The organism is Stenomitos frigidus ULC18 (assembly GCF_003003795.1).
Classification (GTDB): domain Bacteria; phylum Cyanobacteriota; class Cyanobacteriia; order Leptolyngbyales; family Leptolyngbyaceae; genus Stenomitos; species Stenomitos frigidus_A.
Window position 1 is genome coordinate 57,672 of sequence record NZ_PVWK01000031.1, and the last position, 57,671, is coordinate 115,342.

52 protein-coding genes, 1 tRNA gene and 2 pseudogenes (1 of these 55 only partly in view) are annotated in these 57,671 nt (G+C 51.1%); 26 read left to right on the top strand and 29 right to left on the bottom strand.

All coding sequences use genetic code 11. The annotated features are described in order from the left end of the window. Positions 1-820: the 3' portion of a RodZ domain-containing protein gene (locus tag C7B82_RS31980; RefSeq protein ID WP_181357371.1), read on the top strand. 101 nt of this gene lie to the left of the window's left edge; 820 of the gene's 921 nt are visible here — the last part of the coding sequence; the start codon falls outside the window, past its left edge; the stop codon is at positions 818-820. A 118-nt stretch (positions 821-938) separates the two neighbouring features. On the opposite strand, the gene C7B82_RS06545 is transcribed toward C7B82_RS31980, so the two are convergent. Beyond that, on the bottom strand, positions 939-1,220 hold the full coding sequence (locus tag C7B82_RS06545; RefSeq protein WP_106255499.1) for an HU family DNA-binding protein: 282 nt from the start codon (positions 1,218-1,220) through the stop codon (positions 939-941). A 274-nt stretch (positions 1,221-1,494) separates the two neighbouring features. Here C7B82_RS06545 and C7B82_RS06550 point away from each other — a divergent pair, with 274 nt between their 5' ends. From C7B82_RS06550 to C7B82_RS06570, 5 genes are all read left to right on the top strand, one after another. Further along, complete coding sequence (locus C7B82_RS06550) at positions 1,495-1,818, top strand: AAA-like domain-containing protein (RefSeq protein WP_245939762.1); 324 nt, start codon at positions 1,495-1,497, stop codon at positions 1,816-1,818. Between the two features lie 494 nt (positions 1,819-2,312). After that, positions 2,313-6,572 carry a CheR family methyltransferase gene (locus C7B82_RS06555; RefSeq protein ID WP_106255500.1) on the top strand — a complete coding sequence of 1,420 codons (4,260 nt, stop codon included), beginning with the start codon at positions 2,313-2,315 and terminating at the stop codon, positions 6,570-6,572. Between the two features lie 82 nt (positions 6,573-6,654). Then, entirely contained in the window at positions 6,655-7,023 is a 369-nt protein-coding gene (locus C7B82_RS06560) for a PAS domain-containing protein (RefSeq protein WP_106255501.1), read from the top strand. Positions 7,024-7,104: 81 nt separating this feature from the next. After that, positions 7,105-7,332: an addiction module protein gene (locus C7B82_RS06565; protein ID WP_106255502.1), complete on the top strand. Its 228-nt coding sequence runs from the start codon at positions 7,105-7,107 to the stop codon at positions 7,330-7,332. After that, positions 7,329-7,625, top strand: a complete 297-nt coding sequence (locus C7B82_RS06570) for a type II toxin-antitoxin system RelE/ParE family toxin (RefSeq protein WP_106255503.1) — start codon at positions 7,329-7,331, stop codon at positions 7,623-7,625. Before C7B82_RS06565 ends, C7B82_RS06570 begins: the two co-directional genes overlap by 4 nt. On the opposite strand, the gene C7B82_RS31985 is transcribed toward C7B82_RS06570, so the two are convergent. Further along, complete coding sequence (locus tag C7B82_RS31985; protein ID WP_181357372.1) at positions 7,622-7,780, bottom strand: hypothetical protein; 159 nt, start codon at positions 7,778-7,780, stop codon at positions 7,622-7,624. The two genes, C7B82_RS06570 and C7B82_RS31985, sit on opposite strands and share 4 nt — an antisense overlap. A 23-nt stretch (positions 7,781-7,803) precedes the next feature. On the opposite strand from C7B82_RS31985, the gene C7B82_RS06575 reads away from it, so the two are divergent. Both C7B82_RS06575 and C7B82_RS06580 read left to right on the top strand, forming a co-directional pair. Next, on the top strand, positions 7,804-8,046 hold the full coding sequence (locus tag C7B82_RS06575) for a CopG family transcriptional regulator (protein WP_106255504.1): 243 nt from the start codon (positions 7,804-7,806) through the stop codon (positions 8,044-8,046). Positions 8,047-8,051: 5 nt separating this feature from the next. Continuing rightward, positions 8,052-8,438, top strand: a complete 387-nt coding sequence (locus tag C7B82_RS06580; protein WP_106255505.1) for a type II toxin-antitoxin system VapC family toxin — start codon at positions 8,052-8,054, stop codon at positions 8,436-8,438. A gap of 165 nt (positions 8,439-8,603) precedes the next feature. Here the strand turns inward: C7B82_RS06580 and C7B82_RS06585 are convergent, their stop codons facing one another. The 10 genes from C7B82_RS06585 to C7B82_RS06630 form a co-directional block, all read right to left on the bottom strand. Then, a complete protein-coding gene (locus tag C7B82_RS06585) occupies positions 8,604-9,005 on the bottom strand; it encodes a helix-turn-helix domain-containing protein (RefSeq protein ID WP_106255506.1) in 402 nt (133 codons plus the stop codon). Positions 9,006-9,012: 7 nt separating this feature from the next. After that, a complete protein-coding gene (locus C7B82_RS06590; RefSeq protein ID WP_106255507.1) occupies positions 9,013-9,288 on the bottom strand; it encodes a type II toxin-antitoxin system HigB family toxin in 276 nt (91 codons plus the stop codon). A gap of 125 nt (positions 9,289-9,413) precedes the next feature. Beyond that, positions 9,414-9,833, bottom strand: coding sequence for a peptidylprolyl isomerase (locus C7B82_RS06595; protein ID WP_106255508.1), 420 nt, complete (start codon positions 9,831-9,833; stop codon positions 9,414-9,416). Positions 9,834-9,985: 152 nt separating this feature from the next. Beyond that, entirely contained in the window at positions 9,986-10,459 is a 474-nt protein-coding gene (locus tag C7B82_RS06600) for a TspO/MBR family protein (protein ID WP_106255509.1), read from the bottom strand. A 111-nt stretch (positions 10,460-10,570) separates the two neighbouring features. Beyond that, complete coding sequence (locus C7B82_RS06605) at positions 10,571-11,059, bottom strand: hypothetical protein (protein ID WP_106255510.1); 489 nt, start codon at positions 11,057-11,059, stop codon at positions 10,571-10,573. A gap of 155 nt (positions 11,060-11,214) precedes the next feature. After that, positions 11,215-12,477 carry a SufS family cysteine desulfurase gene (locus C7B82_RS06610; RefSeq protein WP_106255511.1) on the bottom strand — a complete coding sequence of 421 codons (1,263 nt, stop codon included), beginning with the start codon at positions 12,475-12,477 and terminating at the stop codon, positions 11,215-11,217. A gap of 90 nt (positions 12,478-12,567) precedes the next feature. Beyond that, entirely contained in the window at positions 12,568-13,905 is a 1,338-nt protein-coding gene (sufD, locus tag C7B82_RS06615; RefSeq protein WP_106255512.1) for a Fe-S cluster assembly protein SufD, read from the bottom strand. After that, positions 13,902-14,699 carry a Fe-S cluster assembly ATPase SufC gene (sufC, locus tag C7B82_RS06620; RefSeq protein ID WP_339375229.1) on the bottom strand — a complete coding sequence of 266 codons (798 nt, stop codon included), beginning with the start codon at positions 14,697-14,699 and terminating at the stop codon, positions 13,902-13,904. The genes sufD and sufC overlap by 4 nt, the downstream gene beginning before the upstream one ends. Positions 14,700-14,840: 141 nt before the next feature. After that, positions 14,841-16,277 carry a Fe-S cluster assembly protein SufB gene (sufB, locus tag C7B82_RS06625; protein WP_106255514.1) on the bottom strand — a complete coding sequence of 479 codons (1,437 nt, stop codon included), beginning with the start codon at positions 16,275-16,277 and terminating at the stop codon, positions 14,841-14,843. Between the two features lie 56 nt (positions 16,278-16,333). Beyond that, complete coding sequence (locus C7B82_RS06630) at positions 16,334-16,651, bottom strand: ferredoxin-thioredoxin reductase catalytic domain-containing protein (protein WP_422632156.1); 318 nt, start codon at positions 16,649-16,651, stop codon at positions 16,334-16,336. Positions 16,652-16,963: 312 nt separating this feature from the next. On the opposite strand from C7B82_RS06630, the gene sufR reads away from it, so the two are divergent. After that, a complete protein-coding gene (sufR, locus tag C7B82_RS06635; protein ID WP_106255516.1) occupies positions 16,964-17,638 on the top strand; it encodes an iron-sulfur cluster biosynthesis transcriptional regulator SufR in 675 nt (224 codons plus the stop codon). Positions 17,639-17,756: 118 nt separating this feature from the next. Next, positions 17,757-18,146, top strand: a complete 390-nt coding sequence (locus C7B82_RS06640) for a hypothetical protein (RefSeq protein ID WP_106255517.1) — start codon at positions 17,757-17,759, stop codon at positions 18,144-18,146. A 184-nt stretch (positions 18,147-18,330) separates the two neighbouring features. Here the strand turns inward: C7B82_RS06640 and C7B82_RS31360 are convergent, their stop codons facing one another. Further along, on the bottom strand, positions 18,331-18,726 hold the full coding sequence (locus tag C7B82_RS31360; RefSeq protein ID WP_146141071.1) for a hypothetical protein: 396 nt from the start codon (positions 18,724-18,726) through the stop codon (positions 18,331-18,333). Positions 18,727-19,519: 793 nt separating this feature from the next. On the opposite strand from C7B82_RS31360, the gene C7B82_RS06650 reads away from it, so the two are divergent. Then, complete coding sequence (locus C7B82_RS06650; protein WP_106255519.1) at positions 19,520-21,442, top strand: chloride channel protein; 1,923 nt, start codon at positions 19,520-19,522, stop codon at positions 21,440-21,442. A gap of 114 nt (positions 21,443-21,556) precedes the next feature. Here the strand turns inward: C7B82_RS06650 and C7B82_RS06655 are convergent, their stop codons facing one another. The 5 genes from C7B82_RS06655 to C7B82_RS06675 all read right to left on the bottom strand — a co-directional run bounded on the left by C7B82_RS06655 (position 21,557) and on the right by C7B82_RS06675 (position 27,436). Next, the gene (locus C7B82_RS06655; protein WP_106255520.1) at positions 21,557-21,946 is read right to left on the bottom strand and encodes an AbrB family transcriptional regulator; all 390 of its coding nucleotides are present in this window, start codon (positions 21,944-21,946) and stop codon (positions 21,557-21,559) included. Between the two features lie 578 nt (positions 21,947-22,524). Then, positions 22,525-22,971, bottom strand: a complete 447-nt coding sequence (locus tag C7B82_RS06660) for a hypothetical protein (RefSeq protein ID WP_219904088.1) — start codon at positions 22,969-22,971, stop codon at positions 22,525-22,527. A gap of 344 nt (positions 22,972-23,315) precedes the next feature. Continuing rightward, positions 23,316-24,851, bottom strand: coding sequence for a SagB/ThcOx family dehydrogenase (locus C7B82_RS06665; RefSeq protein ID WP_106255522.1), 1,536 nt, complete (start codon positions 24,849-24,851; stop codon positions 23,316-23,318). Between the two features lie 75 nt (positions 24,852-24,926). After that, positions 24,927-25,808 carry an SGNH/GDSL hydrolase family protein gene (locus C7B82_RS06670; protein WP_106255523.1) on the bottom strand — a complete coding sequence of 294 codons (882 nt, stop codon included), beginning with the start codon at positions 25,806-25,808 and terminating at the stop codon, positions 24,927-24,929. A gap of 62 nt (positions 25,809-25,870) precedes the next feature. After that, positions 25,871-27,436, bottom strand: coding sequence for an ammonium transporter (locus C7B82_RS06675; RefSeq protein WP_245939763.1), 1,566 nt, complete (start codon positions 27,434-27,436; stop codon positions 25,871-25,873). A gap of 542 nt (positions 27,437-27,978) precedes the next feature. Between C7B82_RS06675 and gshA the strand changes: the two genes are divergently transcribed. The 4 genes from gshA (at position 27,979) to C7B82_RS06695 (ending at position 33,202) form a co-directional block, all read left to right on the top strand. After that, positions 27,979-29,130 carry a glutamate--cysteine ligase gene (gene gshA, locus C7B82_RS06680; RefSeq protein ID WP_106255525.1) on the top strand — a complete coding sequence of 384 codons (1,152 nt, stop codon included), beginning with the start codon at positions 27,979-27,981 and terminating at the stop codon, positions 29,128-29,130. A 368-nt stretch (positions 29,131-29,498) separates the two neighbouring features. Continuing rightward, positions 29,499-29,960, top strand: coding sequence for a tRNA (cytidine(34)-2'-O)-methyltransferase (locus C7B82_RS06685; protein WP_106255526.1), 462 nt, complete (start codon positions 29,499-29,501; stop codon positions 29,958-29,960). 1,003 nt (positions 29,961-30,963) lie between these two features. Further along, on the top strand, positions 30,964-32,943 hold the full coding sequence (locus C7B82_RS06690) for a peptidoglycan DD-metalloendopeptidase family protein (RefSeq protein ID WP_146141072.1): 1,980 nt from the start codon (positions 30,964-30,966) through the stop codon (positions 32,941-32,943). Positions 32,944-33,128: 185 nt separating this feature from the next. Continuing rightward, positions 33,129-33,202: transfer RNA gene (locus C7B82_RS06695), tRNA-Met, on the top strand. 34 nt (positions 33,203-33,236) lie between these two features. On the opposite strand, the gene C7B82_RS35010 is transcribed toward C7B82_RS06695, so the two are convergent. From C7B82_RS35010 to C7B82_RS06710, 4 genes and pseudogenes are all read right to left on the bottom strand, one after another. Continuing rightward, positions 33,237-33,563 (bottom strand): response regulator, encoded by a 327-nt coding sequence (locus C7B82_RS35010; RefSeq protein WP_106255528.1) that lies wholly within the window; start codon positions 33,561-33,563, stop codon positions 33,237-33,239. After that, positions 33,473-34,273, bottom strand: a pseudogene (locus C7B82_RS35015) (sensor histidine kinase). Before C7B82_RS35015 ends, C7B82_RS35010 begins: the two are co-directional and overlap by 91 nt. Positions 34,274-34,295: 22 nt before the next feature. Beyond that, positions 34,296-34,817, bottom strand: coding sequence for a PAS domain-containing protein (locus C7B82_RS35020; protein WP_219904091.1), 522 nt, complete (start codon positions 34,815-34,817; stop codon positions 34,296-34,298). Between the two features lie 548 nt (positions 34,818-35,365). Then, positions 35,366-36,106 carry a DUF305 domain-containing protein gene (locus C7B82_RS06710; protein ID WP_245939764.1) on the bottom strand — a complete coding sequence of 247 codons (741 nt, stop codon included), beginning with the start codon at positions 36,104-36,106 and terminating at the stop codon, positions 35,366-35,368. 292 nt (positions 36,107-36,398) lie between these two features. Between C7B82_RS06710 and C7B82_RS06715 the strand changes: the two genes are divergently transcribed. From C7B82_RS06715 to C7B82_RS06735, 5 genes are all read left to right on the top strand, one after another. Continuing rightward, entirely contained in the window at positions 36,399-36,758 is a 360-nt protein-coding gene (locus C7B82_RS06715; protein WP_106255529.1) for a four-helix bundle copper-binding protein, read from the top strand. A 251-nt stretch (positions 36,759-37,009) separates the two neighbouring features. Next, positions 37,010-37,204 (top strand): heavy-metal-associated domain-containing protein, encoded by a 195-nt coding sequence (locus tag C7B82_RS06720; protein ID WP_106255530.1) that lies wholly within the window; start codon positions 37,010-37,012, stop codon positions 37,202-37,204. A 14-nt stretch (positions 37,205-37,218) separates the two neighbouring features. Continuing rightward, positions 37,219-39,537, top strand: a complete 2,319-nt coding sequence (locus C7B82_RS06725) for a heavy metal translocating P-type ATPase (protein ID WP_106255531.1) — start codon at positions 37,219-37,221, stop codon at positions 39,535-39,537. 19 nt (positions 39,538-39,556) lie between these two features. Continuing rightward, the gene (locus C7B82_RS06730; protein ID WP_106255532.1) at positions 39,557-40,123 is read left to right on the top strand and encodes a cupredoxin domain-containing protein; all 567 of its coding nucleotides are present in this window, start codon (positions 39,557-39,559) and stop codon (positions 40,121-40,123) included. 129 nt (positions 40,124-40,252) lie between these two features. Next, positions 40,253-40,759 (top strand): thiol-disulfide oxidoreductase DCC family protein, encoded by a 507-nt coding sequence (locus C7B82_RS06735; RefSeq protein ID WP_245939765.1) that lies wholly within the window; start codon positions 40,253-40,255, stop codon positions 40,757-40,759. Between the two features lie 114 nt (positions 40,760-40,873). Here the strand turns inward: C7B82_RS06735 and C7B82_RS34580 are convergent. From C7B82_RS34580 to C7B82_RS33650, 3 genes and pseudogenes are all read right to left on the bottom strand, one after another. Further along, positions 40,874-41,257, bottom strand: a pseudogene (locus tag C7B82_RS34580) (diguanylate cyclase); the annotation flags it as partial. 12 nt (positions 41,258-41,269) lie between these two features. Further along, positions 41,270-41,545: a PleD family two-component system response regulator gene (locus tag C7B82_RS33645; protein ID WP_245939766.1), complete on the bottom strand. Its 276-nt coding sequence runs from the start codon at positions 41,543-41,545 to the stop codon at positions 41,270-41,272. Positions 41,546-41,551: 6 nt separating this feature from the next. Further along, a complete protein-coding gene (locus C7B82_RS33650) occupies positions 41,552-42,385 on the bottom strand; it encodes a sensor histidine kinase (protein WP_106255533.1) in 834 nt (277 codons plus the stop codon). A gap of 483 nt (positions 42,386-42,868) precedes the next feature. Here C7B82_RS33650 and C7B82_RS06750 point away from each other — a divergent pair, with 483 nt between their 5' ends. From C7B82_RS06750 to C7B82_RS06760, 3 genes are all read left to right on the top strand, one after another. Continuing rightward, positions 42,869-43,357: a hypothetical protein gene (locus C7B82_RS06750; RefSeq protein WP_106255534.1), complete on the top strand. Its 489-nt coding sequence runs from the start codon at positions 42,869-42,871 to the stop codon at positions 43,355-43,357. A 160-nt stretch (positions 43,358-43,517) separates the two neighbouring features. After that, positions 43,518-44,138: a hypothetical protein gene (locus C7B82_RS06755; protein ID WP_106255535.1), complete on the top strand. Its 621-nt coding sequence runs from the start codon at positions 43,518-43,520 to the stop codon at positions 44,136-44,138. Between the two features lie 116 nt (positions 44,139-44,254). Further along, the gene (locus C7B82_RS06760; RefSeq protein WP_106255536.1) at positions 44,255-47,047 is read left to right on the top strand and encodes a tetratricopeptide repeat protein; all 2,793 of its coding nucleotides are present in this window, start codon (positions 44,255-44,257) and stop codon (positions 47,045-47,047) included. A gap of 5 nt (positions 47,048-47,052) precedes the next feature. On the opposite strand, the gene C7B82_RS06765 is transcribed toward C7B82_RS06760, so the two are convergent. After that, complete coding sequence (locus C7B82_RS06765) at positions 47,053-48,150, bottom strand: hybrid sensor histidine kinase/response regulator (RefSeq protein ID WP_106255537.1); 1,098 nt, start codon at positions 48,148-48,150, stop codon at positions 47,053-47,055. Positions 48,151-48,598: 448 nt separating this feature from the next. Between C7B82_RS06765 and C7B82_RS06770 the strand changes: the two genes are divergently transcribed. The 3 genes from C7B82_RS06770 (at position 48,599) to C7B82_RS06780 (ending at position 52,144) form a co-directional block, all read left to right on the top strand. Further along, a complete protein-coding gene (locus C7B82_RS06770) occupies positions 48,599-49,975 on the top strand; it encodes an FAD-binding oxidoreductase (RefSeq protein ID WP_245939767.1) in 1,377 nt (458 codons plus the stop codon). A gap of 3 nt (positions 49,976-49,978) precedes the next feature. Then, positions 49,979-51,397 (top strand): (Fe-S)-binding protein, encoded by a 1,419-nt coding sequence (locus C7B82_RS06775; protein ID WP_245939768.1) that lies wholly within the window; start codon positions 49,979-49,981, stop codon positions 51,395-51,397. A gap of 183 nt (positions 51,398-51,580) precedes the next feature. Further along, on the top strand, positions 51,581-52,144 hold the full coding sequence (locus C7B82_RS06780) for an HdeD family acid-resistance protein (protein ID WP_106255539.1): 564 nt from the start codon (positions 51,581-51,583) through the stop codon (positions 52,142-52,144). Between the two features lie 120 nt (positions 52,145-52,264). On the opposite strand, the gene C7B82_RS06785 is transcribed toward C7B82_RS06780, so the two are convergent. The 3 genes from C7B82_RS06785 to C7B82_RS06795 all read right to left on the bottom strand — a co-directional run bounded on the left by C7B82_RS06785 (position 52,265) and on the right by C7B82_RS06795 (position 57,291). Then, positions 52,265-52,900: a vWA domain-containing protein gene (locus C7B82_RS06785; RefSeq protein ID WP_106255540.1), complete on the bottom strand. Its 636-nt coding sequence runs from the start codon at positions 52,898-52,900 to the stop codon at positions 52,265-52,267. A 411-nt stretch (positions 52,901-53,311) separates the two neighbouring features. Beyond that, positions 53,312-54,937 carry a photosynthetic/respiratory NAD(P)H-quinone oxidoreductase subunit D1 gene (gene ndhD1, locus C7B82_RS06790; protein ID WP_106255541.1) on the bottom strand — a complete coding sequence of 542 codons (1,626 nt, stop codon included), beginning with the start codon at positions 54,935-54,937 and terminating at the stop codon, positions 53,312-53,314. A 278-nt stretch (positions 54,938-55,215) separates the two neighbouring features. After that, entirely contained in the window at positions 55,216-57,291 is a 2,076-nt protein-coding gene (locus C7B82_RS06795) for an NAD(P)H-quinone oxidoreductase subunit 5 (RefSeq protein WP_106255542.1), read from the bottom strand. Between the last annotated feature and the right edge of the window lie 380 nt (positions 57,292-57,671).

A 57,671-nucleotide genomic window follows, 5' to 3' on the forward strand; every position in this document is an offset into this window, starting at 1 on the left:
TGTCAAGACTTACATTCCGCTGCGTCTTCTGCAAGCGCTAGAAGAAGGGCAAGTTGAGCGGCTACCAGAACCCGTCTTTGTGCAAGGCTTCATTCGCCGCTTTGCAGACGCGATCGGGCTGGATGGGATGACGCTGTCAAAAACCTTTGCGCCACAAGAGTCGTTTATGGTTGAGCGCCAAGCAAAGGGCCTAGACCATTCCCATCCGGTAGCACAGCCGAGTGTAGAGCAGCCAAGCCAAACTGAGATGGCACCTGTAGAGCCCATTGACTTACCGCCTCAGTTTATTCAGCACGATCGCCCCCCTCGTGCTGAGCGATCGTTTCTGCCGTGGATTTTGCTAGGCACTGCCGCTGCACTTATAGTCGGCGTTGGGTTAGCCAGTTTGCTGAATCGCCCCAAACCAGCGATCGAAGCACAACCATCTGAAACGACAGCCAGTCCAGTGGCCCCACCACCAGGAGTCTCAACAGCCCCCAACGCGCCCTCTCCGCAAGCGTCAAGCAACCCCTCGCCGATCGCTTCCACTGAGGCCCCAGCAGCGGCGAACTCACCCATTCAGGTAGCAGTTAACCTGACAGATGAATCCTGGTTTCAGGTGATTACAGATGGCAAGACTGCGTTTGAAGGCATCTTGAAAAAAGGCGAACAGAAAACGTGGACGGCTCAGAAAAAACTGGTGCTGCAAGCAGGTAATGCTGGCGCAGTGTCGGTTTCTTACAACCAGGGCGAATCAAAGCGTCTGGGTGACCCTGGTGAGGTGAAGGATGTCACGTTTCCTCCTCCCAGTGACAAACCAAAACCAGCTTCAGCGAACTGATGTAGCAAGGCACGATCGCCTAGCAAAAAGCTATCAGTCGTCAGCCAGCCATCTTACCCTGATAGCTGATAGCTGATAGCTGATAGCTGATAGCTAATTTTTCGACAACGCCTAAGTTCTATGCCTTTTCAAGCACCTTCTCTTTAAAGACCTTGCCAGCACTGAAGGCAGGTACTCTGGTTGCTGGAATTTGGATGGGCTTGCCCGTGGAGGGATTACGTCCTTCTCGCGCTTGACGATCGCGCGCTTCAAAGGTACCAAACCCAACCAGGGTAACTTTGTCGCCAGCCGCTACGGTTTCGAGAATGACCTCTAGCGTCGCGGTTAAGAGGGCATCGGCATCTTTTTTGGTTACGTTTGCATTTTCCGCGATTTTGTCGATCAATTCACCTTTATTCATGTCCTAAAATCCCTCACAATGTTTGCTGTGATTATACTTGAGGGTTTTGAAAGTGCAAGAGTTTAATTACTCAGGCAGCGATAGTCGGGCAGTGATGGCTGGAGGAAAAGGGCTGAGATGGGTGTGGGGTGTGGGGTGTGGGGTGTGGGGAGTAGGGAGTGAACATTATGGCTGAACAGTGGTACGCTGGCGTTGCCCGCATTCTGGTGAGCGGCTTTAACCTGACCGACACGATCGCCCTCCGTGTCTGGTGGCGCGATCGCGATGAACTCTCGTGCAGCGCCTGAGCGAGTTGATCGAAGCACTGTTGCGGCTGGTGGATGCCAAGCTGGTGATTTTTCTAGACGAAATCGACACGGTGCTGTATCTGAGTTTCTCGGTGGACGACTTTTTTGCATTCATTCGAGGCTGCTACAACGATCGCGCCGATAACCCCACCTACAACCGCCTGACCTTTGCCCTGCTGGGCGTTGCTACCCCCTCCGATTTGATCCGCGACAAGCGCCGCACGCCGTTTAATGTGGGACGAGCGATCGCCCAGACCGCAAACTTGAGCCATCCCTGGGGAATCTGCTCGCTCTGGCTGACACGCTTTTGACTAGACCTGAAGCTATTAACATAGGACAAAGACCGTGTGCAGCGACATTAAGCAACCTTCATCCGACTCATGCACCAAGAATCTCAATTTCTATCACTGGTGCAGAGGTTTTTGAGAGTCTGAAGCGCGATTCTATAGCTGTCGCCAGATAGTTTAGGACATGGGATCAAAGGGGGTGTGGGGGCGTTGCCCCCAGCCAGGGGTTCCACCCCTACACCCCGTCCTAACCAACATGGCTATGGCTATACCAACAAATAAGCGTGCCTGGTCCTCCTTTTCAAAACGGTCATGGCTCCAGCGCAAGCGACGGCTTTTGTTAGTCGTAAGTGTTTGAATAGCAGTCAAAGGCAAGAAACGACTCGCTATGAAAGCGGTTTGTCAGCCTCAAGGGGTTTGTTGCCATAAATTTTTAATAGTTTAATTAAGGCATACTCCTCGTGTAATCCCTCTAAAGTAGAGTGATTAGCTGCGAAAAACTGCGGTAACAAGCTTTAATGACCTCTGACCCATCCTCTGCGCAAGCTCGCTCTGAAACAACGTTGGATGTACTCGACTCCATGCCGTCAAACCGGGTTGAAGCCCCTTTTCCGATCGTGGGTGTAGCCGCCTCTGCGGGAGGGTTAGAAGCCTTTACACAATTACTGAGCCATCTGCCCCTGGATACGGGCATGGCGTTTGTGCTGATTCAGCATTTAGCGCCGGACCACGAAAGTATGCTGACCGAGATTCTGAGTCGAACGACCCAAATACCGGTGCGCGAGGTGCAAAACGGCATAACGGTCGAGCCAAACCAGGTGTATGTGATTCCGCCCAATACCAAGATGATTTTGTCTGGGGGCATGCTGCAATTGTCGCCCCGCGAGAAAGTGTTGGGCAAATATATGCCGGGTGATGCCTTTTTTACCTCCCTCGCCGCCGATCGCGGGCACAAAGCGATCGCGGTGGTGTTATCGGGAGGCGATGGCGATGGCTCACTAGGGCTGACTGCCATCAAGGCAGCGGGCGGTGTCACCTTTGCTCAGTGTGAAGAGACAGCACAATTCGACAGTATGCCTAACACTGCCGTAGCGACGGGGAAGGTCGATTTTGTGCTGCCGCCCGCCAAAATTGCTGAGGCACTGGCAGACCTGAGCCGCAGCCCCATGCTGGTTTGCCCGGTGCCGCTGATCGATACGGAGGCCGCACCCCAAGCGGGCAATGCTCTGACGAACATTTTTGCACTGCTGCGATCGAACATGGGCGTTGACTTTAGCCGCTACAAGATCAATACGATCGAGCGGCGGATGCAGCGACGCATGCTGCTTTACAAGCTGGAAAAATTGGACGACTATGCGACCTACTTGCAGGAACATCCGGTGGAAGTCAAGGCGTTGTATGAAGAAATTCTGATCCACGTCACCAGCTTTTTCCGCGATCCCGAAGCGTTTGACCTGTTGAAAACACGAGTCTTCCCAACGATCGTGGAACATAAGTCGGCAGAGGCTCCCATTCGCATCTGGGTGGCGGGTTGCTCGACGGGCGAGGAGGTTTACTCGATCGCCATCTGCCTGCTGGAGTTTTTGGCAGAGCAAGCGACCGCACTGCCGCTCCAGATTTTTGCGACCGATATCAGCGAACAGGCGATCAACAAAGCCAGAGCGGGTTTTTATCAAGAAAATCAAATGGTGGAGGTGTCGGCAGAGCGCCGCCGCCGTTTCTTTTATGCCCTGGAGGGCGGTGGCTACCAAATCAGTAAGGCGGTGCGCGAACTCTGTGTGTTTGCCCGTCAAAACCTGGGCAGCGATCCGCCGTTTTCTAATCTCGACTTGATTAGCTGCCGCAATGTGATGATTTATTTGGGCGACACGCTGCAAAAGCGCATCATACCCATCTTTCATTACAGCCTCAACCCCACTGGCTTTTTGCTGCTCGGCACGTCCGAAGGCACGGGACAAGCGTCAGACCTGTTTACACTCATCGAGAAAAAGTACAGAATTTATACCAAAAACCCCACTACAACGCGTTCCACCTTTTCGTTTGCCCCTAGCAGCTACCCAATCGCTAAGGTGAGCGAACTGCCGCTGCCGAACCCCTCAGAAGGGTTTGACCTCCAGAAAAAGGTTGATCAACTGATTGCCAACCACTACGCGCCCGTCGGGGTGGTCATTGACGACCAGATGCAAGTGCTGCAACTGCGGGGAGACATCGATCGCTACCTGAAGCTGGTGTCTGGGGTCGCTAACCTCAATCTCTTCAACCTGGTGCGGGATGGCTTACTGGTCGAGTTACGGGCTGCCGTTTATCAGGCGCAGCGGCAAGGCGTTCCCTGCCGCAAAGACGGACTGCGTTTGGAAGAAGGCGATCAAGCGCGCCTTGTTAATCTTCAGGTGATCCCGTTTAAGGGACCGACGGCTGAGGGATACCGCTTTTTAGTCATGTTTGAAGACGCGCCACTCGTGAGTAGCCTTGATTCCATTGATCCAGCCCGCCCCCAGGTTGATTTAGAGCAAGAGATCGCCCGACTGCGGCAGGAGCTTGCCGCTGCGATGCAGGAACGAACGGCAACGCAGGAGTATTTGCAGGCGGTTATTCAAAAGCAGGAAGACAGCAATCAAGACCTCAAAGTTGCCAATGAAGAAATTTTGTCGAGCAATGAGGAACTGCAAAGCACGAATGAGGAGCTAGAAACTGCTAAGGAAGAGATTCAGGCAACCAACGAAGAACTAAGCACCACGAACGAAGAACTCCGCAGCCGCAATGCCGAGTTGCACCAGGTCAACAACGATCTGACCAATCTGCTTGCCAGCATCAACATCCCGATTCTGATGTTGACTAACGACCTCCGCATTCGCCGTTTCACGCCGATGGCACAGCGGTTATTCAGCTTCATTCCCACCGATACTGGGCGACCGTTGAGCGATATCAGCACCGATCTCAATCTGCCAAATTTGGAGGTGCTGCTGTTGGAGGTGCTGGAAACCCTCAGCGTGAAGGAATTAGAGGTGCAAACTCAGGACGGACATTGGTACATGCTCCGCATTCGCCCCTATCGCACGACCGAAAACCAGATTGATGGTGTGGTGCTGGTGCTGCTCGATATTGATGCCCTGAAGCGCAGTGCTGCCACAATCGAAGCGGCTCGCAACTATGCGGAAGCGATCGTCGAAACGGTGCAAGTGCCGCTCGTGGTGCTGGAGTCTGATCTGCGGGTGAACAAAGCCAATCGCGCGTTCTACGAAACCTTTCAGGTGGCACCGCCTGAAACCACGCAAGCCATCCTGTTTGATTTGGGCAATGGGCAGTGGAACATTCCCGGACTGCGATCGCGGCTGGAGGATGTGTTTAGCCATGATGCGGTGCTGCAAAACTTTGAGGTCGAGCATCGGTTTGAGCAGATTGGGCAGAAAACCATGCTGCTGAATGCGTTGAAGCTGCTGGAAGCCGGGGAATCGCCACGGTTGTTGCTGTCGATCGAAGATATCACCGCGCGCAAGCAGTTTGAAACCGAGCGATCGCAGCTTTTGACTCAGGAGCAGTCTGCCCGCCAGTCAGCGGAGACTGCCAACCGCGCCAAAGACGAATTTCTCTCGAACCTCTCGCACGAACTCCGCAACCCGCTCAATACGATGCTGGGCTGGGCGCAAATGCTCCGCCGCAGACAGTTAGATGAAACAGCCGTCAGTCGTGCGCTAGAAGTCATTGAGCGGAGTGCGAGGGCACAAGCGCAACTGATTGAGGACATGCTCGATCTTTCCCGCATTACCAGCGGCAAGCTGCACCTCAACGCGCATTTGCTTGATCTCGTTTCAGTGGTGGCTCCGGCGATCGAGTCGGTGCAACTCGCCGCCGAAGCAAAAGCCATTCAACTCGTGTCGCAGCTCACCTCTACAACCGTTGTGGGCGATGCCGATCGCTTGCAGCAAGTGCTGTGGAATCTCTTGTCTAACGCTATTAAGTTCACGCCAGCCGGAGGGCGAGTTGAGGTGAGACTGGAGCAGGTAGGAGATGGGGGCGCTGGGGCAGCAGGGGAAGCTTTTTCTGCCTCCTCTGCTCCCTACGCCCAAATCACCGTCAGCGATACCGGGCAAGGCATGAGCGCAGAGCTACTGCCCTACGTGTTCGATCGCTTTCGGCAAGGCGATTCCAGCACCACCAAAGGCAGTCAAGGGCTAGGGTTGGGCTTGTCGATCGTCCGGCAGCTAGTGGAACTGCATGGCGGCACGGTGCAGGCAGAAAGCCCCGGCGAAGGGCAAGGTTCTACGATGACTGTACGGTTGCCCTTGCAAGCGCCGCCAGCGACACCAGCGAGTGTCGTACCCACGGCGGCAGAACCTCTGGAGGCTGTGAGTCAGGCGAGGCTGGCGCTCACAGGGTTACGCCTTCTGGTGGTGGATGATGATGTGGATAGCCTTGAGCTGATGCAATATATGTTGACAGATGCGGGGGCAACCGTCGCGGTTGTGACCTCGGTGCGAGAGGCGATCGCAGCCCTGACAGCAGCTCCCGGTAGCTATGACGTGCTCCTGGCAGATATTGGGATGCCCAACGAAGATGGGTTTGCGCTGATGCGTCAGGTCAGAGCGCTAGATGCGAGCGCTGGAGGGCAGATTCCGGCAGCAGCCATTACTGCCTATGTCAGCGATCGCGAGCAGCAAAGAGCGATCGACGCTGGCTTCCAAAGGCACATGGCTAAACCCATTGACCCAACACAACTAATCTTGATGGTGGCGAACCTGGTGGGGCGAGTGGGACGAGCACCAGGTCAAGGTCAGTAGATGGATAGGTACACCATAGATTCAGGTTGAGTAAGATGCCATACAAGTACAGCCCCACGGCAAGCAGTCAGGGTTGACAGAGATGGCACAGTCCCCACAGTTAACAGCGGTGTACCAACGGGCACGGGTACTGCAACAGCGGGCAAGAAAGCTACCCGCGCAGCAAGCCATTCTCTCACAAGCCTTACAGGAGCTTCAAGCGGTCTTAGAAGAGTTGCAGGCATCTGAAGAGTCCCTGCCCGAACAAAATGAAGCGCTGGTCAGCACTCGTCAAGCCGTAGAGGCGGAACGTCAGCGCTATCAGGAACTCTTTGCGTTTGCACCGGATGGCTATCTCGTCACAGATGCAAATGACAGAATCCAGGAAGCGAATGCTGCGATCGCCCTTGACCCCAGTTTGAAATGGGCGATCGAGGCACGCGACGAGGTGCTGAAGCAGATGAAGCACTAGAGCGATGGAGCGGAGAGGGGAGGGGCGATCGCTAAAATTCACCTTAGAATTAAGGCAAATAGACCGACTCATTCCTTTGCCATGAGCACCCATCCTCTCCTCAAAGTCGAAATCTCTCAACTCAGCATTGCTGAACGCATTCAGCTAGCCGAAGATCTTTGGGACAGCATCCTGGAGCAGCAAGACGAACTCCCTTTAACCGACGCACAGAAGCGAGAACTCGATCGACGACTAGAACTCTATCAGCAAGATCCAACCGCTGGCTCAACGTGGGAAGACGTTAAGCAACGCTTAGGTTTCGCTCAATGAGTCATGGACTCATAATCCGTCCAGAAGCGGAGTTGGAGATTCAAGACGCATTTGAGTGGTATGAAGCACAGACGTTAGGCTTAGGGTCTGAATTCGTCCGAGCCGTTGATACCTGCTTGTCTGGCATTGGACGTAACCCACTCGCCTATCCCATCATCTACCAACAAGCCCGACGAGCCTTAGTCAGACGTTTCCCCTATGGCATCCTCTACGTCTTTGACCAGGACATCATTTCCGTGGTCGCTTGCTTCCACAGCAAACGTAACCCGCGATCGTGGCAAGCTCGACTTTAGCTCCAGCCCCACTCAGAAGACGCAACAATCGCCCTTGGCCCCAGCTTGAAATGGGCGATCGAGTCACGCGATGAGGTGCTAAAACACATCAAGCGGTAGAGCGATGGAGTGGAGAAGGGAGGGGCGATCGCCTGCTCTGGTCTGTGCGATACCATTCAGATAGAGCTAGAGACGTCCTATGCAAACCAGCGAAATTGAACTGAGCGATCAGCAAGTCAGTGCTATTCGGACCATCGCGCAGCAAACGGGCAAAACCGAGCACGAAATTCTGAGTCAGGCGATCGCGCAATTCATCAGTCAATTTGCGATCTCAAACCGTCAAACGCTCCTCCAGAAGGCACGCGGCATGTGGCACGATCGAGCGTTGTCAGACCTGACTGCCTACCGCAACGAGTTCGATCGCGACAATGCGCCAGAATAATCATCGTGCCTGAACGCTTACTGCTTGATACCGATGTTTTGATTGACTATCTGCGTGGCAATGCGAACGCGATCACTTACCTTGAAAATCAATCGGCTCATCTCCAGATCGCTGCCATTACCGTTGCTGAGCTCTATGCTGGAGTCCGCGATGGAGAAGAACGAGCCAAATTAGACGCGTTTGTCTCTGCTTTTGAAATCATTCCTACCACAAAAGAAATCGCGCTGAAAGGCGGGCTTTACCGTCGTGATTATGGCAAAAGTCATGGCACAGGCTTGGCAGATGCCTTGATTGCAGCAACCGCAGAACTTGCACAAGCAACCTTCGTCACGATGAATCGGAAGCACTTTCCCATGCTGCCAACGGTTATTACTCCATATCAAAGAAGTTGAAGTTGCCAGCCTGTGAGGTGTTAAACAGATAATTTCCTATCTCTGATTCAATTTCAGCGATCGCCCTTGACCCCAGTTTGAAAGGGACGATCGAGGCACGCGACAATGTGCGAGCGCAGATCAAGCGCTAGAGCGATGGAGCAGGGAAGGGAGGGGCGATCGTGCTCAAATAAACAACCCAGGATCAACGTGAAAAAACGCGCCTAGAGCCTTTGCTTGAAAGGTACTTATTTCACGATCGCCACTCATGACGGCTGCGATCGCGTCTTCAGAGCCAAGTAACTCGCTTAAATCTGCTGGTTGAAGCTGACGTTGCTCCATTAAAAACAGCAATCGTGAACGCGGCGTTGACGCTGTACCGGGCAAATAATGCTCTTGCTCAAACTTTTCAATCAGCGTGATGAGCAACGCGAATAGCTCATTCTCTTCCAGGCTGCGATTTGGACGATGCATTAACGTTTCCACGATCGCTAATGCTTCGTCATTTTCGGCTTCAGTTCGAATCAGTTTTGGCTGATATTGAGACAAAAGCTCACCATATTTCTTGGGATTAAACATAAAGGTCATGCTTCCACTACCCCCTGTCATAATCCGCATGGGTCAGAATGCACTTGATATTAATCAATCGCCCTTTATAATCAATGCTCACAATTAAACGATTCCGATTGCCTTGCAGGTTGAAGACTGTAAAATTATCAACAGCTTCAGCCAACGGAAAAGCTGCTTGAACCTCAATTAAATGAGACCAATTTGCCCCGATCGCAATCTTAAACCAATCATCCAAACTACTCCGACAAGCAGAATGAGTTTGACCAAATTCGCGGAAGCGTTTATAGCTGATGACGTGCATCGAAAGGATTTTTGCTCCCCTTGGCAGGTTCTCGTTGTAGCTTCAACGTAAAGTGCCGCCATGCTCCAGCTGTTGTTTAACAACGAGAGCATGGCTGCACTGCTCATTAGATTGAAGCGCGATCGCTACTTTTCGATCTTCACTGAAAGAATTTTGTCACCCTTGCGGAGTGCATTTACCACAGCCATATCCTGAGTTTGACCAAAGGTGGTATGAACACCATCCAGGTGAGGCTGGGGCGAATGGCAAATAAAGAATTGGCTACCACCTGTGTTGGGACCAGCGTGAGCCATTGATAAGGTACCTGCGAGGTGTTTATTATGGTTCAGTTCGTCCTTAATCTTGTAGCCCGGCCCACCTGTACCCGTTCCTAGAGGGCATCCTCCCTGCACCATAAAATCGGGAATGACACGATGGAACGCTAAGCCGTCGTAAAAGCCTTTCTCAGAAAGATCGACAAAGTTTTTGATCGTATTCGGCGCGTCGGCGTCGAATAAATCGAGATTAATAGTTCCCTTATCGGTTTCCATGATGGCGCGGGTCATAATGTCTCCTTAGTCCGGCGTGCGGTCGTTAGTTTAGAAAAGTCATCTAAGATCCTAACGCTCAGATGTGACTTGCAGTCTTTTATACGAAAAATTCTCACGGGAATCGACCTTAAACCAGGTACACCGAACCCAGAGTCGAACGTTTCGTCTTATGCAGACTCAGGATTCAGTTTGCCCATTTCCCATGTCGTGTACGTGCCGATCGGGCTCCAAAGCAGATACGGCACCAATAGTAACGCTGCCCATCCTGAGCTTTGCCACACGACGAGAGTCAACACTAGCCCAATCACAACGCCAACACCACCCACGATCGTGCCAGCCTTTAAGCTCCGCAGCCAGAGGGTGACAGGAGAATAGAGCACGATCGCCACTTCTAGCACGGCATAAGCACCCATGAGAAACCAGGTGTTGCTCGTGCCAGGGTCACGTTCCCACACGATGTAGGCTGACCAGGCGCCACAAATTAGAATAAACGTCCAGATGACGGGAATCAGCGCTTCAAAAGTCAACCAAAGTGGTCGTTGCAGCCGTGAAAACCACTTGACATCTTTGGGGCGCAGAATACTACTGGCAAACGCGATCAAGAAAGCCACTCCTCCAATCACCATCCAGGACTTAATCATATGTTTCCATGCTCCACAGCCTAACTATCTACACGTTAGGCGTGCAGATTCACCAATTATGTCAGCACGAGGGAACAACTTAATCCATCTCTGGGGCGATCGTGAAGGGCATTACTCAGCTTGACAGTAACGGTTCACCGCTTGCACTAGCGAACCTTCACGCGCCTGGGTTTCAATCAAAGTGCGATTGACTTGACTGACCACCTTAAAGTTGCTGGCAGGAGCAGTCACCACTGCACCACTGGCTTTACTGGTATCGCGATACAGCTTAATAAACTGCCATTGAAACCCTTCAATTTGCTGGTTAGAAAATTCCATCAGTTCCAGCTGATCAGCATAGCCATCGAGCTGAATGGCTGTCTTCAGCAGACGCCGATTATCTTCGGTGATCGTTTGCCCCAGCGCATCTGGTTGTGCGTCAGCGGCTTCGTTGACGATCGCGACTAAGCGGTTGCACTGAAACACTTTGCTATTGCCGTGGTTTGTTGCTGCCGCAGTTAAAAAGCAGGCTACCACGAACGAGAAAGCATACTTGCGGGTGAAGAATGTGGCTCGTCGCGTTGCTCTGGTAGCAGAGTCCTCACGAGTTACGGTTTTCACTAAGCAGCTCCAGAAAATGTGTTTGCACTGGATGTGAAAAGCCGTATTTGCTCGGGGGCAAAAGCGAATACAGGTCAAGTCTCACACAACACAATACGTTCTAGCAAGCTGCAATCCGTACAAACCACCAAAGAGCGATGAAGCTTTGATGAACATCAGCTAAAGATTGTGCCGAAGAATTCAATGGCCTCTTTTAACGCCCCAATAAACACGTCAATCTCTTCGGAGGTGTTGTAAAAGTAAAGGCTTGCCCGTGCAGTGGATTGAGCACCCACATGGCGATGCAGGGGTTGAGTGCAGTGATGCCCGGCACGAATCGCTACCCCTGCCTGATCCAGAATGGTGGACAGGTCGTGGGGATGCACATCACCAGCAGTGAATGCAGCTAAGGCTGCCCGGCCACTACCATCCACATTCGGTTTGGGGCCGTACAGTCTTAATTCAGGAATTTGTTGAAGCTGCTGAAACAGATAGCCGGTCAGCTCTTCTTCGTACGCGTGGATGGCATCCATACCGATCGCACTCAAATAGTCTACCGCTGCACCCAGCGCGATCGCCTCTGCAATCGCAGGCGTACCCGCCTCAAACTTGTGGGGCAAATCCGCATAGGTAGCATGGTCGAGAAACACATCCGCGATCATCTCGCCGCCACCCAAAAAGGGAGGCATAGAACGCAATAGCGACAGCTTGCCGTAGAGAAAGCCAATGCCGGTAGGCGCGCACATCTTATGACCAGAGGCGACGAGCCAATCGCAGTCCATAGCCTGCACATCGATCGCCATGTGTGGCACACTCTGGCAGGCATCAATGAGAACTTTCGCACCGTATTGGTGGGCGATCGTGCAAATTTCTTTGGCAGGATTAATGCAGCCCAGGGTGTTAGAGACGTGCACCACTGAAACCAGCTTCGTCCTGTCCGACAGCAAAGACTTAAAATGCTCCAGGTCAAACTCTTCCGTTTCCGTTAGCTCGACAAACTTAAGGACAGCGCCCGTTCGTTGCGCCAGCATTTGCCAGGGGATCAAATTGCTGTGGTGTTCCATCACCGAGAGAATAATCTCGTCGCCCTGCTTCACATTGGCGTTCCCCCACGCATAGGCAACCAGATTAATGGCTTCAGTGGCATTGCGGGTGTAGACAATTTCTTGCCGTGATGCCGCGTTCACAAACGCTGCGACCTTGTCCCGCGCCCCTTCATAGGCATCCGTTGCCCGTGAACTCAGCGTATGTACGCCGCGATGCACGTTGGCGTTGTCGTGCTCATAGTAATAGCGGAGCGCATCCAGAACCGCGATCGGCTTTTGCGAGGTCGCCGCATTGTCCAAATACACCAGTGGCTTGTCGTGAATCTGCTGGTGAAGGATGGGGAAATCAGCGCGGACTTTAGCGGCGAGGGGCTTTGTTTGGATGAGGGTCATAACGCGGAAAGGATGAAGGATGAGGGCTAAAGGATGAATGCTAACCATCTGTAGGGACGTTACAGGTAACGTCCCTACAGATAAAAGGCTTCAGGCTTGCTGGATACGAACGATCGCCGCCAATTTCGCTTTTAACGACACGACTGGGATCTCGCGAATAACCTCATACGCAAACGCGTAGGTCAACAATTTGCGGGAACTATCTTCATCGATGCCACGACTTTGCAGGTAAAAAACTTCATCGCTGTCGAGCTGGCTGACGGTCGCACCGTGAGTACACTTCACGTTGTCGGCGGTAATTTCTAGCTGAGGTTTCGTATCGACCCGTGCTTTGGGCGACAGCAACAGATTACTGCTGAGTTGCTTGGCATCAGTGAGTTGAGCGGCTTTGGGCACAAAGACTTTGCCGTTAAAGACCGCATGAGCCCGATCGTCCACAATGCATTTATGAATCTGATTGCTGCTGCCGTGGGGATGGGTGTAGGCAATCGTGCTGTGCGTATCCGCCACCTGTTCACCACTGATGATTGTCAATCCATTCAGGGTTGTTTCGGTCTGTTCGCCAGTGTGATGAACCTCTAAATTGTGACGCGATAGCTTCCCGCCAAGGCTTACAGCATTGCAGGTATAGCGAGAATTCGGCGCTTGCGAAACAGCAGTCATACCAATATGAAAGGCGGCATCGCTATCCCGCTGAATGCGCGTATGGTTCACTGCCGCATTCGTATCAAGCCAGATCTCCGTAACGGAGTTGGTAAAATACGTACCTTCGTAAAGCGTGACGTACTCTTCAATCAGCGTCAGTTGGCTACCTGATGCAGCAACAATCAGCGCACGAGGATGAACGATCGTCGGCTGCGTTGCCGTTGAGACGTACAAAATCTGGATGGGTGTGGCGATCACTTGATTTTTTTCGACCCAAACGAGCGCACCATCCGTCAAGCTAGCGGTGTTGAGTGCTATAAACGTTTCCTCCGAACCCTGCTGCTGCGCCAGGTAGTTTGGCAGATCACTAAGGAGTTCTACGCCAGCAGCGAGACTCGTGACAATCACCCCATTAGGCAGGTCATCCACAGCAGACAGAGCGGGATCATAATGTCCATCCACAAAAACCAGGCGACTACTGACCGCCTCTGGCAGGATGAACGGCTGAATCTCGTCGAAGCTCAACGTGGGAGCTTGCTCACTGCTTGCCTGAAAGCTAATTTGCAACAGGTCGGATAAGTCTGTAAAGCGCCATTCCTCGTCACGAGTAGACGGAATCGCAAGTTCCTGGACTCTCGCAGTGGCGCGATCGCGAATCTCTTTTAACCACCCTTGCGTCAGGCTGGGACGTAAGTTAAGAAGGTTCGTCAGGTAGGCAGCGCGATTAATCGTTGTCTTACCATTCGCTGTCAAAACGTCGGACACGGTCGATTGGGTTGTCATCGTGCACCGACCTCCGCTGCTTCCTCTTCGCGCACCCAGTCGTAGCCACGGGCTTCTAGCTCCAGCGCCAGTTCCTTGCCGCCGGTGGTGAGGATGCGGCCACCTTCCATCACATGCACGTAGTCGGGAGTGATGTAGTCGAGCAAGCGCTGATAGTGGGTAATCAGGACGATCGCGTTCTCCGCATGCGCCAGTTGATTCACGCCATTCGACACAATCTTGAGTGCATCGATATCCAGACCCGAATCGGTTTCGTCCAAAATGCCGAGCATCGGCTCTAGCATCGCCATTTGTAGAATCTCGTTGCGCTTCTTCTCACCACCCGAAAAGCCTTCATTCAGGCTGCGGCTGAGAAACGCAGGATCCATTTTGACGATATCTAGTTTTTGGTTCACCAAATCGTCAAAGTCGAAGGCATCCAGTTCCTCTAAACCTTGATGTTTGCGTTTGGAATTGTAGGCAACGCGCAAAAAGTCGAGATTGCTCACGCCAGGAATTTCGATGGGATATTGGAAGGCGAGGAAAATACCCGATCGTGCCCGCTCTTCTGCCTCTAGCTCCAGCAGATTTTTGCCCTGAAAGGTAATCTCACCACCCGTAACGGTGTAATCAGGATGTCCCGCCAGTACCTTAGAAAAGGTACTTTTGCCAGAGCCATTGGGTCCCATAATGGCGTGAATTTCACCCGCTTTCACCTCCAGATTCAACCCTTTGAGAATCTGAATCCCATCCACTTCAGCGGTCAGATTCCGCACTGAAAGGATCACGTTACTGCCTTCGTTAATCATTCTCATCCTCTACAAAAATTAGTCATTAGTTTCCTAGCAATCAACCACCAGGAGAACGCATCCAGAACTAACAACCAACAACTAACTACTTTTCCGGTATGCCCTTTCTTGTATGCCTAAAAGGCGTTACGGGCTTTAAAACTGAATTTATCCGACACTGCCTTCAAGCTTGAGGCTGAGGAGGCGATCGGCTTCTACGGCAAACTCCATCGGCAACTGGTTAAACACATCCTTACAGAAGCCGCTAATCATCATCGAGATCGCGTCCTCGGCGGAAATGCCACGCTGGGAGAAGTAAAACAACTGGTCTTCGCCAATCTTCGACGTTGACGCTTCGTGCTCTACTTTGCCTTTGTTGTTCTGCACTTGAATGTAGGGAAAGGTATTGGCTTGAGCATTGTCGCCAATCAGCATGGAGTCGCACTGAGAATAATTCCGTGCACCAGTTGCTTTAGGACCAATCTTCACCAAACCGCGATAGCTGTTCTTGGAACGCCCTGCCGAAATACCTTTGGAAATAATCGTGCTGCGGGTATTCTTGCCGATGTGCACCATTTTGGTGCCCGTATCGGCTTGCTGGTAGTGATTCGTCAGCGCGACCGAGTAGAATTCGCCCACGGAGTTATCACCGACTAACACACAGCTAGGGTACTTCCAGGTGATTGCGGAACCTGTTTCCACTTGCGTCCAGGAAATTTTGGAGTTCACGCCCTGGCACAAGCCGCGTTTGGTCACAAAGTTATAGATGCCGCCCTTGCCGTTGGCATCGCCTGCATACCAATTCTGCACGGTGGAATACTTGATATCGGCATTGTCGAGCGCCACCAGTTCCACAACAGCCGCATGCAGCTGATTGGTATCAAACATCGGTGCGGTACAGCCTTCCAGATAGCTGACCGAGCTGCCTTCTTCGGCCACAATCAGCGTCCGCTCAAACTGACCTGAATCGCCATTGTTAATGCGGAAATAGGTCGAAAGCTCCATCGGGCATTTTGTGCCTTTGGGAATGTAGACGAAAGAGCCATCGCTGAACACTGCCGAATTGAGTGCTGCGAAGTAGTTGTCGCCAACCGGAACCACGCTACCAAGGTATTTCTGAATCAGCTCAGGATGCTCTTGAACCGCTTCGGCAAAGGAGCAGAAGATGACGCCTTCTTCGGCCAACTTCTCTTTAAACGTTGTGGCGATCGAAACGCTGTCAAAAATCGCATCCACTGCAACGTTGCTCAGACGCTTCTGCTCCGAAAGCGGAATGCCCAGCTTCTCAAAGGTATCCAGCAGTTCAGGATCGACCTCTGACAGGCTCTTCTTCTTCTCTTTCACCTTCGGCGCAGAGTAATAGACGATGTTCTGGTAGTCGATCGCTGGATAGCTCGCGTTCTGCCAAGTCGGCTCCGTCATCTTAAGCCATTGACGATAGGCCTTCAGCCGAAACTCCAGCATGAATGGCGGCTCTTCTTTCTTCGCCGAAATCAGCCGCACAACATCTTCACTCAACCCACGCGGAATCGTATCAGACTCAATATCCGTTACGAAGCCATATTTGTAAGGCTGATTAACTAAGTTCTGAACAGTTGGACTCATGGGTAGTGTTCTCTGGTCTACGTTGGGGATGACGATCGGGGCAGAAAAATTAGTGGTTAGCCGTGTTGCTGGCTGGTGGTGCTTCTGATTTCGTCAAAGGTAATCTCTTGCTGATCGCCTGCAAAATCGTTGTCGGCAGTCAAGAACAGCATGCAGTGACATTCTTTGCGTTCACGCATGGGGACACAAGGACAGTTCCAATAAGCAGCTTCAACTTCAGCCGCCTTGTCTTCGTAATGGCGGCAAGGACAGAGCGGTGAGCCCAGATCGTCTTTGTGCTTCGCCAACCCTTCAATGACCACCGCTGTCACTCCAGGATCGACGCAAAAGTAGGTGCCCGTACGCTTTGCATAGGTGATCGAAAAGTGCCTCATCGCTTCGAGGCTTTTGTCAGTAGATTGGACGGGTTGACTGGATTGAGTCTCTGAGTTCATGAGGCCGCGCGACAAGACAACGGATCGATTCTATAATTAAAACAACACGTTTGTTGCTTAACTACATTGTAAGATACTTTAACAACATTGTTGTTGTCAAAGTCCGACTTGAATCAACACTGCTGGTATGACGTTGCTAGTGGTGTAGCACTCAAGCCCCAGGTAACAGTCCACTTGTCAAGATTGCTGCTCTCTCATTCGGCTAGTTCAACGGGTGAATTTTAGGAGTCGGCTTTACCGCTGAAAGAAAGAATGACGACTATTCAACAGCCCTCTACAAAGCAAGATATCCTTCACCACTTGCTGAAGCAAGGAAAATGTACAGTGCAGGAACTGGCTGAACGGTTGCAAGTCAGCCCGCAAGCCGTGCGGCGGCACTTGAAAGATTTGGAGACGGACGGGTTGATTGTCCATGAGGTGCTGCAAGCAGGGATGGGACGCCCAAACTATAGTTATGTTCTTAGCCAGGAGGGGCGCGATCGCTTTCCCGATCGCTACGACGATTTTGCGGTTTCCCTTCTAGACACCCTGGCAGAAACGGTCGGCGCTGATCAAATGGGTTCCATCTTACGCAAACAGTGGGAACGTAAAGCGATGGAATATCGCGATCACATCGGTAATGGTGCCTTGAAAGAACGGGTTTCCAAACTGGTTGAACTTCGACGCGCTGAAGGGTACATGGCAGAATGGCATCCGATCGACGCGAATGGGGCAGTCATTGGGTCGGTACAGAGTGAAAGCAATCCTGCTGCCCGCTTTATCTTGACAGAATACAACTGCGCCATCGCTCACATTGCTGAATCATTCCCCAGCGTTTGCGGACACGAGCTTGAAATGTTTGCTGCTGCCTTAGACTGCCGTGTCGAACGCACTCACTGGCTCGTTAATGGTGAACATCGCTGTGGTTATTTAATTCAGCCAAAGTAAGTAACCACCATCGATTGCACCAACCAATAAAGATGGGGAGTCAGGAGCCAGAATTCAAGAGTCAGCAGAACTGAGTCATGCTGCTTTCTGAGTTCCATTTTCGAGCCAGCGGTCATTTATGCAACCATCTACAGAATTTCTCACCCCCGAAGAATGTGCCGAAGTTGATCAAGCGCTGTTAACTTCGCGCGAACGGTTTTCGGCGCGAGTAGCCATTTATGCGCTGCGGACACTCAAGCAAATTGCTCAAGTCAATGGGGTTGCGATTACGAAACTAGACCCCAAGCAAATCGAGGCGTGGGTGTATCAAGACGAAAGCTTGCAAACAGGCATCGATCGAGAGTTTCGCTCGTTCTTTGCGCAATTGGTGATTGCCTCACTAAACCCTTTACAGCAAGCCGCACGAGCAACCGGGGTGCCGATCGAGAGTCTCACCGTTGCTCAGGTGATTATCTGGTTTGAGGAACAGGCAAAGTTAAACCTGAGCAAAATAACTTCAGATCTTTAGAGTGCTTTGTTAGTGCTGGTGCAAAAGCAAAGCAGAGTAGTGTGCCGTCAGCGCCGCCTTTAAGCTAATAGCCATCAGCCCTTAGGGTCAGGCACAGAAACAACACACCAGTCGACCACGAATTCTGGTAGGGATATTGCACTGCAATGCCCTTACGCTGGGATGCTATTTGTCCGCAAGTCCCTTACTGGACATTCGGTGGTCGTTCAACCTTGACAGGCAGAGACGTCGGTTGAGGCGAAAGTTTGTGTTTCACAGGCGCACTTTGTACCAGAAACACCGCGGTGCCCACAAAGATTGCGCTACCCAAAACAGTCCATACAATGGAAGGAATCACCAACCTGAAGTCGCGCTGCATACGAGCGAGGGGGCGGCTTTCGCGGCGCAACATCTGACCGGTCGCAAGGTGATTGAGGGTAAAAGGGTCACGTACATAATGCCCACTCCAACTGACGACCAGTCGCTCACGACAATTTTGGCAAGTAAGCAGCCCCTTCAGAAGTTTGTGAGGCTTAATGACACCAGCACGATGACAGATTGGGCAAACAGGAGAAGGGGTGTCAAATGTATGAGCATTCATCTGAGTCATTCACCGTTACAAAGGCTTACTTAATTAACTCAACGGGTAGTGCCTTGAGATCGTGCGTCTAAGCGTTCTGCGAAGCAAGTTTCTCACTAGAAACATTGCTTGGATAGACTGTACGCAGCTTTTCGGAGTGTATGCGCGATCGAACCCACTTGAATGGTCTCCTAAAGTTAATTTCTGAATGTTTGCATTCTGTCTTAATCGACGGTCAATAACAGCTTTTAGGAGGGTCAGCTAAGAGTGTCTTTAAAATAACTCTTAGCCATAAAAGGTGCTGGCACTGGTTGGTAACTAGCAGCTTACAATCAGCAGGAGCGCTTGCAGTGCAGGGACTGAAGCAATCAATCTGAGCGTTAGCGTTGCATGGTTATTGTTCCCGCAGAAAGAGCTTGCAGCGTTTTCAAGCTCCAGCGCGTGACGCCAGATGCCACCTCAGTGTAGCTTGGGTTACCCAGCGTTGAGAACCCTTTAAGCAATCCTGTTTGATTTTTTAACTTTCATCAAGGCTCAACTGTAAAAAGGCTGAAGCTGCGGTAAGGGCAGTCGAGAGGAGGCTATCAATCAATGACTGAACTCACTCCTAACCGCGTCATAGCCGATTTTTACTGTTAGAAGGCGATATGAGAAGGCGATCGCACCCCTTCATAGCGCCTAAGATGAACCGATGCTGACTCCAAGAACTGGCGATTAGAGTGCTGGCCAGCAGGCGATGATCGTCAAAATGAGTGAGAATAAGGATGCTAGTTATAAAAGTTAAAGTGTATCTCATAATTGTTCGTGCTGCTTGATGGCCACCAGCCCTCCCCCTGATGCTCTGACACCTCCAGCGACAAATTTCAAGCCGTCTTCCACTTACCTGACCAGTACACTTAACCGCTTTCAGCCTGCACCCGAAACGCTTGTGCTGCTTCTAGCGCTGGTCATTGGTAGCAGTACCGGTTGTGCCGTTGTTCTTTTCCATTACCTGATCCAGCAGATCCAAAGCTTCATGCTCGAGGATGTCATGGGGGTCATTGCGCCTCTTGGCTTCTGGACGCTCGCCTGCATTCCCGTCTTGGGTGGTCTCATTGTGGGAAGTATGCGCTGGCTATGCCAGGATTTTGGTCCTAGCCTCTCGGCACTGATTGCGGCCGCACAAGGGCTCGGTAGTATTTCACCGTTGCGGGCAAGCGCGAAAGCCGTTGCTGCCTCAGTGTCACTGGGGTCGGGTGCCTCATTGGGGCCTGAAGGACCCAGCGTTGAAATCGGTGCCAACATTGGGGTCGTCATTGGGCAGGCGCTACAAATGTCAAAGGAACGACAGCGGCTGTTGCTGGGGGCTGGGGCGGCCGCAGGGTTGGCTGCTGGCTTTAACGCCCCGATCGCGGGTGTCTTTTTTGCACTAGAAGTGGTTTTGGGCGCCACGTTTGCCACGTCTGCGGTCAGTGTCGTCTTGCTGTCGGCTGTGGTTGCCGCCTTGATCGCCCAAATTGGCTTAGGTGGACAACCCCCATTTACGCTGCCTAGTTATGAGGTTCGCAGCCCGTTAGAACTGCCGTTATATCTGGGGCTAGGGCTCTTTGCCAGTTTGGTGTCGATTGCTTACACTCAGTCGATCCAGACGGCACAACAGCTTTTTGACGGACACACCCCTGGTCTAAGCTGGATGGGTCAAGTACCTGTAGCCCTGCGCCCAGTAATCGGTGGTCTGTGTGTTGGCCTTGTCGCGTTGCAGTTTCCCCAAGTTCTAGGCATTGGCTACGAGACGGTAGAAGCGATGCTGCGGGACGTCGAGTTTTCGCTGCCGCTGCTGCTTAGCCTCCTGGTGACGAAACTGGCAATGACAGCAGTGAGCCTGGGCAGTGGTTTGGTTGGCGGGTTATTTGCGCCAGCTATGTTCTTGGGTGCCTCTCTCGGTGCAGCCTATGGTAAGGTCATGGCGATCGTGCTGCCCATTGCACCCGGCGACATTGCGGCTCCACCGGCCTATGCCATGGTCGGCATGGCAGCCGTGCTGGCAGCGAGTACCCGTGCACCTTTAACCGCGATTCTCCTTTTGTTTGAGCTAACGCGTGATTATCGGATTATTTTGCCACTGATGGCTGCTGTGGGTTTAAGCGTTTGGCTGGCTGATCGTCTCAAGCCGGTAGTGCACAGCGACACAGCCATTCAATCAACTGGTCTACCGCTTCAAGCAGACCAGGACGCAGAAATATTGCACCAGCTTTATGTGCGGCAGGCGATGCATCAAAACGTCTTGTCGCTGCCGTTGGCGCTGCCGGTTTTACAAGCAGGCTTAGCGATGACCCAGCACCCATCTCGGAGCGCTCTAGTGGTCAATGAGGCTGATCAGCTAGTTGGCATTGTGACCTTGCAGGATGTCCACCGCTTCATTTCACGGTGGGAAGCATACCTTCAGACCCATATCCCAACAGAGGTTCTTAGCCTTGGACCCACGATACAAACATTGGATGCTATATGCACAAAAGAGCTGCTTTGCGCCTATGAAGACGAGCCGATTTACGATGCCTTCATGCGGATGTCTACAAGAGGCTTGCGACAACTACCAGTGGTCGATCGTGATGACCCGCAGCACCTTTTAGGGCTCTTAGAGCAGGAAAGAATTACTTTGGTTTGCAGCCTCGCACTCATGCAGCAATCGCTTCATCCTTACCTGGAAGCGCCCTTTGCAACGGAGCCATTATTGCCTCAAGCACAAACGCCTGTCTAGCTGTCACTTGTTGCGAATCGTCCAAATATTGCTAAACATCATCAGCAGCCCGCCAGCAAAGATAGCGATCGCTAGCCCAGCCGGTAATGCAGTCATCCAATCGATCGTTTCCATTTATGCGTCTTCATCCAGTTGGTCAATCTGCTTGAGGTGGATATGCTTGCGACCTAAGGAAATCTCAAATTCGTCACCGGGCTTTAGTTCCATCTGCTTGGTGTAAGCAGAACCGATCAGGAGATTGCCGTTGGACTGAACACTAATTCGGTAGCTTGCACTACGACCACCACGACCGTTTGCGTTTTGCTTGCCATCCAGCTCAATGCCTTCAGCGTCAATCAACGCATTCAGGAACTTCATCATGTTGACCCGCTCTACACCGTTTTTTGTCACCGTGTAGTAGCCGCACTCCCGCGCTTTTTCTTCCTTGCTGTGATGCTCTAACTCTTTCACTTTTTTGAGCAGTGCTTCACCCATAAGAGGCTCAATTTTTTTCTTTTTACTCATCAACTTAGCTCGGAATTATATGGAGTAGCTCTCAGATTGACTGACATCGGCCAGAAGGTAAATGCTTTAACTGCTTTCCTACCTATCAAATCATAGTACACCGTCTGTATGTTTTTTTTCATACCCTATCTGCTAATTCACTTGGCTAATTTACTGCGGAGTGAATGCGATCGTTACTAATCACTAAGCAGACTGATCCACTGACAGTAATTGTTCAAAGCATGTAACGATTGGGTGAAATGCAGAGCAGTTCCTTCAGCATTGCTCTGAAAGGTTTTCGTTGCTATTGCAATCGTTCTCGGTTAAGCCCTGATGGAGGGAAGTTACAGGCGACGCAATCTTTGACTCCGCAGGCTCAACGAAGCAGTCGTTTGACCTCTGGTGGCACCTGTTGGGCGCTTACATCACCAACAGATTCTGCCTGTTCAACGACTGCTTTAAACTAACAAAAAGAAAAGGAGGGCAGAAGACTTTTCGGTCTCTTTACCCTCCTCCTCTCTGAGTACTTCTCTTGAAGCCAGCAGTGCCTTGCTAAAGTCATGCGTCGCTAGCTCACAGGTCAAATACAAACTCTCAGCTTACTGAGCCGGTTGCTGACGGTTTTGCTGCCGCTGCTGCCGTTGCTGCTCTAGCTGTTGCCGCTGCTCAGGCGTGAAAACGGCAGCCATCTTTTGCTTCGCATCCTGACGGATAGCTTTGATTTTAGCTTTTTGGTCAGCGGTTAGATTGAGGGATGCCCACAGGCCACGGGCTTTTTGTCCCTGTTGCCCTTGTTGCCTCTGCTGTTTAGCAGCCGCTAGCTGATCTTTTTGCTCCTGCGTCAGGATGGACTCAATCTGGCTACGGGTCGACTCACGAATTTGCTTGAGTTGCACTTTCTGATCGGCAGTCAGATTCAGGTTAACGCCACGTTTTTGATGCCGCTCAGCAGGAACAGTCGGAGTTTGAGCGACGACAGGCAGCATGGGCACCGCGTAGGACAACGCGAGTGCTAAGGCTCCGGGTAGGAGTAAGGAGCGTTTCATGTTCATAGTGCGGTTGTGTACCTTGAAATGATCTGGGTTAAGGAGAAAACACTGAAGCATCAGTTATATATCCTTAGACCACTCATCGTTTCAGAAGGTTCAACGCAGGTTAAGACTCAAGCAGAACGTCCTAAGGACTTGTTAAGAAATATAGCTGTTGTCACCAAGCTTAGGACATTGGGATCAAAGGGGGAGTGGGGCGTGCCCCCAGCCAGGGGTTACACCCCTGCACCCCGTCCTAACCAGCATGGCTATAGCTATAACTGCACATTTTGATTGAGCTCTCAGCGTTCAGCACTGAGAGAAAGCTAATCGCTGACGGCTGAACGCTTAAAACCATGAGGTTATTTCTGTACAGCCCCTAAGGTGGTGATGTAAAGGACAGCCTCATCGCTCGGAATACCCAACACTTCGTTCACCTGGTCGTCAAAGAAACCAGCGATGCCGCTGACACCTAGTCCAAGCTGAGTGGCTGCCAGGTTGAGCCGTTGCCCTAAATGTCCGGCATCGGTGTGAAGGTAGCGATAAACGCGATCGCCATAGGCCGCGATCGCCACCTTAAGGTCTGCTGTGTGGAACAGAACCGCTCCAGCATCGCGACCCAGATCTTGTTGCAAACAGAGAAAGTGTAATTCTTGGCGGAAGTTTTTGAAGCGAATTTGGCGAAGCTCGTGCGTTTTCGGCGCATAGTAATAGCACCCTTCCTCTAAGCCAGTCACTGAAGACACAACGATAAACGTTTCCACCAGACTCAAATCGAAATAATCAGGTGAGCCATCTAACCCCTGATCGATATAGTGCTGAGGCTGGTAGGTAAAGTCAAGCAAAGCGATGAGCTCCTCAAACGTCAGAGCAGCACCACTATAGGCACGGGTGGAACGCCGCCTGAGTATCGTCGTTTCTAAGTGTTCCAGCTGATTTCCCCAGTTGATCGGTGGGGTTTGCGTAGACACCTTGAGACAAAAGGGAAAGTTATATTTATCAGTTCGCTGTACTTGTGACGTTGCAGGCTTCCAGTTCACCTTCACGGTGGTATCGAGGGGCAATTGAGTCGCTTGATGCAAATAGCTAAGCAGTTGCCCCTCTGGAATCGGCGGATAGTAGCGCTGTGTTGTTGCAGCTAGAGCAGTGCGCGCCAGGGAGAGATTTTGTTTCACTTCCAGCAAATCGGCAAGGGGCAGGATGGCGATCGCCCCTTCTTGCTCTGCATCGAGATAAAGCAGTTGCTGCATGGCTTCGTCCATAAAGCCACCAATCAGGTGCGGACGATAATCATTGAGTGTACAGGCCAATTCAATGTTGCCCAGTAAATGCCCCGTATCCAGACAAATGCGCCGATAGGCACGATCTTGATAGCGCCAGGCCGATCGCTGAAAGACGGCTGTTGTCACTAGAGCAAGCTGGGTGTTTTCTAGCACAGGGTGCCAGTAGCAAGCGGTTTGCAGCTTAGTCCAGACATCGCTTTCCCAAAAATGCATTAAGGAGTGAGTGTAAGCCTGGTAGTTGTAAAGCCCGGCTGGCAACAAGGGGGTGCCGCGCGAGATCAGGTAAAGCTCAGCAGGATAAAGTCCACCAGCAGAAGGAGACGCTCTTAAGTAGTGAGGGTTGCCTGGTGTGGGGATCCGTCCGGTTAACCCATAGCTACAGAGCAACAATCGCGCTAGCCGCTGCCACCAAAGCTTAGCTGGGTCATTGCTAAAGGCTGTTGCGTCATCGTTCAGGTAGGGCTTCAAATCAATCGAAGTACCAATCTTATACTCTTTGAACGGCAGCGGCTGTTGGCTCCAATCGAGCGGCGGCTGTTTTGCGTTGATGGTTTCAGGGTTGTATTTTGTCCGCTCGTGATAGTGCTGGGCGATCGACGCGGTTAAGTCCGACATAACGGTTGCGGAAGAATGCGGCTCAGTCTCAATCTTGACATTCTCTTAGCTGAAAGCGCCACCTTCCCACACGTATCAGCGCGATCGCAGTCGCGTTTCTGACCGTTGTTCAACAAAGACCTGGAGCTGCGATCGCCAGACTTGATACCCTTTCGCACTCAGATGCAGCCCATCTGTACTCAACGTTGTGGACAGATCACCCTTCGCATCGGCAAAGTAGGGGTGCAAATCCAGGTAGTCAACGCCTTCCGCTTTCGCCATTGCTGCTAACGCTTGATTCAGTTGGCGAATGTAACCGTTTGAAACCAACCCAAGATGGGGCAACCAAGGCACGGCTTGAGACTCCTTTGGCGCTGCGTGGTCATGAGGCGATGGTTGCGATCGCGGTAACCGACTACCCGCATGAGGCAAAATTGATTGCACCACAATCCGCGCTTGCGGGTGCGCTACTTTCAGGTGAAGCACAATCTCACGGTAATTTGCCAGCAGCGTTTCAGCGCTACGACCTCGAATCAAATCATTGATGCCAATCATCACAAACACTGTCTTTGGCTGTGTTTGATCAAACAATTGGAGCCGTCGTAACAAGCCGATCGACGTTTCGCCTGAAATCCCCTGGTTTAGCCAAACTTTTTCTGGAGGCAACAGTTCTGGCGGAAACCAAAGGCTGAGAGAGTCTCCTGCCAGAACCATCAGCTGTTTTGGATGTGACTCTGCCGCCACTTTTGCTTCTTGTCTCAGCAGAGTAACCCATTGTTCATACGTCAGTTGCCGACGCTGCACTGGCCCAGAGAATGATGATGCCCTGGTTGTATCCGCTTGCGCGGTTGAAGCATTGACCTGTGACAAACCGGCTAGGCCACTCCGGTGCAGCAGTAGGGCAGACGCAAGAAGCAGTCCGCTGATGCCGAACGACAGAGTCACCCAACCGGGAAAGGAAACGAAACGCCTAGACACTGGCTCAGATTTAACGTGATTTGAGTCAGATTGTAATGGCAATTTCAGTTTTTTTTGCTTCTCTAATCAGTCTGTTTGGCAAAAGAAATTTCGCCAACAATCTCTTCGCCATAAGCGCCCTCGCCATGCTCGTAGATGTCCAACCCTTCATCTTCAACTTCGGGCTTGACTCGTAGCTCCATGAAGAGCCCCAACACCTTGAGAATGACAAACGTACCAACAGCAGCAATGATTGCAGCGATTAGCACCGCAATAATTTGAGTGACCAGCTGACCAGGATTGCCGTAGAAGACACCGTTATTACCAGCCGAGTTCACTGCCTTTGTGGCAAAAAAGCCAGTCAAAAGTGCGCCGACAGTACCACCAACACCGTGTACTGGGAAGGTGTCCAAAGAGTCGTCAAACTGTAGCTTCGCTTTCAAGTTGACAGCGAAGAAACAGGCTAGAGCCGTCAGAGCGCCGATAAAAATTGCAGACACTGGTGTGACAAAGCCAGCTGCGGGTGTAATGCCAACCAGCCCAGCAACAAAACCACTACCCAAGCCAACCGCTGTTGGCTTGCCCTTCAGAAACCACTCAGCTAAGAGCCATGCCAGGCCTGCTGCTGAAGTTGAAACCGTGGTCGAGACAAACGCTACCGTTGCCAAGCCGCCTGCACCAAGGGCACTGCCTGCATTAAAGCCGAACCAGCCGAACCACAGCATGCCAACACCTAACAGGACAAACGGAACATTGTGAGGAATGACTGGCTTCGCCATCCAGTCTTTACGAGGACCAAGAACCCAAGCAGCAACCAACGCTGAGACACCAGAACTGATGTGTACGACCGTGCCACCCGCAAAATCCAAGGCACCCATCGCACCCAAGAACCCTCTACCCCAAACCATATGGGCTAGTGGCGAGTAAATGAAGGTAGACCACAGGATGATAAACCAGAAGAATGCTTTGAACGAGATGCGCTCAACGATCGACCCCGAAACCAGCGCTACTGTAATGATGGCAAACATCATCTGGTAAACCATGAACACTTGGTGTGGAATCGTTGGTGCAAAGCCAATCGGGTCAGGAGCATCAAAAGCAACGCCATTCAAACCCAACCAACCTAGCCCACCAATAAATTGCTCAATACCCTGAGCAAAGGTCTGCCCTTGAGCCAGGTCGACATCAAAGGCCAAGGTATAGCCCCAGAGAATCCAGGTGACGCCCACAATCGCCATCGCTACCAGACTCATCATCATGGTATTGAGGACGTTGCGCGATCGCACCAGTCCACCATAGAAGAACGCTAACCCAGGGGTCATAAACAGCACCAGCGCTGAAGAGATCAGCATCCAAGCCGTATCACCCGTGTCGATTTTGGGTGGCGCAGCTGCAGCAGGTGCAGCTGCATCCTGAGCGACCGCAGGATCAATCAGAGCGCCTGTCAGTAGATGCACCAACGTCATGACTACTAAAGGCAGACCGAAGGCTAGAACCAATCTGCGTAGGGTCTTTTTATTTTGTTCGCTCGGCTCGGCGGCAGCCAGAATAGCAAGTTGCTGCCACAGGGAGGACAGCGATCGAGCAAAAGAGCTAGAAAGGCTCCGACGCTTATTCTTCGACCTCTTATGAAGCGTTAGTTTAGACATTTTTACCAAAAAATCCTTGCGAGAACGTCAATAGGAACATTAGGTGACTCACCGGGGCAGCTAAGTCAGAAGGTCACCCGGCAAAAGGGTTTGGCTTTGCTTGTATTACTCAGACCACTGGAAGATGGAACCCTTCAGTGAGCGTTTCTACGTGCTGCTGTTTGCCTTGGGCAAAGCAATTGAATCGCAAATTACCCCATTTGAGGGATGAACTCTTAGGAGTGATTGCACCAATTCTAGGAAGGTGAATTCTGTATAACAGATAACATATCGACTTTGATGTTCGTTCCAGCTTTGGAGACGAGGAAGCCATGAGGACTGAAGCTTTGACTAGAAAGGGATCGCAAGGTGATCAAGAAAAAACTAGGAAATTGAAACATTTTTTGGATTTAGCGTTGATGAGACATTTCTCTCGCTAAACTCAACTTTCCACTCCAGCTGCACAGTCAGGCTTAGTGCCTCCTTCCATTACCCCTTCAGTAGATGCATTGTTGACCTTTTCCCCGATACTGAAGGAGGATTGCTCAACTCGGAGAGGAGACATGCTGCTGTCAAAAGGGTTTGAAGTTGAGATTTACACCAGCACCCCAGAAGGGGCGATCGTCGGTCTTTCTGACAAAATCGTGGCCGCATTGGATGGTTTTGTGCGGGAACCAGATAGCCGCAACGTTGAATACACCACTCCCCCTTGTTACCGCTATGAGCGGTTGCTGTGCGATTTGGTGCGCCCTCGCCTACGCTTGCGAGACTACTTAAAGCAGTTAGGAAACTACACACTGATTCCGGGTAGTACGCTTTCTTTAGGGGCGGTTGATCACTTTTGGCGATCCGATCCAGGCAATCCTTACCATAGCTACATCGAGCAAACGTATGGCACGAGTGTCGTCACTGCTAGCATTCATATTAATGTCGGCATCAGTGACCCAGAACTCTTGATGCGAGCCTGTCGCTTGATTCGAGTCGAAGCACCGCTCTACCTTGCGTTAAGCGCCTCTTCGCCCTTTCTGGCTGGTGCAGTCACGGGGTATCACTCTACCCGCTGGGGCATGTTTCCGAAAACACCTGCTCAGGTACCACTGTTTGAAAGTCATGCTCATTTCATTCAATGGACTGAGCAGCAGTTGGCAGCCGGAACCATGCAAAATGTGCGTCATCTCTGGTCATCTGTACGCCCAAACGGCGATCGTCGCCCGTATAACCTCAATCGCCTGGAACTGAGAATTTGCGATTTAGTCATTGATCCGATCGCGCTGCTTGCGATTACAGCACTATTAGAAGCTCGACTGATGCAATTGATCGCCGACCCTACGCTCGATCCACTGCAAAACAGCCTCTTCCCATCAGCAACGCGGGCGCATGATCTAGCTAACCTTGCCGATGCCAACGAAAGTGCAGCGGCTCGCCATAGTCTGGATGCTGAACTACGCCACTGGAAAGATGGTAGCCCCATCATCGCAAGAGCATGGATCGAGCAGCTTTATCAGGAGGCTTGGACGATCGCTAAAGAGCAGGGCTTTAGCTGCTTTCTCCTACCGCTCAAAAAAATTCTGCGCGAGGGCAACGAAGCTCAACGGTGGCTTAAACTTTACGAGCAGGGATTGGGAGTACAACCCATTATGGAGCAGGCCATTCAAGCTGCAGCCACTTACGAACTTACTCTGCAAGATGACCTTTGCCAGCCGCTTGTTGCTTAGGACTGGTTAAAAACCACTAGTGATGAGCGTTCAGCGATGAAGGCAGAACGGGTCGCTTAAGTAGTGACCCGGGCAAGTTTATATTCGAACTAGCACTGCACGAGCGTTCGTTGGTTGACCCTGTCTTTGAGGGAGAACAACTGCCTGAAGCTGAAAAGGCTGCTGTTTACAAACGGCGAGCGCCGCCCACCTCTTTTTGTATAATAAAAAACACTTTCAGCCCTATCCTCCCTCCGGACGATAACAAAGCGAGATCAAAATCTTTGAGCACATTAGCTGGTGCTACAAAGATTAAAAAAAGCTATCAATCGCGTTTTTTGCCTGATCACTGCAATAACGCTTAACGCCCCAAAAAATGCTGCGGATACATGCTTAGAGTCGTTTTAGTTCATCCACAGATCCCGCCAAACACAGGCAATATCGCTCGTACATGTGCTGCTACCGAAACCGAGCTGCACCTCGTTGGGCCACTCGGTTTCGAGATTAGCGATCGTTACCTTAAACGTGCAGGCTTAGACTACTGGCCCTACGTCAACCTGCAGTATCACGCGTCGATCGAAGTGTTTCAAGGTGTCCAGCAGAGGCAGGGTGGTCGCTGCATAGGCTTTAGCACTTCTGGACGCTGCAGCTATAGTAAGTTTGCTTTTCAGCCTTTAGACTGGCTCCTGTTTGGCAGCGAGACTCAAGGGTTGCCGACCGACGTACTTGCCACTTGTGACGAGACGGTTCACATTCCCATGTCAAGTCAGCATGTCCGGAGCCTTAACCTTTCCGTCAGTGCTGCTGTCGGGCTATTCGAGGCACAGCGACAACTAGGGTACTTAGGGTAGTTTGTGTTGCTAGAACCCGTGTCTCTAAAGCACGTAAAAGGCTCTAGATAATAGCTCACGTTCTTTTGCTACTTAACTTAAGAACAAGAATTTAATCACTCCCACATTTCCATAGTGGCGCAAGGTCGTGCGCCACTACCTGCAGACAATTAGCCGATTTTATTTAATCCATACTCCTTAGTCAAAGTGTCAGGCAGACCCAATCCTGCATAAACCTACCGAATAAGTAACACCAAGCGCGTATATGAGCATCTAGAAATGAACTACTTGTAATGACTCTAAGTCACAGAAAGGAGACCAGCTGGCCTGATCTGGAGCAAAAAAGTAATCAATCAAGCATATGACTACAGCATCTCTATGTAATAAGAAATTTCTATAACTAAAAGACGAAATTTACCAGGCAGCATACACGTGCTTTTTTACTGCTGAACATCGTTACAGGCAGTAACTACAGCGTCCCTCGAAAGCTGTAGACACTATATCTATGCCAGTAAGCGATGAAAGTCGCAACTGCTAATTGTGATAAGGTACACAATTTCACGGTTGTTGGTCTGCTTAATTTCGACCTATTCTTGTTTAGAAAATAGTTGCGATTGCTACCTGAGTCCATTTCTTGGATGCATCGAAAAGCTTACCAGCAAGCCGTTTGTTGGTTTACCTCAACGCGGAGCTCGGTCTCCTTAAGTCAGGTAAGCTTGATTTCATGAGAAGGGTGTTTGTCTTCCCAAAAAGTTGACGCATCCGCCTTGAAAAGCTCAATAGGAAGGACTTTATAGAACGCTGACGATCATTCATAAAGAGCAATCAAAGGTTTTTTCAACACTGATTGTAGATTTTTGGGGTTGTGTTAACTTGTCTAAATTGAGAAAGCAGGGTAATCTTGCCTAAGTGTTTGCCGCCAGTGATCCAGATCGCTTTACCATGTGATTTCTATCATTGACAGATGGCAGACAGATATGACTCAAGGACAGTTAAACGCTGGACATTTTAGGAGGTCGTTTTTTTGGAACGAACATTTCCGCAGAAGGTTAAGCCTGTTCCTTCCTGTGAAGTTGAAGAAGGTGTGATGGTGAGTCAAATCAGGCAGACTCCACCGGAGGTCAATCGTCTGGTTCGTACTTCTGCCGCTATGATCGGTTTAGCGATCTCAGTGGGGGCATACGGTCTACCCCTGCCCAACCAGACCGATGAGGCAATCGCTGCGGAGCCAGTAGCTGGCGAGCCAAGCGCAAACACAGTGCCTTCAGGGTTTGATGTTGCGGCTGTGCCTCATAGAGCTGAGCCTACTGAGCGAGCTCAGGGTTCTTCCTCCACAAGAGTTATTGAGCACACCGTGCAAGAAGGGCAAACCCTTTGGCAGCTCTCTCAATTCTATCGGATTGACGCTGCAACGCTTGCTCAAGACAACGGAATTTCTACAGCGGCCGTGTTGCATGTTGGCCAAGTCTTGCAGATTCCGCGCAATGATCAGTTTGCTCCTATCGCGCAAGCTGCTGCCAGCATCAACGGTTCTGAATACTACGGCTTGGTTGAGGGCGCAAGTGCTTTAGACAGCACGCAGAAAGTTGTCCCACAGGCTCACTATAGTGAAGCGCTGGATGCCTTAAAGGAGAAGCAAGAGCGTCTTCGGCTAAGCCTTGCACAGCTCAAAGCCTCTAAACAGGGTGGAGTTTCGGCCGCTGCAGAACAGGTTTCACCTGAAGCAGTAGCTAGTACGCCTGAAGCTGGTACGTCCTATCGGGTGATGCTAGGAGATACATTAGGGGCGATCGCTAAAGCTCACAACGTATCCTTGCGGCAGCTAGCAACTGCAAACAAGTTGACCAATCCAAACATCTTGAATGTGAATCAAGTGCTGGTCATTCCTCAAGCAAGTGCCAAAGCATCCCTAACGGCTCCAACCGATGTGCCTGTGATGATTGCTTCAGCTGATCCTAGCCGGATCACGCTGCCAGCAAAGGCAGTCACGTCTCGCAGAATTGCTGTTTTACCGAGTCAGCTTAATCAAGAAACCCCTGAGCAGACATTGCCAACGGTTTCTCTAACACAATCATCGGTTGCCCCCGCGATCGGTGGTGCCACTCAAGTCGCCACTGCATCGTTCGGGAACATCCAACCCGCTCAAGCAGAGCAGTCAGGTTCTAGCGTTCAGTATAGCCACGTCGAGAACCTTAGACTTGAGATTGTTAAGCTGCGAGAAAAGTACCAGGCTTCGGCCAATCAACTTCAACCAACAACGGTACCGACGGCTAAGGTTGCTGCGGCACCACTTAACGTAGCGGCACCAGCAAACACTCAAGCACCTTCAACAACCGTTAGAGCAGAATTTGAACCCACCCGCTATACAAAAGCGCTACAGGCTCAAATTCGTCATCTGCAAGCCAGCCAACAGCAAGACAAGCAAGCTGAAATGAAATCAGCCGCCTCTGATTTAGCACCTGCAGCAGTCCAAACAAAGCCACAGCTTGTTGCAACCGCATCGATCGGTTCTCAGAGCTATGAGCCACTGATTCAGTCCCCGGTTGGCAAGATGGTATCGCCTGATTTACCACCACTAGGCTCAGTTGATGCTTATTTGCCTGGTAACACGGGTAAGTTTAACGGCTACATCTGGCCTGCCAAAGGTCTTCTTACCTCTGGCTATGGCTGGCGTTGGGGACGGATGCACAAGGGTATCGATATTGCCGCTCCGGTTGGCACACCAGTCTTTGCTGCAGCCGCTGGCGTAGTCATTACCGCAGGCTGGAATTCTGGTGGCTATGGCAACATGGTCGAAATTCAACATCCAGATGGTAGTGTGACTCTCTACGCGCACAACAGTCGGCTTGTTGTGCGCCCAGGGCAAGAGGTCGCTCAAGGCCAGCAAATCGCTGATATGGGCAGTACTGGCTACAGTACGGGTCCTCACTCTCATTTTGAAGTACACCTCCCTGGGCAAGGAGCCGTTAATCCAATGGCTCATTTACCCACAGGGCAAGCCTAGATTCCTTTCTGGGTTAAGGTTTAATCACGTCAAGGGAGCTAGAAAGCTCCCTTTTTTGTTCATTTTCCAGGGCGCAACCAAGCCAATTTCTGCTCTGAGAGCTTGTACCAATGGTTCAGTTGAGAAAAGCGGGAGCATAGCGCTTGCTTGCCCAATCATGCTATCTTGTTAAAGCTATTTAGTAAGGCTCAGTAGCTCAGTTGGTTAGAGCAGGGGACTCATAAGCCCAAGGTCGCAGGTTCAAATCCCGCCTGAGCCATCAAATAAATGCCATCATACGTCGCGAGTGCCGCTCAAAAAGCCTTTAAAATCAGAGTCACTAGAGGCGCTACTTGATGATAAAAGCGCTCAAGGCGATGCGAGTTGTATCGATTAAATCCGTAGTTGGCAGCCAGACTTAAATGAGGGGGGCGGTTGAGCAAATTAGCGATCGCCATCACAATCTTGTCTGTCTCCACAGGTTTAAGCATGTGCTCCTGAAAGCCTGCGGCAAGGGCTTGCTTTTGGTTCAGCTCACCCGCGTAAGCCGTTAGAGCGATCGCGGGCATGGGACTGCCATGTTGCTGTGCGCGAATTTGTTGTAGCAGCATATAGCCATCCATGTTAGGTATCGCAGCCATCGCACCGCTTCTTCGATATAGGGCAGCGCTCCCGTTACTGCTGCTGTGGGGGTGAGGCTCGAACCTATACGATCTTCAGGTAAGTGAGTGGAACCAAACGGAAGGATGATCGTAACGTTCGTCCCTTGCCCCAGTTGGCTGGCGACTCGGATGCTACTGCCGTGGAGTTTGACGAGTTCTTGTACCAGTGCGAGTCCGATGCCAGAGCCTTAATAGGTACGGGAACGCGTTTCACTTACGCGATGAAAGCGCTCAAACAAGCGTGGCAAAGCCGCTTCAGGGATGCCAACGCCTGTATCAATTACACTCAACTCAACGGCATCACCAACGGATTGTAAGCGAACGGTAATACTGCCTGCAAACGTGAACTTGAAGGCATTAGAAAGGAGATTGAGTACAATCTTTTCCCACATGTCGCGATCGACATAGACAGGCTCAGGCAAGGGTGGACAATCGATCACAAGCTTCATACCAGCCTGCTCGATCAGCGATCGAAAAAGGCTGGCAAGTTCAGCCGTATACGTTGCCAAATCGGTGGGTTCGTAGGATGCCTGCACACGTCCCGCTTCAATCCGCGAAAAATCGAGCAACGTGTTGACCAGCTTTTGTAACCGCAAGCCGTTTCGCTGCACCAGCTGTAACTGTTCGCGTTCATCCGGTTTTAAGCGCCCCTCTAACGTATGCGACAAATCTGCTAGCGGACTTAACATGAGAGTCAGCGGTGTGCGAAATTCATGACTGACGGTGCTGTGCTAACTGCCGTTCACCAATAATGCGCTGTGTATCATCACTATTCGCACAGAGAATACCACCCGTATTACCCTGATCATCAGGAATCGGACTATACGAAAACGTGTAGTAAGTTTCCTCTGGATAGCCGTTACGCTCCATAATGAGCAGCAGAGCTTCGTCGTAAGTGCCCTCATTTTTGAGTATGGCTGACTCTGCTCGTGGGCCGATCTGATCCCAAATTTCTTGCCAAACCACGGAGGCAGGCTGCCCAAGGGCTTCTGGATGTTTGCCACCCACGATCGCTCTATAAGCATCGTTGTAAAGGTTAATCAGGTCATCGCCCCACCAAACAAACATGGGTTGACGAGAGGTCAGCACAATGCGCACAGCCGTTTTCAAGCTCTGTGACCACCGTTCTACAGAGCCAAGTGACGTTTGCGACCAGTTGTACGATCGCATGAGCCTCGCCATTTCACCACTACCTGCAAAGAGCTGTTCAGGCGTCTGACGGTGCTGATTCATACTCTTCCCTCCATTACATTCACATCAGCAACCAATAAGCACCGTCGCCAGTCTCCAGGGGCGTACTTGCCACGCTTACGTTACTAGCCCTCTAATTCATTCAGGTTACTAGAACCCTTAGCTAGCTCCAGTGTTACGCCAGGCGCAGGCAAACAGATACTCTTGGCGTCATCGCTGTGACGCCAAGAGTAACGATAAGTGGCACCTACGTCATACGGGTCAAACACTGCAATCGACGCATCGCTCAACTAGCAAACGTCACTTCAGTAAAGATGCTTAGTTAAATGAACTTCATATCTGCAACCAATGGCATGGAGTAGTAACTCTAAAAACTTAGAGCCCATCTTCTTACTAATGGCCGGAGGCATTGTCTATCCTTTGGGAGATTTATCTGTCTGAATCGTTCAAGAGCAACGCAGTCTAGATTAGCGACACCCAACCGATCGTCCTTTGATAGCAGAAAGGCTGCATCAAGCTCAAAGTAAGATTCCTTCACCACTACAAAGTCAAAGGGAAGAAGGCACCGTAAAAGCCGTTTTAGTCGGTTCTTACTGCTTATACCAGGTTTGCTTCCATTGCTTCATCTGAGCAATTTCGGCGTTCTGAGACTTGATGATGGCTTGAGCCAATTGCCTTATTTCTGGGCGTTTGGACTTGCTTAAGACCTCTTTTGCCATCGTAACAGCGCCCTCATGGTGGGGAATCATGGCATTCAGGAAGCGCAAATCAAACTGACTATCAGCGGCCCCTAAATCCATGCTCATCATCATGCCTTTCGTCTGGCTCTCTGACATTGCCATCATGTGATTCATTTCGGCATGCCAAGCCATTGGGGTACTAGACGCTTTGGGATACCAGGCTTGCCGCCACTGTTTCATTTCAGCAATTTCTTTGGCTTGGGCTTTGATAATGCTAGCCGCCAACGTTTGGATTTCAGGGCGCTTCGATTTTTGCTGCGCTTCCTTTGCCATCACAACGGCTCCTTGGTGATGCGGCGTCATCGCATCAATAAACCGCAGGTCAAAATTGGCATCAGCAGGACCAAGACTCATCTCCATGGTGTGGTTCATCATGCCGCCAGCCTGATTCATGTTGCCATGATCCATTTGCATAGATCCAGCGGCGGTAACCGTTGGGTTGGGGTCTTGTGCCTGCTTTTGGGCAGCGGCAGAGCAGGCATTGAGCAGGCTGCTAGTGGACGCGATCGCCCCTAAGAGCAAAACTAGCGAACCTGTTTTTTTGAGTAGTTTGCTCGTTAGAAAATGGAGTGACATAAGCTTGGTTGCCATAAGGAAAGGATTGGAGGCTATGTTTAGATTCTGAGTACTCCAGTCCACTGGAGAGTCAACCCCTTCAAGTCAGTAGGCTGTTTTAGCTGTCCCAGCGGTTGTTCACAGGAAGGAGACAGATACCCTCGATCAACATGGCACATGGTGATGAAATCAGGATGAAATCGTTTTAGCCAGCAAGGCGGAAACCGTATCCCTTTCGGAAGAGGGAAGCAACGATCGCAGAGCTTCTTTAGGGTGAAGTTGTCTAGCCTTGTGCGCTGGCGTCCTTTATGCGTTTAGGGAGTTCAGTATGACGACAACTCAAACCCACCAAACCTTGCTTGATGCCTGCATTGAAGCGTGTCTCAATTGCCTACGCGACTGTGAAAACTGCGCCACTGCCTGCCTCGATAGCGACATGGTGCAAATGATGGCTCAATGCATCAAGCGCTGCCGCGACTGCGCTGATACCTGTGCACTCTGTGCTCGCTTTATGGCACGAAACTCTGACCTTCATGGACAATTGTGCAGCGTGTGTGCTGAAGCGTGCGATCGCTGCGCAGCTGAGTGTGAAAAACATCATCACGACCACTGCCAGCGTTGTGCTGCATCCTGTCGTCGTTGCGCTGAAACGTGCCGCCAGATGGCGATGGCAATGGCATCAGCCTAGTGTTTGCCCAATAACAACCAGCGTTTCCTCTCCGTCCTCGGATGGTTTTTAGGTATGTTGTTCCGATCCTATAGGGGCGTTATTGCAACGTCCCTATAGGATCCCGTCCTAACTTTGTATAAGCAAACCTTGTAGAGATGTGTAAGCAAATCTTGTAGAGAACTATGAAGCATTGGGCACATTCCCTTGACTATCCAGTCGAGTGGAGGCTTTAAGATAAAAATAATCCCTAATTAAAGAAACCTCGAAATATGGCAATTGCACTTACCGTTCCCAATATGGCTTGCTCTGCGTGTAGCGATACCATCACTCAGGCAGTCCAGGTGATCGACCCCACTGCAACGGTGCAAGCCGATCCCAAAACTAAACTCGTTGTGATTGAAACGCAAACGCCCGAAGCAACGGTGAAGGCAGCGATCGTTGCGGCTGGCTACTCCGTCACTTAAACGAGGTCTTGCAAATGGAAACCGTCAATCTCAACTTGCGAGGCATGAGTTGTGCCGCCTGCGCCAATAGTATCGAGAGTACGATTCGTGCAGTGCCAGGAGTGAGCGCAAGCAGTGTGAACTTTGGTGTCGAGCAAGCCACCGTCACTTATGACCCCCAGAAGGCTACGTTAGAAGCTATTCAAGACGCGGTGAGTGACGCGGGCTATACCGCCTCGCTACAAGGGCAAGAAACAACTGAAGAAGGTGCTGCTGAAAAAGCGGCTCGTGCAGCTGAAACCCGTGATTTGATGCAGAAGGTGGGAGTCGGCGCGATCGTCAGCGTCATTTTGGTGATCGGCTCACTTTCTGCTATGACGGGACTCAAACTACCGTTTATCCCTGGTTGGTTGTCAAATCCCTGGTTTCAGCTTGTGCTCACGGCTCCCGTCCAGTTTTGGTGCGGCTATTCCTTCTACAGCAACACCTGGAAAGCCTTGAAGCGTCATGCTGCCACGATGGATACGCTCATTGCTCTGGGCACCAGTGCCGCCTATTTCTACTCGGTGTTTGCCACTGTTTTGCCGCAATTTCTCGTCAATCAAGGTTTGATGCCAGAGTTTTACTACGAAACCGCGGCAATCGTCATTACGTTGATCTTGCTGGGACGGCTGTTTGAAAACCGCGCACGAGGGCAAACATCCGATGCGATCCGCAAGCTCATTGGCTTACAGGCGAGAGAGGCTCGCATTATCCGCAATGGGCAGGAGATGTCAGTACCCATTCAAGACGTGCAGCTTGGCGATGTGGTGGTGGTGCGTCCGGGAGAAAAGATTCCTGTGGATGGAGAAATTGTGGAAGGTGCCTCAACGATCGACGAATCGATGGTCACGGGCGAAAGTGTCGCAACGAAGAAGCACGTGGGCGACGAAGTGATTGGAGCCACCATCAATCAGACCGGCAGCTTCAAATTTCGTGCGACCCGCGTGGGCAAAGATACCGTGCTGGCGCAAATCGTCAAACTGGTGCAGGATGCTCAAGGCTCAAAAGCACCCATCCAGCGGTTAGCCGATCAGGTGACGGGGTGGTTTGTCCCGGTTGTCATTGCCATTGCGATCGCGACCTTTGTCATCTGGTTTCTAGCGATGGGCAACCTCACCCTCGCGTTGATCACCACCGTTGGCGTGCTGATTATTGCCTGCCCCTGTGCGTTGGGCTTAGCCACCCCCACATCGGTCATGGTAGGCACGGGCAAAGGCGCAGAAAACGGCATTTTGATTAAAGGCGCAGAGAGCTTAGAACTGGCACATCAAATTCAGACCATTGTGCTGGACAAAACAGGCACGATTACTCAAGGCAAGCCCACCGTAACTGACTTTGTCACGGCTCAAGGCACCGCGAACAGCAATGAACTCAAGCTGCTGCGCCTGGTTGCATCGGTGGAACGCAACTCAGAGCATCCCCTGGCGGAAGCGGTGGTGAACTATGCCAAAACGCAACAGGTGGAGCTACCTACTGTACAGGATTTTGCGGCGATCACAGGGAGCGGGGTTCAGGGCAAGGTCTCTGGCCAAATGGTGCAAATCGGTACGCAGCGCTGGTTTCATGAATTAGGCATCAACACTGAAGCTCTACAACAAGATCGAGACCGACTGGAAGCGATCGGCAAAACTGTCATTTGGCTTGCCATTGATGGTGACGTGCAAGGCATTATGGGCATTGCGGATGCCATTAAACCTTCATCTATTCAAGCCATCCGAGCCTTGCAGCGCTTAGGGTTAGAGGTGGTGATGCTCACAGGAGATAATCGACCGACGGCTGAAACGATCGCCCGTGAAGTGGGCATTTCACACGTCATTGCGGAAGTGCGTCCTGACCAGAAGGCCTCTGTGATTGCATCACTGCAGAGCGGGAAGATCGGCGCACGCTCTACTGGCTCCAAAGCGGCAAAGGCAAGTGCGACCAAACGTACGAAAGCCAACATTGTGGCAATGGTCGGTGATGGCATTAATGATGCTCCGGCACTCGCTCAAGCCGATGTGGGGATTGCGATCGGGACTGGAACGGATGTGGCGATCGCAGCGAGTGACATCACCCTCATTTCTGGTGATCTGCAAAGCATTGTTACTGCCATTCAACTGTCCCGCGCGACGATGCAAAATATCCGTCAAAATCTCTTCTTTGCCTTTATCTACAACGTCGCTGGCATTCCGATCGCCGCTGGCATTCTGTTTCCCTTCTTTGGCTGGTTGCTGAGTCCCATCCTTGCGGGTGGTGCTATGGCCTTTAGCTCCGTCTCTGTCGTCACCAATGCCTTGCGATTACGCAACTTTCAGCCGAAAACCACAATCTAATTTTGCAGGAGGCTGAATCATGGTTAGCAAAAAAAAGATGGTTGCCAGGCTTGCAGGCTTGGGCATCGTCCTGAGCCTTGCTGCAAGCGCCACACTTCTCACTGCAAAAGACGATGCTAACGCTCAGATGCCGATGGATATGACTGAAGCGGAGCAACCTCAACCGTTTCGTCGCCTTGAGCAACCCTTGGGGCTAAAAATCGGTGTGGTGGTCGGTGGCGCAGCCTTAATTGGACTAGAACTTTGGTGGTTTCTCTTCAGCAAAAAACAGTCACAAAAGGCAGAAGCCAAGCAGGGCGTGCAAGAACTGACCATCACTGTCGATGGTGGTTATGAACCCAGTCAAGTGGTCGTCAGTGTTGGTCAGCCTGTCCGGCTCAACTTTTTCCGCAAAGATCCCAGTAGTTGCCTCGAAACGGTCGTACTGCCTGCGTTCCACATTGCTCAAAACCTTAGTTTGAATCAAGTCACAACAGTGGAATTTACACCAGAAAAGCCGGGGCAGTATCCCTTCACCTGTGGCATGAATATGTTTCGGGGGGTTGTAGAAGTTGAAGCGATGGCTGTAGCCAACGGCAAAGGGTAAGTACTGCAAAGCCATCACCGCATGGTTTTCGCTGTCAGCCGTCAGCGTTCAGCTTTTCTTTGTACAGTAGAGATGGGGTGCATTTGAACGCGTTGAGACGCGTTCGATCATGGCTCCATACATTCAAATATGGACAACAAAACGATTCGCATGGAAAACGATGGTGTTGCATTAACCGCCGATGATTCACAGCTTCCTGGAGCGTCACCATCCTGGCAAGTCAAGCTGCTGTATGACGGCGCGTGCCCCTTGTGTGTAAGAGAAGTCAACTTCTTGCAAAAGCGGGATGGTGGGCGTGGGTTGGTTGCTTTTGTCAACATTGCAGACGATCGCTACACACCAGAAGCGAACGGCGGAGTTGACTTTGAAACCGCCATGGGACGCATTCACGCCGTGTTACCTGATGGCACTGTGATCACGAACGTTGCCGTTTTTCGTCACGTCTACGAGGTGTTAGGCATGGGTTGGGTCTATGCAGCCACCAAGTTGCCCATCGTTGGTGCGATCGTTGATTTTGTGTATGGTCTCTGGGCAGACTGGCGACTGGTGCTCACCGGGCGAGCAGATTTGGCAACCATCACTGCTGAACGGCAACAACGCCTTGCCTGCAATGACTTGGAGCGTTGTCAGGAGTAAGCGATCGTGCCGATCGATGGTTCTTCCATCCTTTAATGAATGGTTCCATCCTTTAGATGAGGCGACCGCGGGTGATGGCTGGCTTCAGGACCGTGCTCTAAGACGAGCATGAGGCTAACCAGTCTTGGCACTCAGCCGATGGACACAGTAGCGATTGCGCCCCTCCTGCTTTGCTTGATAGAGTGCTTGATCAGCAAAGGTGATGGGTTGTTTCCACGAACGATTAGGCTGCGGTACGACGCACGTGATGCCTAAGCTGAGAGTGACGCGATCGCTCAGTGGGGATTTGGCATGCGGTAGGCAGAGTGTATGGATTTCAGAGAGGATGACTTCAGCTACTTTGCAAGCACCCTCGATCGAGGTGAAAGGTAGGACAATGACAAACTCTTCTCCCCCGTAACGTGCTAATAAATCAGAGGGGCGATTCAGGGCATAGGCGATCGTTTGAGCGATTTTCCACAGACATTCATCCCCTTCTTGATGCCCATAGTGATCGTTATAGTTTTTGAATTAATCGATATCTGCCAGAATTAATGACAATGATTGCTGCTGTTGCATCGAATACTGCCATTGCTGCTGCCAGTATTCGCGACGACGATTAGCCACTAAGGTTAACCCATCTAGCGTTGCTAATTGATGCAGTTCTTTGTTGGCTTCTTCTAACGTAGCTGTCCGCTCAATGACTTTCCTTTCAAGGGTATGCGTATACTCTTCCAACTGCCGTTGCGCCTGCTGCAGCAATGCCAGAGTGTGAGCCAGTTCAAGCTTTTGCTGCTCGATCGTCATCAAATCTCAGTAGGAACGGAGAGCCGCGATCGTGGTCGTTAACAACCGTTGACGTGTCAGTTCTACCTTGAGCTTATAGTCGTTGATATCGTAATTTAAGATAACGGCTTCTTCGGGTGCCTCACCAGGATGACCGGTGCGTAAAATAATGCGTATTTGCCGATTTTGGGTAACCAAATTGTAGGTGATATGCAACCCTAAGCCCGTGCCTCCTTTTTCACGGGCAGTCGTGAAGAAGGGCTCAAAAATTTTACCGAGAACTAATTCTGGTATACCGCGACCACGATCGTAGTAAAAAATGGTGACCTGCTCATTTTGCTGTACTACATTAAACCCGAGTTGCCCTTGTTCACCCGGTTGATACGCATGGATCAGTGAGTTGTTCACCAAGTTGGTTACAACCTGTGCTAAAGCACCCGGGTAGCTATGAATCATAACGGTTTCATCGCCTTCGATCCTCATTCGGTGTAGCGCCTGCTTGAATTGGGGCGAGAGGCTGACAACGACTTCTTCCAGGTAAGGCTTGACTGCAAACGTCCGTTGACCCAGGCTGGATTGGTCTACCGCAACTTGTTTGAAACTCTGTACCAGTTCGCCTGCACGAGTCAAATTACTGAGAATAAGGGTTGCACTTTCGCGTGCAATGTCTAGATAATTCGATAACGTCGATCGCCGCAGCGCCCCTGACTCCACTGCGTCAGCAAACTGCTGCGTTTCATCCATCAACGTTGAGGCAAGCGTAATACTAGTGCCCACAGGCGTATTAATTTCATGCGCTACTCCAGCCACTAAATTGCCCAGCGCCGCCATTTTTTCGGCTTCAACCAGCTGATCTTGCATCCTCGTCAGTTGGCTGACTGCCTGCTCTAAATCCACGCTCTTGCGTTCGAGGACGACTTGGGATGCTTGTAATTCACAAAAGACCTGCTTGCGGGAGCACTCCTGCTAGCGATCGGTGACATTGCGCCAGCACATCGGTCACCGCTTCCAGCGAGTCGGGATCGTTACTATGTCCAACCACTACATTCAGCATTTTTAAGTGGAATTTATGGCATTGAGTGCTAAAGCCTACCTGTGAGTAGCCTTTATGACTCAGGGTGCCCTAGGAGGGAGGGGAAGTAACAGGGGTGGGGGTGGGGGTGAAAGTTTTGAGTTTTGAGTAGCGCTTTGCGCCGACAAGCTAGAGGATTTGGAGTTAGAGGCGAAGGGTGGGTTTGGGGTTTGGCTTGAATCTGTGTGGCAAGTATTAGCGCCTGTTCCCGGAATGAGGCTTAGCGTTGCTGTAGAGACTGATCTGTGGCAGAGAGGAGCTTTCTTGTGAAGATGCGATCGTGGGTTGGGCTAGGTGCTTTGGCGCTAACACTGTTGACAACTGCACCAGTCAAGGCAGCACCGATCGAACTAGAGGTGTTCAAAGCGCTGGATAACCCAACGCTTCGCTGTCCTGAAAAAGTGGTTGTGAACGAACAAGCGCAGCCCTATCGGGAAGGTGGTTATACGATCGATGGCAGCGCTAATTTGACCCAACTCACCGATCGCGTCACTCTCGCTGCAGTCGATGATTTTAGTGTCACCTGGGTTGGTACACTCAAACCTGTCTACAGACAGTGCAAAGCCACTGCTCGTATGGTGAAGAATGGTGACGAAGCGTATGCCGATCATTCTTATTTACGTCTTAGATTTACAGGTGGCAAGGTTTACCTCATTCTCGACATGACGGGCATGCGCGATGCCAATGCTTTCACCACTGTCATCCTCCGCAAGGGCGTCCGCAATGGGAATCCCTTCTGGAGTTGGGGCGGTACTGATTAGCGGCGCGATCGCCGACCTGAACACAATCATCAACCTTAATCAATCGAGCAAACTGTAGAGCCTTTACCTGTAAGGGTTCTACAGATAACGAACCATCAATGTGGAACACAACCCCAAAACACTCATCACCCCAAAACACTCATCAGTAGTGTGACCAGCTATGTTTGATTTCTTTCCAAAGTTTTTTCGTTGCAGTCTAGTCGTTCTGGCAGCCAGTAGCGTCGGGGTTGCGGTTGTGCCCCCCCTCAAGACAAGTGCTCATCCACTCGGCGCTGTTGCGATCGCGGCTCAGCCGGCAGTCGATGTGCCGTTTGAGGTGTGTGGTGAAGCGCAGACCTGGGTGCGTCCAACCAAAGCCGAGCAAGCCAAGAAGCTACAGAGTCTACCGCGCTATGCTGGCGACCTAGCCAATCAGCCGCTGCAAGGAGTAGCCCAACGGTTTTGGCAGCAAAAGATCTTTTCGTTTACACAGTATGGTCTCAGCCTGAGGATGGAACCCATTTACCTTTCTGGACTGTGGAGCGTACAAGACACGCTTTGGAAGTGCTACAACGCCGACAATGTGACTCAGATTAATACGGGCAAAACGGCTGAGGTCTGGGTACTATCCCACCGTGTCACTCGCATTCGATGGACGGGTGAGCAGTATGTGATGGTCGTGCAGCCTGCTCAAGCGGGTGTCCAGTTTATTCAATTTCCACGTCGTGAGTCGCGATCGGCTCTACCGCTCAAGGTCGTCACAGAGATGGGCGCAAAGCTGACTGTTGTCGCTGGTAATTAACTGAAAGGCTTTAGACCACTGAGCCCAAATTTGATTACTCTGGAGAAGATAAGCAATTGCTCTGTATCGTCTTCGATATACTGCAACCATCGACTGCCAGCGAAGGATGATTCTCGATGAAGCGACAGCACCCAGAGGTTTTGAGAAGGGAGCCAGACGTCTTGTCCCGCAGTGGGCTTACGCTCTCGGTCTTGCTGCTAGCGATGGGTGCCATGGTGCAACCCGCGCGATCGTACCCTTCTTCACTGCCCACCCCACTACTGGCGCAACTACAGCCGTCTTCAGGAGCGGTACAGAATAGTGATGCCGATCGCTCTGTGGTGCGCGTGACAACGTTATTCAACATTCTGCTGGGCGTTTTGATTGTGCTGCTGGCAGCGACGATCGCGGCACTGTGGTTGCTACGTCGCGCTGTCATTCAGGAAATTGCCACCCGTGCCAAAGAGCAGCTAGAGGGCTTACAAGACCTCGAAAGCCAGATTGCCAGAACGAAAGAGAACGCAAAGACCATTCTGGAAGAAGTAGAAACGATCGCGGACGACGTTGCTGACGAAGCCGAGCAGTTTCAGCAAGACGTGACAAAAGAACGCGACGCGTTGACGGGCTTAGTCGCTGAGCTAGTACACGCGAAGGCACAAATGATTGCCGCCCTTGAAACCCAGCTTCACGACTCAAAACAGACCCTTGAGTCCTTGGGCGTTGAGCTGACCGCAGAACTTACCGGCTCTAAGTCAAATATTCAGCTAAAACAAACAGAGGCACTGGAAAAACTGGCGGCATCCGAGCAAGACTTTGCCGCCCATCTTGCCAAACTTCAGTCAGCAGCGGTCGCTCAACAAACGCTGATGATTGGGCACCTGGAGCAGCTTAAAACAGGTGTAGAACCGCACCTGGAAATTTTACAAGCAGATGTACGGCAACAAAAAGAGCGAGCACTGGCAAACATAGCCGCATCAGAGCAAGACTTTGCCGAACACATATCTGCGTTACAGGTATCTGCTAAACAGCAGCGCGATCGCAGCCTCTCTAGCCTAGAAACGCTGACCGCCGATTTTGTGCCGCAGTTAGCTCAGCTGCAAACGGATGTACAGCAACGCCAGCAAGCGGTGCTGCAAAAGCTCACCGTATCGGAACGAGACTTTGCAGGCCAATTGCTGGATTTGCAAATCTCTGCCAGACAACAGCGTGATCGCATTCTCGAAGAGCTAGCCCACCTCAAAACCGATTTTGCACCGCAACTGAGTCAGCTTCAAACGGAGGCAGAGCGACAGCAACGGCACATGGTAGAACGGTTAGAAGCCTCCGAACGCGAGTTTGCCACACAGTTAGTCGAGCTACAGTCGATCGCCGAACAGCAAAAAAATCGTATTCTCGAAAACCTGGAACACCTGAAAGCCGAAGTCACACCGCAACTGTCTGATTTTCGCCTGGATGTTCAAGACCGACAGGAACAAGTCTTACAGCGCTTGGAAGTATCGGAACGCGAATTTACGGCTCAACTCGTCGATTTACAGGCGATCGCACGACAGCAGAACGATCGCATTCTGGATCATTTAGAACAACTGAAAGCAGATTTTTCGCCGCAGCTTGCCGAATTACAGACAGGTGTTGAACAGCAGCGCGATCGCATCTTGCAAAAGCTGGAAACTGCCGACCGTGACTTTACCGAAACGTTGACGGCGCTACAAACAAAGGCGCAAGATCAAAAACAAATCATTTTGAGCGATCTAGAACAAATTAAAGCTGAACTCACTCCACAAATTACGAGTTTCCAGCTAGATGCTCAACAGCAAACGCAGCAAAAACGCGATCGTATTCTGGCAGAGTTAGAAACATTAGAAACTGAGTTCACGACTCAAATTACTGATCTCAAAGCAACGGTTTCCGGGCAAAAAGATAACACTCTGCAAACGATCGAAACCTTGCAGGTTGATCTCGCAGCACAGCTTACAGCGCTTCAGGCAAATGCCCAAACTCAAAAAGACGACATTCTCAAGCAACTGGCAGAAGCGTCCCCCGTTTCCGAGGAGGCAGTCGCAGCCTTGCAACAAAAACTGCAAGACTTGATGGCACAACTGGAACTGCTCAAAGCGAACCGTCCTGAACTCTTTATTGATGTGAATAAATACATCAAGCAGGGACACGAACTCTTCGCTGAAGAAAACTACGAAGCAGCCATTTTGCGTTACGACAAAGTGGTGGAACTTCAGCCAGAAAATGCAGATATCTGGTATCAACGTGGGCTAGTGCTCCAAAAAATTCAGCGTCATGAACCCGCGATCGACTCCTTTGACCAGATGCTAAAAGTTAAGCCCAAAGACGACAAAGGCTGGTTTAGTCGCGGGATTAGTCTGGCACGCCTTAAGCGCTATGAACACGCGATCGGCTCCTATGATCAAGCATTGGATAGCAAGCCCGACTATCACGAAGCATTAGTTAATAAAGGAGTTGCGCTCGGCATTTTGCGACGACATCAGGATGCCTTTAATGTGTTCGATCGAGCGGTACAGTTCAAACCCGATGATGCCGTTGCCTGGATGAATCGCGGTCTCGCACTCGAAACCCTGGGACGACACAAAGATGCGATCGCTTCCTTTGATGAGGTCATTCATTTCAACCCCGATTCTTACAAAGCGTTAGATAAACGTGGCTATGCACTGGCTCAACTCGGTCGTCACAAAGATGCCATCACCAGTTTCAACAAAGCATTGGATCTAAAGCCAGACTATGCCAGCGCGTACTACAACCGCGCCCTCAGTCACGCCTTTTTGGGAGAAGCTGACTTTGCGCTCGAAAGTCTGGAAAAGGCGATCGAACTCAATCCCAGCTACCGTGCTGAAGCAAAAACAGATGTTGCGTTTGACGAACTCTGGAACGATGACTGGTTTCAGAAATTAGTCGGCACATAGATGGCTTAGCCTTCGCTACCTGGAAGCGTGATTTGTACCGTTGTTTGTTGACCAGGAACGCTGGCGATCGTCAATGTCCCGCCATGCAATTCCACCAGACGTTTGGCAATGGCAACGCCTAAACCAGAGCCTTGCTGTTCGTAAAACTTGCGCTCAAACTGCATGTATGCGCCTAAGCTAGCGAGTTGTTCTGCAGTCATCCCCCGCCCATGATCAGCGATCGTCAACGTCAGTCCATCGCTGGTAATCACCGTCGCTAACCGCACAGGTGTACCTGCCGTCGAAAATTTGAAGGCATTGTCAGTTAGCTCTTCTACAACTACTTTTAGTCTTGGCTCAGAGATTTGAATTTTAGTGTTTTGCAGGTCTAATTGCAGATCACTCACGCGTCCTTCTCGCTGGGCGATCGCACTGGCCACATGGGTAATGAGGCTACTTGGAAAGAAGGTTTCACCGCTGCGAAGCGCAGAGAGACGTTCGGAATCGCGGGCTGTAATTTCCAGTTCAGCGTAAAGGAGAAAGTTTTGAATCAGCCTGGAAAGCCGCTCGGCAGAACCATGAATGCCCTGAGCCAGTTCTAAGACTTCCTGCGGCTCAAGGTTTGTATGGTCTTCTATCAGTACTTCAGAAAGCCCCAAGATGCCATTTAAAGGCGTTCGCAATTCATGCGGCAACGACAGTGCAATGCTGTGCCGGAGACTGTCAAGCTGGTTCTGCGACTGCTTCAGTACTGTTGCCTGTTTCTCAAAACGGCTGGCGATCGCGGCCAACAATTCGTCCGCCGTGCAGGGTTTCGTCAGAAAGTCATCGGCGCCCATCTCCATTCCCTGCCGAAAATCTCCCTTGGTTCCCCGTGCCGTCAGAAAAATGAAGGGAATGGCAGCTGTTGCCGCTTGTTGTCGAAGGCTTGCAAGCACCTGATACCCATCAAGTTGAGGCATCGTCACATCACATAGAATCAAATCTGGTAAGTGCTGCTGAGCTAACTGCACGCCAGTACGACCGTTTGCTGCACCCAAAACGCTAAAACCTTCAACTGTAAGCAACTCTAAAAGCGACTCACGAATTGAACGCTCGTCTTCAACAACCAGAATTTTTTTCATCGCTCATCAGTTTATAGGCAACGTAGCGCATCAGGAAAGATCGAACAACAACAGCAGGATTTTTGCTCTAATTTTTTTGCTCTACCAGGGTGGCACAGTTAAGCGATCGAAACGTCCACATGAGTCTCAAAGAAACCGGTCACAACGTGATAGCAGTCGCACGATCGTTTAAAACACGAGCATCCCCCAATCTCTGTCCTAGCGAACGGAGCGATAGCCATACATTAGTCAATACGAGTAGCAAATACGAGTCGATGTTGCTTTCAGTCGTCTAGTATTCGCAGCGTAGCCATTTTGTGGCTAGGACGTCTTGAAGGTTGACTGCTACTTGAAGGCTAACTGCTATAAGCGGTTCGCGTTGGCGTGTTCTAGCTAGATGCGATCACCACCCCTTGCGGCTGTTAGAGTAAGCGTTAGTCATCAGTTATTCATCTCAGTTATTCACCGCATGGGAATGAATTCCGCAGAAAATAGTGCTGATCTTCAGCCTACGCTTCAGGGTTCAAAGCGCCTGGTTGAGGCGATCGACGTCCAGGACTGGGATGCCCTGCCTTCAGGTAAAAAAACGGCAATCAGACAAGCAGTGACGCCGGAAACAGCCCTTAGTAGTGTTGCGTATCCCGATACGCCAGCGGCTCTAGCGGCTGTGGTCACTGCTACTGATCACCAATACCTCTTACCCTGTGGCGGCGGGAGCAAGTTGCACTGGGGTGGGCTGGTGAAAGGACGGAGGGCAGAGAGCAGAGGGCAAAAGGATGGAAAAAACTCGCTGCTAGTGGTCAGCACTGAGCGGTTGAACCGTCTGGTTGAGCATGCAGTGGGTGATTTGACAGTGACAGTAGAAGCAGGAATGCGGTTCACTGACTTACAAGCGACGCTGGCAAAAGCCGGACAGTTTTTGGCGATCGACCCTGCCTATCCAGACCGCGCCACGATCGGCGGCATTGTGGCAACAGCCGATACAGGCTCACTGCGTCAGCGTTACAACAGCGTGCGAGATATGCTGCTGGGGCTGTCGTTTGTCCGCGCGGATGGACAGTCTGCTAAAGCCGGTGGGCGGGTCGTTAAAAACGTCGCTGGCTATGACCTGATGAAGCTCTTCACTGGCTCCTACGGCACGTTAGGCATCATCACGCAAGTGACGTTTCGAGTCTATCCGTTGCCCGAAGCCTCACAAACGATCGTCTTGAGCGGTGCTGCCAGCGCGATCGCCCAGGCTACTCAAACGCTACTCAGTTCCGCCTTAACGCCCGCCAGTGCCGATGTTTTATCCGACTCAATGGCCGCAGAGTTAGCGATCGCGGGTACAGCCTTGGCAATCCGCTTTCAGAGCATTTTACCCAGCGTCCAGGAGCAAAGCCAGCGTATGGTCGCAGTGGGTCAAGCCTTGGGCTTGACCAGCGTCTGCTTTGCTGATGCTGATGACACAGCTCTATGGCAACGCGTGCAAAAACACATGACTGCTGACAACCAAACCGATGCAATTACTTGCAAGATAGGAATACGTCCTTCTGAAGCCGTGGCACTGCTAAGCATCCTCAAAGATGTCGCGATCGCGCCCTGGTTTGGGCAAATCCATATGGCTAGTGGACTAGGCAGACTGGTGCTCAACGCCACTAGCCCATCAGAAACACTCTTAAAGCTGCGCTCGATCTGTCAGGCAAAGAGTGGCTTTCTGTCGGTACTGCAAGCTCCGATCGAATGCAAGCAGGCGATCGATGTTTGGGGCTACTCCGGCAATGCGCTGCCGTTGATGCGCCAGCTGAAGCAACAGTTTGATCCAGACGGTCGTTTAAGCCCTCACCGATTTGTAAGCGGAATTTAAGTCATGAGTGCCGAAGCTCGCAATCAAGAAAGTTATGAGTTACCCATGTTGAATGTTGAGTTACAAGATGCCACTCCCCACTCTCCACACCCCACTGCCCAATCTTTCCCCTCCTTCGATGCCCACAATCCTCCCGATGCCAAACTCATCGACGCATGCGTTCACTGTGGCTTTTGTCTCTCCACCTGTCCGAGCTACCGGGTGATTGGCAAAGAGATGGATTCGCCGAGAGGGCGCATTTACCTGATGGATGGGGTGAATGAGGATCAAATTCCGCTCTCTCCAGCGATCGTGCAGCATTTTGATTCGTGTCTGGGCTGTCTTGCTTGCGTCACCACCTGCCCCTCTGGTGTGCGCTACGACAAGTTGATCGAGGCAACCCGCCCTCAAGTAGAACGCAACCATGCACGATCGCTACCCGATAAACTCCTGCGTCGTCTAATCTTCTCTACCTTTCCCTATCCTGATCGGTTGCGCTTATTGCTGCGTCCACTGGGCCTTTATCAAAAATCAGGGTTGCAGAAAATGGTGCGATCGCTCGGCTTCCTCAAGCAACTTTCGCCACAGCTGGCAGCGATGGAAGCGATGCTGCCCAAGATTTCGCCCCAAGCCTTTCAAGATCCTCTGCCAGCAGTCATTCCAGCGCAAGGGAAACAACGTTATCGAGTCGGTTTACTGCTGGGCTGTGTGCAACGTCTCTTCAACCCCGAAGTCAATGACGCCACGGTACGGGTATTGACCGCCAACGGTTGTGAAGTGGTCATACCCCAAGCTCAAGGCTGCTGCGGTGCGCTCACCCATCACCAGGGGCAAGAAGCGCAAACTCAAACGCTAGCCCGTCAACTCATTGACAGCTTTGCTGACACATCGCTGGATGCCATCATCATCAACGCTTCTGGGTGTGGGCATTCCCTCAAGGAATATGGCAGCATTTTGGACGATGACCCTCACTATCGGGAGCAAGCCGCGACGTTTGCTAGCAAGGTCAAAGATGTCCAGGAATTTCTAGCCGATGTGGGTCTGACTGCCAAGCTCTCGCCCTTGCAAGACGAACCGCTGACGCTGGTGTATCAAGATGCCTGTCACATGCTGCATGGGCAAAAAATTAGCGTGCAGCCACGCCAACTTCTGAAGCAAATTCCGGGTGTGCGGCTACGGGAACCGATCGATGCAGCGCTGTGCTGCGGTAGCGCTGGTGTCTACAACATCCTGCAGCCCGATGTCGCAGAAGAACTCGGCCGCCAAAAGGTGGAAAATCTGCTCCATACAGGAGCTTCACTCATCGCCTCAGCAAACATTGGCTGCTTTGTGCAAATTAGTAGACATCTTCAGCTTCAAGGAAAAACAGTGCCAGTACTGCACCCCATGCAACTGCTCGATTATTCGATTCAAGGCATCAAGCTAGACGCTGTTGGTTCTTAAGAACAGGCCAGAAATAACGAACGTACCAGTCAATTTGAAGCTATTGGGGGGGCGGCATGCCATCCCCCTACGCTGGGATGCGATTTGTTTGGCAGTCCCTTAGTTACACCCAATGAAGGATCTCAGGGTAAAGGCGTCAGTTCTACAATTTGAACTGATATTTCAACCACTGAGAGGTTATCGATGAGTACTGGGGTTTCAACCAACGACATTAAAAGCAATTTAAATGGGTCGATCGTCGTCAGTGTACTGCTGATCTTACTGGGTATCGCCGCGATCGCCTTTCCTTACTTCAGCACGCTTGCTGCTGAAACCTGGATTGCGTGGATTATCCTTTTTAGCGGTATTTCCAAGCTAGTTTACACCTTCCAGACGCGGCAAGAAGGTGGTTTTATCTGGCAGCTTTTGCTGAGCCTTCTCTACATCGGCACGGCTGTGCTGCTATTGGTGTATCCACTTCAAGGTGTCCTAACGCTAACACTAGCGTTGGGCGCTTTTTTGCTCACTGAAGGTGTGTTTGAAATTGTCTTCGCGTTTCAACGGCGTGCTCAATCGAACTGGGTTTGGTCGCTAGCCAACGGCCTTACAACAATCGTTTTAGGTGGCTTAATCTTCTTTGAGTGGCCGTTAAATGGGCCCTTTGCGATCGGTTTACTGGTCGGCATCAGCATTATTTTTACGGGTACCTCAAGAATTTTGCTAGCTATCGCAGCTCGTTCATCGCTCAACGCCTCACAGCCCGGTTAACCAATCATGCTAGATGCAACTGGGAGTGTGTCACTTTCAGTTTTGAACTGGTAGAAAAGCAATCGCGTTGCAAGGCTTTTTTGAGTCATCGCAAACCCTCAAAAAAGTCTTAGCAAACCATTAGTCACGAACGATATCTAGCAAAAACTCAGTCAAACAATTGGTTCCAATCGTCTCTAAAACGCGGGTGTTAACAATATCAAACTTGGCACCTGCTTTCGATCGCAAGTCTTCATCTAAGGCAGCTAGAAAGCCTCTGGCGATGAGATCATTGCCAATTTGAGCAAAGCCGATCCCTAACTCGTGGTCATGCTCCATCTTCTGAGTCGCGCTCACGATCGCTTTGACAATTGTCATCCGATCGCGTGGTTCACCGTCAATCAACACAATAATAATTTCGCCATTTGGCTTTGTTTGCCCTGCTGCCTTACGCTCAAAATAATCATCTAGAGCGGTTTGCAAACCATCCAGCAAATTTAGGCTCTCCGGTGGGTAGTTCGCTTCAAAAAACTGCCCAAGCTTGTCAGGAGTCACTTTTTTGTACTGCTTAAACGAGCCTGAGGAGTCCTGCCGGGAGGAGATGTAGAGTGTAATGCCATCAGGATCAAGCTCCTCGCATTTTGACACTAACGCCAGTACGGCATCGTGAGCTGCAACCCAGCTATTAGCAAAGCCTGGTGAAGTCGGTAAAACACTGGCAGCTGTTTTAGCAGCGATGACAATGTAATCGCGATTTTCTAACAGTGATTCAACCATCTGTGCACTCCATTATCACTAGCTGTTCCTTTCCGTTGGCTAGTCGGTCAGGCTTCACGCAAGGGCTTCTTCAAATAGTTTAGCCAACCCTAAACTAAAAATCTCTAGCGTGTGCCTTGACTTGAGCACTACGGCCAGAGATTGCTTAGGATCGTGGATCAAATAAAATCGACACATTGTTTGCAGGTAGGGGCTCACGGCCTGCGCTCCTAAGGGAAATGCCGGAGTTATAAATTTTTATTCCTTAGAATATTTAAAAGCAAAAATTTACCGCTGGGTAGGGGCAGGGTTTGCCAGAGTCTTTTCCTCTAGAAATTAACTTTATGTCAAACCTGCCCCTATAGGCGTTTTGTCGACTTGAAATCTCCTTGAGCGATCGCTGCAATTAATTTTTACAGATTTAAAGCCGCATTAAACCCGCTCAAGCGCTGGCGCTTTCAACAGATCGAGCGCTGGCGCTTTCAATACCTTCAGACCCAGCGATTGCAGAATGGCTGTTTCAGTTGAGGCTTTTTGTGCCAAAGACGGAACCTGTTCTCGGAGTCGAGCTGTCACCTGCTGCGTCTTCGCATCATAGATCTGGGTTAAGAGCTTGGGATAGAAGCCAATCCCAATGATGGGCACCAACAAGGCAGAGATGATGAACACCTCACGAGGCTCTGCATCGACCAGCACTTCATGAGAGGTAAGGGTTTTATTCTCGGGACCGTAGAAGATCTCACGCAGCATCGACAGCAAATAAATGGGCGTGAGAATAACGCCAACGGCTGCCAGCAAAACCACCAGAACTTTGAAGGGTGGGGCGTAGGCATCACTTGTAGCAAAGCCAACGAACACCATTAGTTCTGCTACAAAACCACTCATCCCAGGCAACGCCAGAGAGGCGAGAGAACACGCTGTGAACATGGAAAAAATCTTGGGCATCTTTTGACCGACACCACCCATTTCGTCCAGCATCAACGTGTGGGTGCGATCGTAGGTTGCTCCTACTAGGAAAAACAAGCTGGCACCAATTAAGCCATGCGACACCATCTGTAGCACGGCACCACTCAAGCCCAAATCAGTGAATGACGCAATGCCGATCAGCACAAACCCCATATGCGAAATCGAAGAATAGGCAATCTTGCGCTTGAGGTTTCGCTGAGCAAACGATGTGAGCGCTGCATAGATGATATTGACCACACCCAGAATGACGAGTGCGGGTGCCACGGTAGCATGTGCAGCAGGCAACATTTCTGCGTTCATGCGGATGAGTGCATAACCGCCCATCTTCAGCAAAATGCCTGCCAACAGCATGTGCACAGGAGCAGTTGCCTCACCATGAGCATCGGGCAACCAGGTGTGCAGTGGAATAATCGGCAACTTCACCGCGTAGGCAATCAAAAACCCTGTATAAAGCCAAAGCTGCAACGTCAGCGGGAAATCTTTGTGCAAGAGCGCTTGCATATCAAAGGTGACCGTATCACCGTAGAACGCCATTGCTAAAGCAGACAACAAGATAAACAGCGATCCTCCAGCCGTATAGAGGATGAATTTCGTTGCAGCATACTGACGCTTCTTACCGCCCCAAATCGACAGCAGCAAATAAATGGGGATCAGTTCGAGTTCCCACGCCAGGAAAAATAGCAGCATATCTTGTACAGCAAAGACAGCAATTTGTCCGCCGTACATCGTCAACAGTAGAAAGTAGAACAACCGTGGTTTCAAGGTTACAGGCCAAGCAGCCAGGGTCGCCAGAGTCGTGATAAAGCCCGTCAGCAAAATTAGCGGCATCGACAAGCCATCGGCTCCAACCGACCACTTCAGGTCAAGCTGAGGCACCCAGGAGTAGCTCTCAAAGAGCTGCATTCCTGCGCTAGAGAAGTCGTAATAGCTGTAAAAGGCGTAAACCAGAATGGCAAAATCGATCAGCCCAATGACTAAGGCATACCAGCGAACTGTCTTGCCATCCTTATCGGGAAGGAACGGAATCAACAGTGCCGCTGCGATCGGAAACAAGATGCTAGTCGTTAGCCAGGGGAAATTAGCGGTAAGCATCAGTGACTAGTGGTTAATGGTTAGTCGTTGGTTGTTAGAACAGGTTTCTAAAGATGCCGGGCTGAGAGCCTAAACACCAGATTGCCGAAGCTCACTCTTACTAAGATGCTACTCAACCGATCGGGCGCTGACCGTTCGGAGTTAGCCGTCTAAAGTCCAGGACAGTTGTTATTAGCTTCAAGCTGTCAGCTTCTAGAGTAGTGTATCTGCCTCTTACCACTAACAACGAACAACTAACAACTTCTTAAGCTATGCCTGTTCTTAAGCGATGCCTGTTCTTAAGCGATGCCAGAGAAAATCACTAAACCCAGAACGGCAGCAAACACAATGAGCGCATAGAACTGGGCGCGACCATTCTCAAAGTACTTCAGCACTTCACCGGTCAACAGCGTCACTAAACCTGCCAAATTAACAACGCCGTCCACCACTTTGTAGTCCACTTCCAGGACTTGACGGGCGATCCGTCGACTATTCAGTACAAAAACGTTGTAGTAGATGTCGTCGATGTACCACTTGTTTTTGGATAGCTCGTAGAGAGCAGGAACTCTAGCAGCGATAGCGGCTGGGTCGATCTTCTTCTGGGCGTACATCAATATCGCCAGCGAAATCCCCAGCAGCGAGATGCCGACCGAGCTACCCGCCATGACAAAGAACTCATTTAAATTCTCGCCTCCTTCGGCTGCCAATTCGACTATTTCACCGGGCGCATGAATGAAGCCTTCAAAGTAGTTCGCAAAGGGCGTACCGACGAGCCCAATGAGCATAGACGGGACTGCCAAGATGACCAGAGGCAACGTCATTGTAAACGGCGACTCATGGGGGAACTCGCTGTGATGCTCATCGTGGTGCTCTTCAGCAGAACCGTGAGCCGTCTCTAACGTCAGTTCCTGAGAGTTCATCGCTCCGGGGCCGATCGAGAGACCCTGAGCCTGAAGTTGCTCTACTTTAATCGCTTGACGCACGATCGCGTCGTTGCCACGAAAGCCACCCTCAAACGTAGAGATATACATGCGGAACATATAAAACGCAGTAATCCCTGCCGTCAGGTAACCAACACCCCACAGCACCGGATTCGCAGCAAAGGCATTACCCAAAATTTCGTCCTTCGACCAGAACCCTGCAAACGGTGGAATGCCCGAAATCGCCAGGGTACCAATGAGGAAGGTAATCGCGGTGTAGGGCATATACTTCCGTAGCCCACCCATCAGCCGCATGTCCTGAGCGTAGGCCGGGTTGTGCCCAACAACGTGCTCCATGCCGTGAATGACCGAACCCGATCCTAAGAAAAGCATAGCCTTGAAGTAGGCATGGGTCATCAGATGGAACATACCCGCGCTGTAAGACCCCACACCCATTGCCATCACCATGTAGCCCAGCTGAGACATCGTCGAGTACGCTAACCCTTTCTTAATGTCATTCTGGGTGATAGCGATCGAGGCACCTAAAAAGGCCGTAAACGCTCCCGTATAAGCAATCACGTCCATCACAACAGGGATGCCTTCGAACACTGGAAACATCCGGGCAATCAAGAAAACGCCCGCTGCTACCATCGTCGCCGCGTGAATCAATGCTGAAATGGGAGTCGGACCTTCCATCGCATCTGGTAGCCAGACATGGAGTGGGAACTGAGCCGACTTCGCCACCGGCCCCAAGAAAACCAAAATGGCAAACAGTGCTGCAAGCCCTCCGCTCAGAGCACCAGATTGCACTAAATCTTGCAGACGCTCGCCGATCGTCGCAAAATCAAAGCTGCGCGTTGACCAGTAGAGTCCCAAAATACCCAACAACAGACCGAAGTCACCCACTCGGTTCGTGACGAACGCTTTTTGACAGGCATCGGCAGCCGCTTTGCGATCGAACCAGAAGCCAATGAGAAGGTAGGAACACATCCCCACCAATTCCCAAAAGACATAAACCTGCACCAAATTGGGACTCACCACCAGCCCCAGCATCGAAGCGCTGAATAGGCTTAAGTAAGCGTAAAAGCGTACATAGCTTGGATCGTGTGCCATGTAGCCATCGGTATAAACCATGACGAGAAACGCTACCGTCGTCACAATCACCAGCATTAGAGCCGTGAGATGGTCAATGGTGTAACCCATGCTGAGATGAAAGTCGCCTGCTGATGCCCACTCAATCATTTGAGTGTAAGGGGCATGTCCGTTGATTTGACTCCACAGCAGCGAAGCAGAAAACGCCATCGCCACCCCAATCAGCGAGACGATGAAAATAGAGTTGACCTGTCGCAGCTGATTTGTCGCTTTGTTAAAAGAAATCAGACCCAAGCCGACAATCATTGCACCAGCCAGCGGCAGTACTGGAATCAGCCAGGCGTACTGATAAATCGCTTCCATTGCTCATGCCTATGGTTAAAGTTCTTCACTTGGTTGGGAAAACCGTTTACATTGTGACACACGCTTAACAGGAAACTGTCAGGTACGAACACAACATTCCAGTATTTCTACGGCTTATCATTCCCACAATCGCGATCGATCGCATCTGCAGAAGGGTAGGGTTCATTAGCGATTGAGCCCAGAGCCATTGAGTCTAGGAACCCTACTCATGCCACATCAGTGGACTCTTACAGCAATTTTCGTTTAAATAAGCCACATCAACTTAGTCTCGCCCACGCCTGCGAACAAGATGTAAGTGCAAAGCACTCGCTCCGCGTTTCTTTTATGCCGTAAGGCTTTACGCACTGTGGCTGACCCATTTGCAAACGGCTGTCAATCGT

Excerpts from the sequence above, each read along its gene's own strand:
- C7B82_RS06675 (WP_245939763.1), bottom strand. The coding sequence starts at position 27,436 with ATGTCTAAACTAACGCTTCATAAGAGGTCGAAGAATAAGCGTCGGAGC.
- C7B82_RS06760 (WP_106255536.1), top strand. The coding sequence starts at position 44,255 with ATGAAGCGACAGCACCCAGAGGTTTTGAGAAGGGAGCCAGACGTCTTG.
- C7B82_RS06780 (WP_106255539.1), top strand. The coding sequence starts at position 51,581 with ATGAGTACTGGGGTTTCAACCAACGACATTAAAAGCAATTTAAATGGG.
- C7B82_RS06570 (WP_106255503.1), top strand. The coding sequence starts at position 7,329 with ATGAGTCATGGACTCATAATCCGTCCAGAAGCGGAGTTGGAGATTCAA.
- C7B82_RS06750 (WP_106255534.1), top strand. The coding sequence starts at position 42,869 with ATGCGATCGTGGGTTGGGCTAGGTGCTTTGGCGCTAACACTGTTGACA.
- C7B82_RS33645 (WP_245939766.1), bottom strand. The coding sequence starts at position 41,545 with ATGACGATCGAGCAGCAAAAGCTTGAACTGGCTCACACTCTGGCATTG.
- C7B82_RS06665 (WP_106255522.1), bottom strand. The coding sequence starts at position 24,851 with ATGTCGGACTTAACCGCGTCGATCGCCCAGCACTATCACGAGCGGACA.
- C7B82_RS06630 (WP_422632156.1), bottom strand. The coding sequence starts at position 16,651 with ATGAGGCACTTTTCGATCACCTATGCAAAGCGTACGGGCACCTACTTT.
- C7B82_RS06755 (WP_106255535.1), top strand. The coding sequence starts at position 43,518 with ATGTTTGATTTCTTTCCAAAGTTTTTTCGTTGCAGTCTAGTCGTTCTG.
- C7B82_RS06735 (WP_245939765.1), top strand. The coding sequence starts at position 40,253 with ATGGACAACAAAACGATTCGCATGGAAAACGATGGTGTTGCATTAACC.
- C7B82_RS35010 (WP_106255528.1), bottom strand. The coding sequence starts at position 33,563 with ATGGCTGCGATACCTAACATGGATGGCTATATGCTGCTACAACAAATT.
- C7B82_RS06725 (WP_106255531.1), top strand. The coding sequence starts at position 37,219 with ATGGAAACCGTCAATCTCAACTTGCGAGGCATGAGTTGTGCCGCCTGC.
- sufC (WP_339375229.1), bottom strand. The coding sequence starts at position 14,699 with ATGAGAATGATTAACGAAGGCAGTAACGTGATCCTTTCAGTGCGGAAT.
- C7B82_RS06660 (WP_219904088.1), bottom strand. The coding sequence starts at position 22,971 with ATGAAACGCTCCTTACTCCTACCCGGAGCCTTAGCACTCGCGTTGTCC.
- C7B82_RS06595 (WP_106255508.1), bottom strand. The coding sequence starts at position 9,833 with ATGACCCGCGCCATCATGGAAACCGATAAGGGAACTATTAATCTCGAT.
- ndhD1 (WP_106255541.1), bottom strand. The coding sequence starts at position 54,937 with ATGCTTACCGCTAATTTCCCCTGGCTAACGACTAGCATCTTGTTTCCG.
- C7B82_RS06565 (WP_106255502.1), top strand. The coding sequence starts at position 7,105 with ATGAGCACCCATCCTCTCCTCAAAGTCGAAATCTCTCAACTCAGCATT.
- C7B82_RS06685 (WP_106255526.1), top strand. The coding sequence starts at position 29,499 with ATGCTTAGAGTCGTTTTAGTTCATCCACAGATCCCGCCAAACACAGGC.
- sufB (WP_106255514.1), bottom strand. The coding sequence starts at position 16,277 with ATGAGTCCAACTGTTCAGAACTTAGTTAATCAGCCTTACAAATATGGC.
- C7B82_RS06560 (WP_106255501.1), top strand. The coding sequence starts at position 6,655 with ATGGCACAGTCCCCACAGTTAACAGCGGTGTACCAACGGGCACGGGTA.
- C7B82_RS06650 (WP_106255519.1), top strand. The coding sequence starts at position 19,520 with ATGGCCACCAGCCCTCCCCCTGATGCTCTGACACCTCCAGCGACAAAT.
- C7B82_RS33650 (WP_106255533.1), bottom strand. The coding sequence starts at position 42,385 with ATGCAAGATCAGCTGGTTGAAGCCGAAAAAATGGCGGCGCTGGGCAAT.
- C7B82_RS06585 (WP_106255506.1), bottom strand. The coding sequence starts at position 9,005 with ATGACCTTTATGTTTAATCCCAAGAAATATGGTGAGCTTTTGTCTCAA.
- C7B82_RS06795 (WP_106255542.1), bottom strand. The coding sequence starts at position 57,291 with ATGGAAGCGATTTATCAGTACGCCTGGCTGATTCCAGTACTGCCGCTG.
- C7B82_RS06765 (WP_106255537.1), bottom strand. The coding sequence starts at position 48,150 with ATGAAAAAAATTCTGGTTGTTGAAGACGAGCGTTCAATTCGTGAGTCG.
- C7B82_RS31985 (WP_181357372.1), bottom strand. The coding sequence starts at position 7,780 with ATGGTATCGCACAGACCAGAGCAGGCGATCGCCCCTCCCTTCTCCACT.
- C7B82_RS31360 (WP_146141071.1), bottom strand. The coding sequence starts at position 18,726 with ATGAATGCTCATACATTTGACACCCCTTCTCCTGTTTGCCCAATCTGT.
- C7B82_RS06590 (WP_106255507.1), bottom strand. The coding sequence starts at position 9,288 with ATGCACGTCATCAGCTATAAACGCTTCCGCGAATTTGGTCAAACTCAT.
- C7B82_RS06715 (WP_106255529.1), top strand. The coding sequence starts at position 36,399 with ATGACGACAACTCAAACCCACCAAACCTTGCTTGATGCCTGCATTGAA.
- C7B82_RS06655 (WP_106255520.1), bottom strand. The coding sequence starts at position 21,946 with ATGAGTAAAAAGAAAAAAATTGAGCCTCTTATGGGTGAAGCACTGCTC.
- C7B82_RS06775 (WP_245939768.1), top strand. The coding sequence starts at position 49,979 with ATGAGTGCCGAAGCTCGCAATCAAGAAAGTTATGAGTTACCCATGTTG.
- C7B82_RS06555 (WP_106255500.1), top strand. The coding sequence starts at position 2,313 with ATGACCTCTGACCCATCCTCTGCGCAAGCTCGCTCTGAAACAACGTTG.
- C7B82_RS06640 (WP_106255517.1), top strand. The coding sequence starts at position 17,757 with ATGCAACCATCTACAGAATTTCTCACCCCCGAAGAATGTGCCGAAGTT.
- C7B82_RS06720 (WP_106255530.1), top strand. The coding sequence starts at position 37,010 with ATGGCAATTGCACTTACCGTTCCCAATATGGCTTGCTCTGCGTGTAGC.
- sufR (WP_106255516.1), top strand. The coding sequence starts at position 16,964 with ATGACGACTATTCAACAGCCCTCTACAAAGCAAGATATCCTTCACCAC.
- C7B82_RS06730 (WP_106255532.1), top strand. The coding sequence starts at position 39,557 with ATGGTTAGCAAAAAAAAGATGGTTGCCAGGCTTGCAGGCTTGGGCATC.
- C7B82_RS06600 (WP_106255509.1), bottom strand. The coding sequence starts at position 10,459 with ATGATTAAGTCCTGGATGGTGATTGGAGGAGTGGCTTTCTTGATCGCG.
- C7B82_RS06575 (WP_106255504.1), top strand. The coding sequence starts at position 7,804 with ATGCAAACCAGCGAAATTGAACTGAGCGATCAGCAAGTCAGTGCTATT.
- gshA (WP_106255525.1), top strand. The coding sequence starts at position 27,979 with ATGCTGCTGTCAAAAGGGTTTGAAGTTGAGATTTACACCAGCACCCCA.
- sufD (WP_106255512.1), bottom strand. The coding sequence starts at position 13,905 with ATGACAACCCAATCGACCGTGTCCGACGTTTTGACAGCGAATGGTAAG.
- C7B82_RS35020 (WP_219904091.1), bottom strand. The coding sequence starts at position 34,817 with ATGAATCAGCACCGTCAGACGCCTGAACAGCTCTTTGCAGGTAGTGGT.
- C7B82_RS06545 (WP_106255499.1), bottom strand. The coding sequence starts at position 1,220 with ATGAATAAAGGTGAATTGATCGACAAAATCGCGGAAAATGCAAACGTA.
- C7B82_RS06770 (WP_245939767.1), top strand. The coding sequence starts at position 48,599 with ATGGGAATGAATTCCGCAGAAAATAGTGCTGATCTTCAGCCTACGCTT.
- C7B82_RS06610 (WP_106255511.1), bottom strand. The coding sequence starts at position 12,477 with ATGACCCTCATCCAAACAAAGCCCCTCGCCGCTAAAGTCCGCGCTGAT.
- C7B82_RS06710 (WP_245939764.1), bottom strand. The coding sequence starts at position 36,106 with ATGGCAACCAAGCTTATGTCACTCCATTTTCTAACGAGCAAACTACTC.
- C7B82_RS06785 (WP_106255540.1), bottom strand. The coding sequence starts at position 52,900 with ATGGTTGAATCACTGTTAGAAAATCGCGATTACATTGTCATCGCTGCT.